A 57,671-nucleotide genomic window follows, 5' to 3' on the forward strand; every position below is an offset into this window, starting at 1 on the left:
GGCCCGGCGCCGGTCGACGACGTCGTGCTGCGCTACCTCGCCGCGTTCGGCCCGGCCACGGTGCGCGACGTCCAGGCGTGGTGCGGCCTGACCCGCCTGGGCGAGGTGGTGGACCGGCTCGGCCCGCGGCTGCGGCGGTTCCGCACCCCGGACGGTGCCGAGCTCGCCGACGTCCCCGGCGCCCCGCTGCCCGACCCGGACACCCCCGCGCCGGCCCGGTTCCTGGCCGAGTACGACAACGCGACCCTGGGCTACGCCGACCGGTCCCGGGTGGTGGCCGACGCCGACCACGTGCTCCTCGAGGGCGGCCCCGGGGGCTGGACCGGGACGGTCCTCGTCGACGGCCGGGTGTGCGCGACGTGGGCGGCGCGGCGGGACGGGGACGCGACGGTGCTGCACGTGCGCCCCTCGCTGCCGCTGACCGGGCCGCAGCGCGACGAGCTGGCCGTCGAGGGCGCCCGCCTGCTCGCCTTCCTCGCGCCGGACCGCCGCCACGACCTGCGGATCGGGTGACCGCACCCGCCCGTGCGGACGGATGCCCGGCCGGCCGCCGGGAGGCGATACGGTTCCGCCGTCCCACCTCCGACGACCGCAGGAGACCCCCGCTCGATGACCGAGGTGCTGCTCGTCGTCCTGGCGCTGGCCGTGGTGATCGGCGTGGTCGTGGTGGTCCTCCGGGCCCGCCGCGCCCGCTCCGCCCCGCCGCCGCGCCGGGTCGACCCGCTGGCCGACCAGCCCGAGCTCTACGACCCGCACAAGATCGGTCCGGGTGACGTGATCACCTACGCCGGGATCGACCACGTCGTGCGGGGGACGATCACCCTCGAGGAGGGCGGCGTCACCTGGCGCGAGCACCTCCTCGACGGCTCGACCGGTCGCCGCTGGCTCACCGTGGAGGACGACGAGGGCGACCTCGAGATGACCCTGTGGATGCGCCGCGAGGGCACGAACCTCACGCCGGACGGCGACGTCGTCCTCGACGACCGGGTGCACCGCCAGGTCGAGCGCGGCCGGGCGCGGTACACCGCGGAGGGCACCACCGGCACCGCGCCCAGCGGGGTCATGGACTACGCCGACTACAAGACCGTCGACGGCACCGGCCTGATCGCCTTCGAGCGCTGGGCGGAGACCCAGTCCTGGGAGGTCTCCACGGGGCGCGCGGTCTCCCTCGGCGAGCTGATCGTCTACCACCGGACGCCCGAGGCATGACCGTGCACGTCCTATGACCCTGCATCTCTTGAACATCGCGCCCCGCGACGTCCGCGCCGACGCGCTCGGCCTCGTCCTCGACGTCCCCGCCCCCGAGGCGCTGGCCGAGCTCACGCTGTCCGACGGCCGCGGCGGCTCGCTGACCCTCGGCGTGCTCGGCGCCTCGCACGTGGTGACGGCGGCGGTGCCGGGCGCCGTCCTGACCGAGCAGGTCTCCTGCGACGCGGTCGCCGCCGGCGGCACGCGGCTGCCCCGCTCGGCGCGCTCGGGCGCGCACCGGCTCTCCTCGGAGACCCGCGAGGTGCCGCGCGCCGAGCTCGAGGCGGAGGCCCGGCGGCTGCACCGGCTCGCCGAGACCGACCCGGCCTGGCTGTGCGGCGCCTTCCCGGGGGCGGACGCCGCGGTCACCGCGCTCACCGCCGCGGCCCTGCCCGAGGGCGGCTGGGAGTGGGAGAGCTGGCACCTGTACCCGGGGGAGGAGCACGGGGTGGTCGTGACGACGAGAAGCCGGTGGACGCCGTGAGGGCGCGCCGCTGGGCCGGGGCACTCCTGGTCGCCCTCGTGCTGCTGGCCGGCTGCGCCGGGAGCGACACCCAGGTGCGCGGCTACCTGGACGACACGTTCGGCAACGGCACCGGGTCGGGCGACACCCGCACGTACTCCTCGCCGGACCCGGTGGGCACCGTGACCGCCCGCATCGCCGACGCGGTCCGGCCGGCGGCCCGCGCGGCCGACGGCGGCAACGAGTACCTGCGATACGACGACGACATCGTGACCGTCAGCCCGGCGGCGAGCGGCAGCAGCATCCGCGTCGAGGACCTGGACCGCCGCTACCGCAGCGGCTTCTTCGCCTACCTGGGCCCGGGCTTCACCCCGGGATCGCCCGCCGGCGGCGCCTCCGACGGCGGCCCGGGGGACACCAAGTGACCAGCTCTCGTAGGAGGAATGCGTGACCGCGACCGTGCAGGCCCTCGACTTCGGGTCGGTCGACGTCGGGCTGCTGAGCGACGGCGTCGTGGCCACGTTGCTCTACTTCGTCGTCGGCTTCCTGATCCTGGCGCTCGGGTTCGCGGTCCTCGACCTGCTGACGCCGGGCAACCTGCGCGCGCAGGTCTACACCGACCGCAACCCCAACGCGGCGGTGCTGCTCGCCGGCAACCACCTCGCGCTGGCGCTGATCGTGGTGACGGCGATCATCACCAGCGACGAGGAGCTGGGATTGGCGACGGGCCTGGTCGACACCCTGGTCTACGGCCTGGTCGGGATCGCGCTGCAGGCGGTCGCGCTGCGGCTGCTCGACGCCTTCGTCCCCGGCCACCTGCGCAACCTCGTCAACGAGCCGCGGCTGTGCGGCGCGAGCTGGGCGGTCGCCGCGAGCCTGCTGGCCATCGGTGCGGTGAACGCCGCCTCGCTGTCCTGAGCCGGTGACCGCGACCGTCGCGCGGGCGCCGGCGCCGGCCCGCGTCCGGCTCCTCCGGCCGCTGCTGCTGGCCGCGGTGGCGGTCTGCGCGGCCTGCGGGCTGGTCTACGAGCTGGTCCTGCTCACCCTCTCGACCAGCCTGGCCGGCGGCGGGATCACCCAGACCTCGCTCATCGTGGCCGGCTACGTCGCGGCGCTGGGCGTCGGCGCGCTGCTGGTCAAGCCGTTCCTCGGGCGGGCGGCGGCGACCTTCGTCGCGGTGGAGATCCTGCTCGGCGTCCTGGGCGGGATCTCCGCGGTCACCCTCTACGTCTCGTTCTCGTTCTACGGGACCAGCGGCGGGGTGCTCGTCGCGGCGACCGCCGTCCTGGGCGTGCTGGTCGGGGCCGAGGTCCCGCTGCTGATGACGCTGCTGCAGTCGGGCCGCAGCGGCCTCGACGCGCGGACCTCCGGCTCGCTGCTGGCCGACCTCAACGCGGCCGACTACGCCGGCGCGCTGCTCGGCGGGCTGGCCTGGCCGTTCGTGCTCCTGCCCCTGACCGGGCAGGTGCGCGGGGCCGCGGTGACCGGCATGGTGAACCTGGCCGCGGCCGCGGTGGTCGCCGTCTTCCTGCTGCGCCCGCAGCTGGGCCGGTGGGCCCGCCGCGGGTCGGCGGCGGCGTTGCTGCTGGCCGCCGCGCTGCTGGGCGTGCTGCTCGTGCAGGCCGACGACATCGAGGTCACCGCGCGCCAGCGGCTGTACGCCGACCCGATCGTGGTCGCGGAGCACTCGGCGTACCAGGAGGTCGTGCTCACCGAGCGCGGCGACGACCTGCGCCTCTACCTGGACGGCGACCTGCAGTTCTCCAGCGTCGACGAGCACCGCTACACCGAGGCGCTGGTGCACCCGGTGCTGGCCGGCGACCCGCGGCGGGTGCTGGTGCTGGGGGGCGGCGACGGGCTGGCGGCCCGGGAGGTCCTGCGGCACCCCTCGGTCGAGGAGGTGGTGCAGGTCGAGCTCGACCCCGCGGTGCTGGACCTGGCGCGCACGCGGCTCGCGGAGCTCAACGCGCACGCCCTGGACGACCCGCGCGTGCAGGTGGTCGTGGAGGACGCCTTCCGCTGGCTGCGGGACGCGCCGGCCGAGCCGTTCGACGCCGTCGTCGTCGACATGCCCGACCCCGACACCCCGGCGCTCGGGCGGCTGTACTCGACGGAGTTCTACGGGCTGGTGTCGACCGTGCTGGCCCCCGGCGGGCTGGTCGTCGTGCAGTCCGGCAGCCCGTACTCCACGCCCACGGCCTACTGGCGGGCGGTCAGCACCGTCGAGTCGGCCGGGTTCGGCGTCACGCCGTACCACGTGCACGTGCCGAGCTTCGGCGACTGGGGCTTCGCGCTGGCCGCCGTGGGCAGCCCGCCGTCGCTCGCGCTGTCGCCGTCCGCCCCGGCGCTGCGCTCGCTGGACGACGCGACCCTGCAGGCCGCCGGGGTGTTCCCGCCCGACCGGCCGCGGCAGTCGCTGGCGCCGTCCACCCTGGACCGCCCGCGGATCGTCGACGACGTGCGGCAGGGCTACGTCGGCTGAGTAACGTGCGCCCGATGGCGCTCATCTACCCCGTCCCGGCCGACGCTCCCGATCCCGAGGACGGGACCGAGCCCGACTTCGCCGAGCTGGCCACCGACCTCTCGGACACGTGGCTGGTCGAGGTCGCGGTGGGGGAGGACGGCGACGACGCCTGCTTCGGCCCGCTCACCGCCCGCGCCGCCTGGGACCTCGCCGTCGAGCTCGACGGCCAGCGGCCGGCGTGGACCGTCTCGGTCGTGCCGCTGCACGTCGCCGGCACCGCCGACGAGCTGATCGCCCTCTTCGAGGACGAGTAGCCGCTCAGCGCGCGGACGCCTGCCCGCGCGCCCCGTTCTCGGCACCTCTGCCGTTGCGCGCCGTCGCGTCCGCCAGCGAGCCCCCCGCGGCGAGGCGGTAGGCCTCCGCCAGGTCGCGCAGCAGCTGGGCCTTCTCCGCCGGCCGCAGCGCCGCCTTCATGTTGTTCTCGGCCTGGTCCTGGATCGCCGCGAACAGCGCGTCCTGCGCTGCCCGCTTCGCCTCGCTCTGCACCGTGCGCCTCCCGGGTCGGGTCCCTCGACGTCCCCGTGGTCGCCGGTCCGTACCCACTGATCGGCCCGGCGATTCACGACCGGTCCCGGCTACCAGCCGCGCTCGCGCCACTCGCCGAGGTGCGGGCGCTCGGCGCCGAGCGTGGTGTCCTCGCCGAGGCCCGGACAGACCCACCCGCCGCCGAGCTCGGGAACCTCGCCGAGCTCGACGGCGTCGTCCACGTCGACGCCGGGGACGTCTACCGGCCGTAGCGGCGGAGACCGTGCGTCACCCGAGCAGCCGCGCGGCCTCCACTGCGTCGACGCGACCGCAGCCCCGCGCCACGTCGAAGGGCTGCACCCCGTTCGGCGGGTCCGCCGACGCCAGCAGGGCCTTGCGGAGCTGCGCAGACCCTCGCGCGCCGGCAGGACCCAGTCGTCGTACCACCCGGCAGGAGCTCTCCAGTCCGGCCGACGACGAGGGGGAGGACGTCGGCGACCTCCGTCCGCGGGTCGAGCAGGCTCCGCGCCCAGGCGGTCAGGTCACGGACATCCACCCTCCCTGGCGCGGCCTTCTGGAGCCGCCACAGCAAGGAGCGCAGGCTGTTGTGCGCGAGCGTCTCGTACGCACCGGGCCGCAGGGCACCGGCCACCGCGCTCCGTGCCGCCGACCCGGATCTCGCCCCCGAGTGACGTCGGCGTGACGCCGTCGTGACGGCGGCCGCAGAACCATCGATGACGGACTCGACCCGACAGCCGTCGAGTTCGATCCCCATCGATCAGACAGCGAGGTCGATCCATGACGACGACATCAGACGGCACCACGGTGGTCGGCGGCATCCCCGGTCCGCGCGCGGAGGTCTCCGAGGCCCCGGTGGCGGAGGCTCCTCGCGAGAACGTCCCCGGCCGGCGGGTCATCACGGGGATGCGGCACGGTGCGCACGCGATCGTCGATGCGGCGCCGGGCGCGGAGGAGGCGGTCGAGACCGGAGCGGTACGGCTCAGTGACGTCACGCAGGACGCCGAGGTCGCTGAGACCGGGAACGTGGCCGACGCGCTGGCGCTGGTCGGGGTGACCGACTTCGACTACCTGTTCCGCGAGCTCGTCGACGATCCGGCCAACCTGCTGCCGGCGGAGACCCCCGCCGTCGCGGCCACCACCGTCGAGGCGCTCAACGACCTGGGCAACGCCATGATCGAGCAGGTGCCGTCCCAGAAGAACGCGCCGATCCCGCCCATCCACACCTATTGGGGCCAGTTCGTCGACCACGACCTGACCGCGGCGACGGACAACGACCGGGTCATCGGGATCGACGTGACGCCGTTGCGTCCCATGCCGCCGGACGGCGTCGTCGCGCTGCTGGTGAACAAGCGCAACCCCGCGCTCAACCTCGACTCGGTGTATGGCGACGGCCCCTTCGCACCGCCGGGGCTCGGCGAGGTCGCGGTGCCGTACCGGGCGGACGACCGGGCCAAGCTGCAACTGGGCGAGCTGTCGGTGGCGGGCGCCGGGGTCGTCGTCCCCCCGGTGGGCGACCGCGAGCGGGACCTGCCACGGGTGGACGGTGTCGCCCAGATCGGCGACGGACGCAACGACGAGAACCTCGTCGTCGCCCAGCTCCACCTCGCGTTCCTGCGCTTCCACAACAACGCCGTCGACTGGGTGCGGAACAACGAACCCGAGCGCACCGGCGTCGGGGCCGTCTTCTCCCGCGCCCGCGACCTCACCCGCTGGACCTACCAGTGGTTGTGCGTGCACGACTACCTCGCCACCGTCCTGGCGGACGACGCGGTCGACCGGGTGCTCGCGAGCGAGGACGACCTGCTGGGCCTCGCCGGCCGGGCGCGGCCGTACATGCCGCTGGAGTTCGCGGTGGCCGCCTTCCGGTTCGGCCACAGCATGATCCGCGGGGCCTACGACTGGAACCGCAACTTCGGTGCTCCGGGGAACATCCTCCTGCAGCGGGCGACGCTGGATCAGCTGTTCCAGTTCACGGGCACCGGCGGCTTCATCGGCGGCGCGACCACCCTGCCCGACAACTGGCCCGCCGAGTGGGAGCGGTTCGTCGAGATCGACGACCTCTTCCCCATCCGCAGCGCGCGACCGATCGACACCTTCCTGGCCGGACCGTTGGCCGACATGGTCAACCAGGTGGCGAACACCCAGGTGGACCCGGACAGTGACCTCGGGCGGCTGCTCAAGCACCTGGCCCGGCGCAACCTGCTCCGTGGGTTCGTGCTCAGCCTGCCCACGGGGCAGGCGGTCGCCGGCGCCCTCGGCATCCCTCCGATGACGGCGCAGGAACTCACCGACGGCCTGGACCAGGGCGTCCGCGACGCGCTGGACAAGGGCGGGTTCGTCGACCGGACGCCGCTGTGGTTCTACGTGCTCCGCGAGTCCGAGGTCCGTACGGGCGGCGACGCCCTGGGACCGGTCGGCAGCCGGATCGTCGCCGAGACGATCATCGGCCAGCTCCGGCGCGACCCTCGGTCGTACCTGAACCAGACCGGATGGACGCCGGCGTCCGGGGTGCGGCTCCCGGACGGCGCCATGGTCACGTCGATCGCCGCGTTCCTGCGGTTCGCCGGCGTGATGTAGCGCGCAGGGCCGGCGCGCCGGCGTCGAGCACGACGGTGCGCCGGCCGCGCCCACCACTCGCTGCGGGGCCTGGACGTCGAACCGGGTGGATGCCCGTCAAGCCGAGGCCCGCGAGGACGGCAGCGTCGGCCTGCCGTGGTTTCCCACGTTCGCCGAACCCGGTGGTCCGGCCCCAGGCACGGTGCGCCCCCCCCGCACCGGTGGGCCGACACCCGCCTCGACGAGCGGCTGCCACCGACTTGCTCCGGATCACCCACCAGCGACGACCACGAGGCGGGTCGACATGGCGAACCTCGGCAACGCCTGGCACATCCCCGGTGCGGCGGAACCGCGCGGGTTCGCGGGGATGCGCGACCCGGTCGGGGCGATCGTCCCCGGAGCCGTGCTCACCATCGTCTCGGGCAACCAGTTCCAGGGCGGAGGCAACGCGGGCAACCAGCTGCAGACCGGCAGCGCCGTGTCGTTCCGGCGGGCCGACGATCCGTGGACCACCCTGCCCATGGCCTTCCTCCGAACCACCGGCAACAACAAGTACTACACCGCGACCGTGCCCTCGGACGCGTTCCGGCCCGGTGATCTCGTCCGGTACTACCTCCGCATCGCATACGACGACCACGACACGACCTTCGTGCACAGGCAGGGCAACGTCTCCGCGCGCACCGCCGACGAGACCGTCGCCCGAGATGCACCGTTCGCATTCACCGTCGCGGACCCGGCCGAGAAGGGACGGTGGGGGCCGGTCTTCGGCCTCCCGAACGTCGCCGTCCACGCGAACGTGCTCCCGGACGGACGCGTCCTCATGTGGGGCCGACGCGACAGTCCGGACGACGACCTGGATGTCCACGAGTGCACGCCCTTCACCTGGAATCCCGCGGACGGGACGGCCACCAGCACGCCGCAGCCGAGGACGGCGGACGGGACGAAGGTCAACCTGTTCTGCTCGGGCCACACGTTCCTGTCCGACGGTCGGCTCCTCGTGGTCGGTGGCCACCTCGCCGACGGCGACGGACTCAGCCAGGCGGCGCTCTTCGACTGGCGCACGGGATCGTGGACGCCGACAACTCCCATGACCACACCGTCAGGAGAGCGGGTACGGCGCTGGTACCCGACGGCCACCACGCTGCCGAGCGGCGCGGTGCTGGTCCTCTCCGGCAGCTACGTGGACCCCGCACGCCCACCGGGCAGGCAGGTCGTGGTGGTCGATCTCCTGCAGGTCTGGGAGAACGGGACCTGGCGGACCATCGACAAGGCAGACGGCACCCCACTCGACTTCATCGGGCTGCCGCTCTACCCCCGGATGCACGTCACCTCCGACGGCCGCGTCTTCATGTCGGGGACGAACGACCGCACCCTGCTCCTGACGACCACGCGGCCAGGCGCATGGACCGAGGTGGGGTTGCGGGCGGCGGGCAACCGCGACTACTGCCCCGCCGTCCTGTACGACGAGGACGCGGTCATGTACCTCGGCGGCGGCAACGACAGCGGCGATCACCGACCGACCGCCGAGGCAGAGGTCATCGATCTGGCCGCTGCTCCGGCGCAGTGGCGACGGACGGCACCGATGACCTCCCGGCGCCGTCAGCACAACGCCGTCGTCCTGCCCGACGGCACGGTCCTGGTCACCGGCGGGACCCGTGGTGGTGGCGGTCCCAACGACGGGTTCAACGACCTGCGCCCGGGCCGGCCCGTGCGCACCGCGGAGTTGTGGGACCCGGCGGCGGAGCGGTGGACGGAACTGACCGCCGAGTCCGTGGACCGCTGCTACCACGCCACGGCCGTGCTCCTTCCCGACGCCACGGTGCTCAGCGCCGGCGGGGGTGAGTACCGACCGAACAACGTGGACGCCAACGATCCGCAGGACAGCCACCTCGACGCCCAGATCTTCTCCCCGCCCTACCTGTTCACAGGTGGCCAGCGCCCGGTCATCACCTCGACGCCCGAGTCGGCGGACTACGGCGAGACGTTCGTCGTGGGCGCGACGACGTCCAACGGCATCTCGAGGGTGAGCCTGGTCCGCCTACCGTCCGTGACGCATTCGTTCGACCAGAACCAGCGCATCTGCTTCGTGGAGTTCCGAGAGGAGCCCGGAGGCGTGGCCGTCACCGCACCGGCCGCGCCGAGCGGGTGTCCTCCCGGCCACTACATGCTGTTCCTGCTCGACGGGGCCGGAGTGCCGTCCCGGGCCCGGACCGTGCGTATCGGCGGCCCGCTCGCTCCCGACGGCGACGCGGCCGCCGCCGGATCCGCCGAGGCGATCGGGGTGCGGCCGGTGACGACCGAGCCGGCAGCCCCACCCACCTACCTGCACATCTCCGCTCGTGAGGCCGAGGTGCGCGCATCCGCCCGGGGGACCCGGGTGGTGGTCGGCATCACGGGGACGTGCCCGTACGGGATCGGCGCGTGCTGGGGCGGCGCGCACGAGGCGCTCGGACGACTGGCGGGTGTGCAGTTCGTCGTCCCGGTCCCTGACGTGGACGACTCGACGGCAGAGGTCGTGCTCAGCGACGACGGGCTGCCCGACCTGGACACCTGGCACCGGCAGTTCGCGGGCATCGTCAACGGGACGTACGAGCTCCGCGGCATCGAGGTGGTCCTCCGCGGGGACCTCGTGCAGCGGGACGGCGAACTCCTGCTGGTGGAAGGGACGGCACGCCCAGCGGTCCGACTGGTACGGCTCACCCAGACCGAGAAGATCCAGTGGGACCACCTCAGCCGCTCCACCAAGCCGCTCGAGGAGGACGAGGAGTCGGCGTTCGAGCGACTGGTCACGGCCGCGCGTGGCCCGACCGGGATGCTCGACGTGACGGTGACCGGCCCGCTGAGGAAGACCGGAACCGGCCACGACGTGCACGTCCGGGTCTTCACCGCGAGTCATCAGTAGCGCGCCGGCGCCCCGTCCGGGACGGCCGGCAGCGGGCGTCCAGCCGACCGCGATCTGACGGAGCGCAGGCAGGGGCTGCCGCCGGGGCGGTGGCCCGCGGCCGAAGGGTGATGCCGCCGTGACGGGGGCGTGACGACCGCGGGCCTACCGTCCGCTGGCGGCGTGCGCTGCGCGGGCCGCCGCGTTCTTCCCGTCTCGTCACGGTGGGTGACGACATCCGGGGCATGCGACAGCGGGAGGGAACGATGGCGAAAGTGGACCCGGGCCTCAAGTTCCTCGCCCAGCGGGGAGAGGAACTCTCCCCGGACCTCGCTGACGAGGTCGCCTTCGCGGTCGAGGTGGACGCAGGCGGGGCCCCTGCGGTGTCCGTTCTGGTCCAGTTCGAGGACGACCTCTCGGCGCTGGAGGAGGCCGGCTTCAGAACTCGGAGCGTCGCCGGCGATGTCGCGACCGGAGAGGTGCAGCTGGGGCGGATCGACGAGCTCGCGCAGCATCCCTCGGTCACGCGCATGGAGGCCTCACGGGTCCTGGGGCGGGAACTGGATCTCGCTCTGCCCGAGAGCCGCGCCGACGCCGTCCACACGGGCCCGCCCGGCCATCGGGGCAGCGGCGTGCTCGTCGGGATCATCGACTCCGGTATCGACTACACCCACCAGGCGTTCCGCAGGACCGACGGGACGTCCCGGGTCCTCGCCATCTGGGACCAGGGCCTCGTCGCGCAAGGCGGCGAGGCAAGTCCCACCGGCTTCACCTATGGCGTCGAGTACCAGAAGGTCGCGATCGACAACGCTCTCGGGGCGGCCGATCCCTTCGCCGTCGTGCGCCATCGCGATCTGCAGATCCCGGGCGACGGCTTCCACGGCACGCACGTCGCGGGCATCGCCGCGGGTGACGGTTCCGTGGCCGGCCAGGGGCAGCCGGCCTTCACCTTCGTCGGCGTCGCGCCCGAGGCGGACATCGTGGTGGTGGCGAACACCCGTGGTCGAGCCGCGGGCGAGCGGGGGCTCGGCGACTCAGCCGACACGCTCGACGCCATCCGGTACATCTTCGACTTCGCCGCTTCGCTCGGTCGCCCCGTGGTGATCAACCAGAGCCAGGGGGACAACGTCGGACCGCACGACGGGACCAGTCTGCTGGAGCGCGGCATCGACAACCTGCTCGGCGGGCCCGGTCGCGCGATGGTCAAGTCCGCCGGCAATGAAGGCGCCACCGGCCGGCACGCCAGCGGAACCGTCACGGCGGGTGGACTGCAGAGCGTCGCCTTCACCGTGCCCGCCGGTCAGGGCGGTGCGGTCACGGTGGACATCTGGTACCGCGGCCCCGACAGGATCGAGTTCACGGTCACTCCACCGGGCGGCACGCCCAGCGGTGCCGTCGTCCCGGGCAGCACGACCACCCCGCCGATCGCCCTGCCCAACGGCAACGAGGTGTTCGTCGACTCCGACCTCAACGACCCGGGGAACGGAGACAACCGGATCTTCGCGGTGATCTCCCGGGGTGGTGTCGGGGCGGTCCAGGCCGGGACGTGGTCGTTCGGCCTGCGAGGAACGACGGTCAACCTGGGGCAGTGGGACGCCTGGATCCAGCGGAACGCGGCCGCGAGGTTCCTCCCCCCGCTCGTGAACCCGGCGAGGACGATCTCGGTGCCCGGGACGGGTGTGGAGATCATCACCGCCGCCTCGTACGTCACCCGGGGATCCGGGGTGGGCACGATCTCCAGCTTCTCCAGTCTCGGACCCACCCGGGACGGACGGCAGGCGCCGACGGTGGCCGCGCCCGGCCAGGTGCTCATGGCACCGCAGCCGAGCTCGACGGGGGACACCTACGGCCTCATGCAGGGCACCTCCATGGCAGCGCCGATGGTCACGGGAACCGTGGCCCTGCTGCTGCAGAAGAACGTCACCCTGACGCAGGCCCAGATCCGGGACTGCCTGATCCGGGGGGCACGCTCGGACGCATTCACGGGAGCGACACCGAACAACGCCTGGGGTGCCGGCAAGCTCGACGCGCAAGCGTCGTTCCAGTGCGTGCTGGGGCCGGTACGGACGTTGCGACCGCCGTGCCCTCCACCGCTGACCGTCCGGCCGCCGTGCATCCCGGCGACGATCCGGCCGCCGTGCATCCCGGTCACCCTCGGCCCGCCGTGCATCCCGGTGACGCTGGGCCCGCCGTGCATCCCGGTGACGCTGGGCCCGCCGTGCCCGCCCCGCACCCTGGGCCCGCCCTGCCCGCCCCGCACCGTGGGCCCGCCGTGCATCCCCGCGGCGCCCGGACCAGGCGTCGGCACGACGGCGCAACCGGGTCGACCCGGTGGTCCCGAGGCGTCGGGTGGCTGGCCACCGATCGAACCGGAACCGGCAGGTGACTGGTCCTCCTGGGCCGATCCCTACGGCCAGGGTGGGGGGTGGCCCTCCACCGAGTCGTGGACCGGTTCCCCTGCGGGATGGCACAGCGCTGGCCGGGCCTGGTCGACAGCGGGAACGGAGGACGCCGATGAGTCCTGGGCCATGGGGGCCGGCCTGTCGTTCGAGGCCGGAGCCGGCTCCGGCGCGCCGGAGGACGACGGTGTCACCTCCCACTGGTACGGGAACCCGGGGTACTGACCGGCGGACCTCCGGCTCCCGGGTCTCGGCGGAAGACGTGGACCCCGAGGCGGGGGCGTTCGCCGGCGGGCCCGTGGCGTATCTCCGGCTGGCCGGCCTGCTCGACGTCCACGGGGGTGCGGTGCGGGTCACCGCTCTGTCCCGTTCGCACCTGGTCGCCTCGGTTCGACTTCGGGACGGGCGGCATCTCGTCGTCAAGCGGGCCCGGCCCCGACCCGGTGAGCGCTGGGGCAGCCTCGGCCGGGAGTTGCTGATCTACCGACTGGCGAGGGAGCACGCCGCCCTCGCGGCGGCCGTGCCGAGGCCGGTCTGGTCCGATCCGGCTCTCCAGGTGCTCGTCATGGAGGCGGTGGAACCGGGCACCCCGGTGCACGCCCGGGCCGTGGAGCGCGGCGGGCCGCCGCCCGTCCTGGCGCGGCGGCTGGGGGAGGTGGTGGCGGGCTGGCACCGGGCCACGCGAGTGCGCGCCGGGAGCCAGCCGGACGGCCTCGCCGCTGATGGCACGGGGGCGTTCCGCGTCCCGGAGGGAGTGCCCACAGAGGTGCCCTGGATCCTCGGCATCCTGACTCCCGGGGGCTGGCGGCCACCCGTGACGGGGCAGTTGCTGGACCTGGGTGCGGTCCGCCGAGAACTGCGGGCCCACTTCGCGGAGCTGGCGCGGCAGCTCGTGCCGTCCCGCCTGGTGCACGGCGACGTGAAGTGGGACAACTGCGTGCAGGACGGGGAGTCCGGCGTGCGCGTCATCGACTGGGAACAGGCGGCCGTAGGGGATCCGGCCTGGGACGTGGCCGGGATCCTCCAGGAGTACGTCGTCGTCCGTCGGGTGCGGCGGGACCGGGGCCCGGACCTCGGATGGGCCGGTACCGGGGACTCGACCGCGGACTTCCTCGAGGCCTATCTCCACACCGCCCGCGACCGGGATCCGCGCTGTGCCGACCCGGTCACGGCAGGAGCGTTCGTCGAGCGGGCGGCGAGGCTGGCCGGGGCGAGGCTGGTGCAGACGGCGCTGGAACATGCGTGTGTCAGCGCCGACCAACGCCTCGCCCGTGTTCTCCTCGACGACGCGCTGCGGGTGCTCCGTGATCCCCGCCTGCTCCTGCCCACCGGGATCACGTAGGTGTCCGGCCGCGTGCCGCCGTACGACGCCCAGCTCAGCGCCGCGGCCCGGGTCGCCCTGGACGCGCCGACCACCGCGGACCTCGCGGAACGGCTCTACGACCGTTGGTACGCACCCGCCGCTGGTGAAGGCCACGGTCTCGGCCCGGAGGAAGGGGCTGCTCACCTGCGTGCGGCCGACGCGGCCAGTGGCCGATTCGAACCGGGATGGCGGGTTCTGGACGCCACCGAGGCACCCGGGCGCATGGGCGGCGCACCTTCGCCCTGGCATGTTCCCGTGGCCTGCGAGGAGGAGGTTCGCTGGGTCGCCCCGGCGGATCTGGTCTTCCCCGGCCGGGTGGGGTTGCGTCCGACGCCGGGGGCGCTGGTCCGGGTGTGTGCCCGGCGTGATTCGGTCGACGTCCTCCCAGGCTGGTGGACCAGCATGAGTCGGGGCTGGACCCTGGCACCCGTCGCAGAGCCGCTGGTCCGGCTGTACTGGTCGGTCGACCCCCCGCAGCTCTGCCGGGTCGTCGCGGGCGTGACCGCATGTCTCGACCCGGCCGGCCGCTACGTGCTCAAGTGTCCGCTCGATGCCGATCGGTGCCGGCGGCCGGACGCCGTGGTGCTGTTCCTGCCCTCGGCCCAGTGGCCTGCGGCGAGGGCGGGTGTCGTCGCCGCCCACCGACGCGTCAGGCCGTGGCTCAGGGCGCGGATCCCGGCCCTCACGCTCGACCTCGCCCCCGGACTCGCCCTGGCGGAGGACCCCGGCGACCAGAGCTTCGGCACCCACCGCTGCCGCGCCGTCGCAGGCGCGCTCGCGGAGAGCCGGCGGGCAGGGGTGACCGATGTGGAGGTGCTCTCCACCGCTGCCCGGGCGGCCTTGGGTGCCGTCGGCGTCGACGCGGACGCGCCGTGGCGCAACCCGGGTTCGAGCCGCGAGTATCCATGGCCCGTCGAGGAGCCGAGGTGAACGCGCTCGAGGCCGCTCGGCGGCTCGCCCGGCGCATCTGCGACGATGCCGAGTGGCGGGACGGACTCTGCACGTGGACGGGGCCGGGCGGTGTCCCGATGGACGCGGATCTGTACGAGGGGACGGCGGGGGTGGCCTGGTTCCTCGGGCACGTCGGCGCCGTCACGGGGGACGCTCGTCCTGCCCGAACAGCCACGGGGGCGGCCCGCCACGCCGTGGACCGGGTCGCGCACCGGCGCCTTCCCCGCAGCGGGCTGTACGCCGGGGATCTGGGCGCTCTCTGGGGGGTGGCCACCGTGGGCACGCTCCTGGACGAGCCCGAGTTGGTCGAGCGAGCCCTCGGCCTGGTCCCCGCCGTGCAGTCCCGCCTGCCGGCCACCGGCCACGCCGGTCACGACCTGCTCGGCGGTACCGCGGGAAACCTGCTCGCGCTCGTCGCGCTGGCCGCTCTCCGCGGCGAACCGGTCGGGGAGCGGTCTCGAATCATCGCGGCAGGGTTGGCCACGGCAGCCGATCCCATGCCCCATGGCGTGGCGTGGCCGCAGCCGGACCCGACCGGCCCCGGGAGTGCGAACCGGCCAGCAGCCACGCGATTCGGCAGGGAGCCCGTGCATCCGGTCGGGATGGCCCACGGCGCTTCGGGTGTCGCCCGCGCGATGCTGGAGTTCGCCTCGACCGGCGCGACCGAGCGCTTCGGGGACGTCGTCAGGGACGCCCTGGCGTTCGAGCACGCATGGTTCGACCGCGATTCGTGTGGCTGGCGAGATCCGCAGACCCGTCAGCTCACCGGCCTTTCCTGGTGCCGGGGGAGCGTCGGCATCGGGCTGACCCGGCTGCGCGGCATCCAACTCGCCCCCGGACCGCGCCTCGAGGCCGAGGCCGGGGCTGCGCTGGCCTCCGTCCACACCGCGTTGGCCGGGCTCCTGTCGGCTGGCGTGCGCACCCCGAGACCCCGCCGGGTGGACTTCTCGGTCTGTCATGGCGTCATGGGGGCGGTCGATCTGCTCGTCCACGCCGCGGAGGTCCTCGGCGTCGACGAACACCGCGAGGCCGCCGTGCGCGTCGTCGATCTGGCACTGGCCACCGTGGCGACCGACGGGAGCTGGACGTGCGGCACCGTGGACGGCTCCGAGTCCAGCGGACTCCTCCTCGGGCTCGCCGGCATCGGTGCCGCCTGTCTGCGGGTGGCGTGTCCGGGCTCGGTACCCCCGGTGGGACTTCTGGCCGGCGTCCCCGCGATGCCCTACTCGGTGTCGTAGAAGGACGCCGCTCCCAGATGGCCGTCCTCGGGGCGCAGCGGCTGGGAGAGCTGGACCTGCGTGACGAAGTCGTGCCTCGCCAGGGCGGGTAGCGACGTCGGTGCGACGCTCGCGCTGAGCACGTCGCCGGCCACGGTGCGGACCTCGGCCCCGTCGGCACGGAGCGCATCGAGCTGACTCTCGGTGAAAGCGCCGCGTCCCCGGAGGAGGATGCCCACCTCCGCCTCGGAGCCCGCATCCGCGTCCTGCGCGAGCAGGTGCCGGCTCGGCGCGTCGAGCTTGTCCATGTCAGCCATCACAGTCCTCCTGGGGTGACGCCGCGGTGCGGGTCTCATCATCACCCTCGGCGCTTCGAGGTCGGCGGCCGAGCCGGGACGTGCCACCGTCGACGCTGCACCGGCGTCTCCGGGCAGTACATCCAGACCTTCCACGACAACGCGCGGCTGACCCAGTGCAGGTTCTCGTCCGCCCATCCCAGGATGTCCAGCGCGGAGTCGAGCAGTGGGCGGGCGCCGCATCAGAGCGTCTCGCCGCCGCAGCCGATCGAAGGCCACCACGATCGGGCCGACCCGGGGTCGGCCGCCCCGCTCGTGGAAGGTCACGCCGGCCGGCGACATGATGGTGACGAACCACCCAGCCGATCCCCCGGGTGGTCATCAGTAGCGGCACGTAGGCGTGCTCGCGCTCCCGCTCTGCCCGCACCGCCGGATCGGGCAGCCAGATCGCCGGCACCAGATCCCGCCGGGACAGCTCGGCCAGCACCCAGGTGCCGGTCATCCGGACCGGGCCTCCATCCGTCACGCTCGCCGGCTCTCTCCCGCAAGCGTGCTCCGGGGAGGCCCCCGCCTTCATGGCATTCCGTCGAAGGCCCTGAGCGCCATCCGGTTGCACACGTGGACCTGACGTCGATGGTCAGGGGCTCGAAACCCGTCCTGACGCCGCCAACTGGGCGCGCGTCGGTGTCCCGAGCGGCCGGCTGAGGGGCAGCGACTACCAGCCGCGCGCCCGCCATTCGGCGATCTGTGGCCGCTCCGCGCCGAGGGTGCTGTCCTTGCCGTGCCCGGGGTAGAACCACGTGTCGTCGTCCAGGCGACCGAAGATCCGCTCCTCGAGGTCGTCCATCAGTGACGTGAAGTCGGCCGGATTCGTCGTCCTCCCAGGACCGCCCGGGAACAGGCTGTCGCCGGTGAAGACGTGCGTGCCCGCGCCCTCCGGCCCGCGCCAGACCAGCGCGATGCTGCCCGGGGTGTGCCCGCGCAGGTGCACCACCTCGAGGGTCTGCCCGCCCACGGTCACCGTGTCGCCGTGCTCGACCGGCCGCTGCACCGGGACGGGCAGGTCGCCGGCGTCGGCGGGGTGGGCCACCGTGACGGCGCCGGTCGCCTCGACCACTTCGGGCAGGGCGCGGTGGTGGTCCCAGTGCCCGTGCGTGGTGACGACGGTCCGGACGTCGACGCCCTCGACCAGCTGCAGCAGCTTCCCGGGCTCGGCCGCGGCGTCGACCAGCAGCGCCTCGCCGGTCTGCGCGTCGCGCAGCAGGTAGACGTTGTTGGCCATCTCGGAGACGGCGAGCTTGGTGATGGTCAGCCCGGGCAGCTCCCGGACGTCGGCCGGTCCGCCCACCTCGACGTCGCCGGTGTAGGTCATCTGGACTCCGATCGGAAAGTGTCAGCGGCCGCGGTTAGGTTCCTCTGTCATGGACGCTAGCGGGTCTCCGGGCGCTGCTCAGGTCGTCGGTCTGCCGGCCACCGAGATCGCCGCACGGGTGCGTTCCGGCGACCTGACGGCGGTCGACGTGGTCCGCGCGCACCTCGACCACATCGCCGCGGTCGACGCCCGCATCGGGGCCTTCCGGGTGGTGCGCGCCGAGGCCGCGCTCGCCGAGGCCGCCGCCGTCGACGCCGATCCCCGTCGCGCCTCGCTGGCCCTGGCAGGGGTCCCGATCGGGGTCAAGGACAACATCCCCGTCGCCGGGGAGACCTGCACCGTCGGCACAGCGGCCTGCGCCCACGAGCCCGCCGCCGCGGACCACGCCGTCGTCGCGAGGGTGCGGGCCGCGGGAGGGGTCGTCGTGGGCATCACCCGCATGCCTGAGCTCGGTCTCTACGCCGCGACCGACGCACCCGGCGCGGTCAGCCGCAACCCCTGGGACACCGCGCGGTCGCCGGCCGGCAGCTCCGGCGGCAGCGCGGCCGCGGTCGCCTCGGGCAGCGTGCCCGTCGCGCTCGGCAACGACGGCATGGGTTCCCTGCGCCTGCCGGCGGCCGCTTGCGGGTTGGTGACGCTCAAGCCCGGGCGCGGCGTCGTCCCGACGCTGGCCAACGACTGGTTCGGCATGGTCGAGAACGGCGTCCTGGCGACGACGGTCGGCGACCTCGTCCTGGGCACGGCGGTCCTGGCCGGGGAGGAGCCGACGTCTCCGGCCGCTCCCGGTCGCCCGCTGCGCATCGCCGTCTCCACCCGCTCGCCCCTGCCCGGGCTCCGGGCCGACGCGGCGACGTCGGCCGCCGTCGATGCCACCGTGACGGCGCTCCGGGACGCCGGCCACGTGGTCGTCCGGCGCAACCCCGTTGTTCCTCCTGCCGTGGCGCTCGGGACCGTGGCGCGCTGGATGGCGGGTGCCGACGTGGACGCGGCGGCCCTCGAGGTCGACCGGACGCTGCTGCAGCCGCGCAGTCGCGCGCACGCCCGGGTCGGCCGGCTCGTGCGCCGGGCGGGCCTGGTGCGCCCGTCGACCGCCGAGCGGTTCCGGGAGCGGACGATCGCCTTCTTCGAGGACGTCGACCTGCTCCTCAGCCCCGTGACGACCGGTCCGCCGCTGCCCGCACGGCCGTGGCACGAGCGAGGCTTCGTGGCCAACGTCACCGCCAACGCCCGGTGGGCCCCGTGGACGGCAGCGTGGAACGTCACGGGCCTGCCCGCCCTCGCCCTCCCTGCCGGCGTGGGGCCGGAGGGACACCCGTTGTCGGTCCAGCTCGTCGGCCCCCCGGGCGCCGAAGGACGACTACTCTGGCTGGCCGGAGAGCTGGAACGCCGGCGGCCGTGGCGCCGTCACGCGCCGGTCTTCGACCCCGCCGCGTCACCGGCCGCGGCACCCGTCTGAGCAGCACCCGCGTGCGCGGCCCGGCCGCCGTCCGTCCGGGTGCGCCTGCCTGCACCGCCACAGCTCCACACCGACTCACCCGCCCAGCGACCGACAGGGAACACATGGACCGCCTCGTCGTCCGCGGCGCCCGCGAGCACAACCTCAAGGACGTCCACCTCGACCTGCCCCGCGACGCCCTGATCGTGTTCACGGGCCTCTCCGGCTCCGGCAAGTCCAGCCTCGCCTTCGACACGATCTTCGCCGAGGGCCAGCGCCGCTACGTCGAGTCGCTGTCGGCCTACGCCCGCCAGTTCCTCGGCCAGATGGACAAGCCCGACGTCGACTTCATCGAGGGCCTGTCCCCGGCGGTGTCGATCGACCAGAAGTCGACCAACCGCAACCCGCGGTCGACCGTCGGCACGATCACCGAGGTCTACGACTACCTGCGGCTGCTCTACGCCCGCGCCGGCCAGCCGCACTGCCCCAACTGCGGCAAGCCGATCTCGCGGCAGACCCCGCAGCAGATCGTCGACCAGGTGCTGGCCATGGAGGAGGGCACCCGGTTCCAGGTGCTCGCCCCGGTCGTCCGGGCGCGCAAGGGCGAGTACGTCGACCTGTTCAGCTCGCTGCAGACGCAGGGCTTCTCCCGCGTGCGCGTCGACGGTGTGGTGCACCCGCTCACCGAGCCGCCGAAGCTCAAGAAGCAGGAGAAGCACTCGATCGAGGTCATCATCGACCGCCTCACCGTCAAGGAGAGCGCGAAGCGGCGGCTGACCGACTCGGTCGAGACGGCGCTGGGCCTGGCCGGCGGCCTCGTCGTCCTCGACTTCGTCGACCTCCCGGACGACGACCCGTACCGCGAGCGGACCTTCTCCGAGCACCTGGCCTGCGTCGACGACGGCCTGTCGTTCGAGGCGCTCGAGCCGCGATCGTTCTCGTTCAACTCGCCGTTCGGCGCCTGCCCCGAGTGCACCGGCATCGGCACCCGCAAGGAGGTCGACCCCGACCTCGTCATCCCCGACCCCGAGAAGAGCCTCGGCGCGGGCGCGGTGGCGCCGTGGGCCGGCTCGATGAGCAACGAGTACTTCCAGCGGCTGCTCACCGGCCTGGCCGACCAGCTGGGCTTCTCGATGGACACCCCGTGGGAGCAGCTGCCGGCCAAGGTGCAGAAGGCGGTCCTGCACGGCTCGCCCGACCAGGTGCACGTCCGCTACAAGAACCGCTACGGCCGCCAGCGCAGCTACTACGCCGCGTTCGAGGGCGTGCTGCCGTTCCTCGAGCGGCGGCACGAGGACACCGACAGCGACTACATGCGGGACAAGTACGAGGGCTACATGCGCGACGTGCCCTGTCCCGTGTGCCACGGCACCCGGCTCAAGCCGGAGATCCTCGCCGTCAAGCTCAGCGGGCGCTCGATCGCCGAGGTCACCAACCTCTCGATCGGCGAGGCCTCGCAGTGGCTCGGCGCGCTGGAGCTCGGCGACCGCGAGCGGGCGATCGCCGACCGCGTGCTCAAGGAGATCCAGGCGCGGCTGTCCTTCCTCGTCGACGTCGGCCTCGACTACCTGTCGCTCGACCGGCCGGCGGCCACCCTGGCCGGTGGCGAGGCGCAGCGCATCCGGCTGGCCACGCAGATCGGGTCGGGGCTGGTCGGCGTCCTCTACGTGCTCGACGAGCCGTCGATCGGCCTGCACCAGCGCGACAACACGCGGCTGATCGAGACGCTCGTCCGGCTGCGCGACATGGGCAACACGCTCATCGTCGTCGAGCACGACGAGGACACGATCAAGACCGCCGACTGGGTGGTCGACATCGGTCCCGGCGCCGGCGAGCACGGCGGCGAGGTCGTCGTCAGCGGCACCGTCGAGGACCTGCTGGCCAGCGAGCGGTCGCTGACCGGCGCGTACCTGGCCGGCCGCAGGGAGATCGCCGTCCCGGAGAAGCGGCGTCAGCCGGAACCGGGGCGCGAGCTGGTGGTGAAGGGCGCGCGCGAGCACAACCTCAAGGGCGTCGACGTGACGTTCCCGCTGGGCGTCTTCTGCGCCGTCACCGGGGTCTCCGGATCGGGCAAGTCGTCGCTGGTCAACGACATCCTCTACACCACGCTGGCCAACGAGCTGAACCGCGCGCGCATGGTGCCCGGCCGGCACCGGACGATCACCGGCCTCGAGCACCTCGACAAGGTGGTCCACGTCGACCAGTCGCCGATCGGCCGCACCCCGCGGTCGAACCCGGCCACCTACACCGGCGTGTGGGACCACGTCCGCAAGCTGTTCGCCCAGACGTCCGAGGCCAAGATCCGCGGCTACCAGCCGGGGCGGTTCTCGTTCAACGTCAAGGGCGGCCGCTGCGAGGCGTGCTCCGGCGACGGCACGCTGAAGATCGAGATGAACTTCCTGCCGGACGTCTACGTGCCGTGCGAGGTCTGCAAGGGCGCCCGGTTCAACCGCGAGACCCTCGAGGTGCACTACAAGGGCAAGACGGTCGCCGAGGTCCTCGACATGCCGATCGAGGAGGCGGCCGACTTCTTCGCGGCCATCCCGGCGATCGCCCGCTACCTGCGGACCCTCACCGACGTCGGCCTGGGGTACGTGCGGCTCGGCCAGCCCGCGACGACGCTGTCCGGCGGCGAGGCGCAGCGGGTCAAGCTGGCCAGCGAGCTGCAGAAGCGCTCCAACGGCCGGTCGATCTACGTCCTCGACGAGCCGACCACCGGCCTGCACTTCGAGGACATCCGCAAGCTGCTGCTCGTGCTGCAGGGCCTGGTCGACAAGGGCAACTCGGTCGTGGTGATCGAGCACAACCTCGACGTCATCAAGAGCGCCGACTGGCTCATCGACATGGGCCCGGAGGGGGGCTTCCGCGGCGGCACGGTCGTCGCCGAGGGCCCGCCGGAGTTCGTCGCCACCGTGCCGGAGAGCCACACCGGCCGGTACCTCGCCCGGATCCTCGACCCGGAGGCGGTCAACGCCGCCGCCGCGCCGAAGCGCCGGGCGCGCAAGAAGGCCAGCTGACCGGCGGCCCCGGCTCCTCCGTGAGGGAGCCGGGGCCGTACCCGGACCTCGTCCGGCGTTGCTGGGCGTCCCGGCCGTGGCGCGCCGAGCGCACGAGCACACCAGTCGGCGGCCGGGCGTGCCGTGTCCTGCTCCATGGGCGACCAGCGGCACGTGAGCCGGCTCGGGCGTCGCGGTTGTCCACAGGCCGCTGACCTGAGCGGACGTTGTCCACAGCCGCTTGCCGGGCGATGTTGTCGAATGTATGTTCGAACACGTGAGCGGTGCGGCGACCCTGGCGGACGGACAGGCCGTGGCCGCGCGCCGGGCGCGGGCCCGCAACCGCCGGATCGAGGCCGAGCGGGCGTCCACGGCGTGGCCGGCGTTCACCCCGCAGGTCGGCCTCGGTGAGGGCGCCCTGGGTGAGGCGCAGGCGGCGGACCGCGAGATCGCCCGGATGTACGCGCTGCGGGCCCGCAAGCTGGCGGAGTTCGCCGCGTCGCGACCGGCGGCGGCCGACCGGGCGCAGGCAGAGCCGGGTGCGATGAGCCCCGAGCGGTGGGCGGCCCGGCCGGACCTCCTGCGCGACGTGTCCGAGTGGGCGACGCCGGAGGCCTCGATCGGCCTGACCCGCACCCAGGTCCGCGCGGAAGGGCTGCTCGAGGAGTCGCTGACGCTGGTGCACAGGCTGCCCGGCGCCCTGGCGGCGCTCGAGGGCGGCCTGCTGACCCCCGAGCACCTCCGGCCGCTGCTGGAGCACGTGGCGGTGGTCGCCGACCCCAAGCTGCGCGCGGAGATCGAGGCCGAGGTGCTGCGCTGGGTGGCCGACCGCGCGGCGGACCGGACGATCACGACGCCGCCCCAGCTCGGCGACAGGGTGCTGCGCGTGGTCGAGCGCCGCAACGCCCGCGACGCAGCGCAGCGCGCGCTGACGGCCCTCCGGGTCCGGGGCGTGCACCGGCAGAGCGAGCGTGGGGAGGGCCTGGCCGGGCTGCGCGTGGTCGGCACGGTGCCGGAGATCGAGGCGCTGCTCACCGCCCTGGCCGCCTGCGTCGACGCGCTGCCGGCCGACCCGGCGGACACCCGCACGCGGGACCAGAAGATGCTCGACGTGCTGCTGGACCTGGTGCTGCGGCCCGGGCAGAACCACGTGCCGCCGGTGCAGGTGGTGCTCACGCTCGTCATGGCCGTGCAGACGGCGCTGGGCGGGGACACCCCGGCCGAGCTGAACGGCCGCGTCGTGTCGGCCGAGACCGCGCGGCAGCTGCTCGACGCGCTCGCCGGCGCCGGTCCGGGGGCGGGTGCGCTTGCCGATCTCCAGCGCCTCGCCGATGCCGATGCCGCCGACGCCGACGGTCCGGCCGCCGACGACGCCGGCACACCTGATCCCGAGCCCTCTGCGGAGGACCGGTTCATCGACGACCCGGGCTGGGACCCGTGGGAGCCGGAGATGCAGGCGCCCCTGGCGGAGTGGGAGGCCGACTGGCAGCGCCGGGTCGACGCCGGGCTGGTCGACGACCCCGATCCGATGCCCGACGACGTCGCGGTCGCCCTGGCCGAGAGGCGGGCCGCGAGCGGTGAGATCGACCTGGAGCTGGACCGGCTGCTGGCCGAGGCCCAGGACCGGTGGTGGGCCGAGTTCGAAGCCGGGCGGATCCGCGACCCCGATCCGCCGGACGCAGATGCCGACCGGCCGCCGGAAGATCCGCTTCCCGCCTCCCGGTGGTGGGCGACGGCCGACCGGGCGGTGCACGATGCCTCGGCTGCGCAGCTCGCCGCCGCGCAGGCGCTGGCGCGTGCCGGCCGGTTGGTACGCACGGCCGCCAGAGCCGACGCGGCGGACGTGGCCGCGTGGCGGGGGAGCGCGGCGGGCCGGGTGGATGCCTCCACCGCAGCACTGGCCGCGCTGCGGGCGGCGGCCGATGCCGACCGGGCGGCGCTCGCCGATCTCCTCCGGCGCTCGTCGGGGGGTGGGCTGGCCGACCGGCCGCGGATCGCGCTGGTCGACGCCCTCTCCGGCGTGCTCGTGTCGCTCACGGATCTCCCGGGGCTGCGCCGCGCCGCGGCCACCGGAACCGGCCTCGGCCGTCCCGACCCGACCGACGGCTACCGGCCCGGCGCCGCCCTCGACCGGTTCGTGCGGCACCGCGACCGCCGCTGCCGCTTCCCCGGGTGCCGTCGGCGGGTTCGCACCGGCGAGCTGGACCACCACGTGCCGTACCCGCTCGGGGCCACGTCGGCCGCCAACCTGACCGGCTACTGCACGAGCGACCACCGCGGGAAGCACCAGGCGCCCGGCTGGACCCGCGAGCTCGCCCACGACGGCCGGCTGACCGTCACCACGCCGTCCGGCCTGGTCGCCACCACCGAGCCCCCGCCCTTCTGAGCCGGGCCCTTCTGAGCCCGGGCGCACCCGTCTCGCGGAACGGATCCGTCGGTTCGCGCCATGCGGCGCGCTGTGGTGCGGTGGGGTGTCCGATGCGGAGGTGCCGAACTGTGCACGTGTCCCGCCGATCGTTCCTCGCCGGGGTCGTCGCGGCCCCGGCACTGGGGGCGCTCCCCGCCTGCGCCGGCACGGTCGTGCAGCCCGGCGACCTCTCCCGGCTGCGGATCATGGCGCCGGCCAGCCCGGGCGGCGGCTGGGACACCACCGCGCGCGTGATGCAGCGCGTCATCCAGACCAGCGGCCTGGCGCGCAACGTCCAGGTCTTCAACGTCGAGGGCGCCGGCGGCGTCATCGGCCTCGGCCAGCTCGGCCGCGAGGACGACGACGCGCTGCTCATGATGATGGGCCTGGTCATGGTCGGCGCCGTCGAGACCAACGACGCCGAGACCCGGCTCGAGGACGTCACCCCCATCGCCCGGCTGATCGGCGAGACCGAGCTGATCGTCGCGCCCGCCGACGCCCCGTACGACGACATCGAAGGCTTCGTCGAGGTCTGGGCCGCCGATCCGGAGAACACCCCGATCGCGGGCGGCTCCGCCGGCGGCACCGACCAGATCCTCGCCGGCCTGCTCGCCCAGGCCGCCGGCATCGACCCCGCGCAGATCAACTACGTCGCCTACTCCGGCGGCGGCGAGTCCCTCGCGGCCCTGCTCGGCAACCAGGTCGCCGCCGGCATCTCGGGCACCGCCGACTACGGCCCCCAGGTCCAGAGCGGCGATCTCAAGGGCCTCGCCGTCTCCACCCCGGAGCGCAGCGGTCAGGTGCCCGACGTGCCCACCCTCGTCGAGTCCGGCTTCGACGTCGAGGTCTCCAACTGGCGCGGGGTCATGGCCCGGCCCGGGATGTCCGCCGCGGCGCGCGACGACCTCACCCAGCTCGTCGTCGACGCCCACGACAGCGACGAGTGGCAGGAGGCCCTGGAGAACAACGGCTGGGACGACCTGCTGCTGACCGGCGACGACTACGGCGAGTTCATCGCCGAGGAGGTGCAGCGCGTGCGTCCCATCCTCGAGCAGATCGGCCTGGTCGAGTGACCGCGCCGACGACGGGCCGCGACAACGGCGAGCTCGCCATGACGGTCCTGCTCGGGGCGCTCGGGGTCTACCTGCTCCTCGACGCGTCGAACATCGCCGTCCCGGGATCGGCCAACACCGTCGGCCCGCGCTTCTTCCCCTACCTCGTCGGCGGCCTCGTCGTCGCCACCGCCCTCGGCCTGGGCTACCGCATCTGGCGCGGCGACCGCGGCCCCGCCGACGAGAGCGAGGACGTCGACCCCACCGCCGGCACGTCCTGGACGTCGGTCGGCATCATCGCCCTCGCCTTCCTGGCGCACGCCCTCCTGATCAACGTCATCGGCTGGCCGCTCGCCGTCACCCTCATGTTCGCCACCGTCGCCTGGGCGCTCGGCGCCCGCGGCATCGTCCGCCCGCTGCTCGTCGGCGGCATCACGTCGGTGGTGGTCTGGCTCGTCTTCGTCAAGGCGCTCGGCGTCGCACTGCCCGGCGGCGTCCTGCTCGAGCTCGCCACGGAGTGGCTGTGATGGGCGGGCTCACCGACCTGCTCAGCGGGTTCGCCGACGCCCTCACCCCGGTCAACCTGCTGTTCGCGTTCATCGGCGTGGTCCTGGGGACGGCGGTCGGCGTCCTCCCCGGCATCGGCCCGGCCATGACCGTCGCCCTGCTGCTGCCGATCACCTACGTCCTCGAGCCAACCAGCGCGTTCATCATGTTCGCCGGCATCTACTACGGCGGCATGTACGGCGGCTCCACCACGTCGATCCTGCTCAACACCCCCGGTGAGTCGAGCTCGATCATGACCGCGCTGGAGGGCAACCGGATGGCCAAGGCCGGCCGGGGCGCGGCCGCGCTCGCGACCGCCGCCATCGGCTCCTTCGTCGCCGGCACCATCGCCACCCTGCTGCTCGCGCTGGTCGCCCCGACCGTCGTCGACCTCGCCATCGGCATCACCGCCGCCGATTACTTCGCCCTCAGCGTGCTGGCCTTCGTCGCCGTCGCCACCGTCCTCGGCTCCTCCCCGCTGCGCGGCCTGGCCTCCCTCGGTGTGGGCCTCTACCTCGGCCTCGTCGGCACCGACGTCCTCACCGGCCAGGAGCGGTTCACCCTCAGCATCCCGCAGCTCTCCGACGGGATCGACGTCGTCGTCGTGGCGGTGGCGCTCTTCGCCGTCGGCGAGGCCCTCTACGTCGCCTCCCGGCTCCGCCGCGGGCCCGTGCAGGTGCTCAGCGCCTCCGGCCCGTGGTTCACCCGGCGGGACCTGCGCCGCTCCTGGGCGCCGTGGCTGCGCGGCACGGCGTACGGCTTCCCGCTGGGCGCCCTCCCCGCCGGTGGTGCCGAGATCCCGACCTTCCTCTCCTACGCCACCGAGCGCCGGCTGTCGAAGCACAAGGACGAGTTCGGCAAGGGCGCGATCGAGGGCGTGGCCGGCCCCGAGGCGGCCAACAACGCCGCCGCGGCCGGCGTGCTCGTCCCGCTGCTCACCCTCGGCCTGCCCACGTCGGCGACCGCGGCCATCCTGCTCGCCGCCTTCCAGAGCTACGGCATCCAGCCCGGCCCCACCCTGCTCAGCACCGAGTCGTCGCTGGTCTGGACGCTGATCGCCGCCCTGCTCATCGGCAACCTGATGCTGCTCGTGCTCAACCTGCCGCTCGCCCCGCTGTGGGTGAAGGTGCTGCGCATCCCGCGGCCGTACCTCTACGCGGGCATCCTGCTGTTCGCCTCCCTCGGCTGCTACGCCGTCAACGCCGACCCCCTCGACCTCGTCCTGCTGCTCGTCCTCGGCGTCCTGGGCTTCTTCATGCGCCGCTACGGCTGGCCGGTCGCGCCGGCGATCATCGGGCTCATCCTCGGCCCGATCGCCGAGACCAACCTGCGCCGGGCCCTGGCCATCAGCAGCGGCGACCTCGGCGTCCTCGTCGACACCTGGTTCAGCCGGATCGTGCTCGCGCTCGCCGTCCTCGCGCTGGTCGCCCCGATCGTGCTGCGCGCCGTCCGCGGACCCCGGGCCACGCCCGAGGAGGTCCAGCAGGAGGGCGTCCTCCGGCACCGGGAGCCGCGGGTGCGCACGGGCGCGGACGAGGACGAGCGGTGAGCGGCACCGTCGTCGTCGGATACGTCCCCAACCCGCGCGGGCGGGCGGCGCTGGCCCACGCGCTGGCGGAGTGCCGACGGCGCGCGGCGCGGCTCGTCGTCGTCAACACCTCGCGCGGCGACGCCCTGGTCGACGAGGACTACGTCCAGGGCGACGCCGTCCGCGCCCTGGAGGACGAGCTGGCCGCCTCCGGTGTCGCGGCGGAGCTCCGCCGCCCGGTGCGCGGCAGGGACGTCGCCGAGGAGCTGTCCGAGGTCGTCGCCGAGACCGGCGCCGAGCTCCTGGTCATCGGCGTGCGCCGGCGCACGCCGGTCGGCAAGTTGCTCATGGGCAGCGCGGCCCAGCGCATCCTCCTGGAGGTCGACTGCCCGATCCTGGCGGTGAAGAGCCCGCCGGAGGGATGACGAGGGAGGAGTGGATGGGGACGTCCGCGGAGGTGCAGCTGCTGCAGGCCGACGACGACGTGCCGATCCGCTACCGCCGCTGGCAGCCGGACGGCGTGCCCCAGATCCTCCTCGGGCACTCGATGGGTTCGATCATCGCGCTCGCCGCCGCCGAGCGGGACGGCTACGACCTCGCCGGGCTGGTGCTGTCCGACCCGGTCGGCGTCGGCCCGCACCTCGCCGGGACCGTCGCCGCTTCGGACGCCGTCGCCGGCCTCCCCGACGGGCTGCCCGTCCTGCTCCTGTCGGGCCGGCGCGACCCGGTCGGCAGGGCCGACGGCAGCCAGGTCACCGCCAGGGCCGACATGTTCCGCACCCGCGGCCTCCCGGTGGAGCAGCGCCTCTACCCGGACGCCCGGCACGAGGTCTTCAACGAGACCAACCGCGACGAGGTGACCGCCGACCTGCTCACCTGGCTCGACCACCGGCTGGGGTGAGCGCGGGAGCTGGACGTTCCCCCGCGGGAACGTCCTAGCGTCCGCCGTGTGGAGACGACCAGGCTCACCGTCGGGCAGCTCGCCGCGGCGGCCGGCACCACCGCCAAGGCGCTGCGGCACTACGACCGCACCGGCCTCTTCCCGCCCGACGGCGTGGACGACGGCACCGGTTACCGCTGGTACGCCCCCGACCGGCTGCCCCTCGCCCGGTTGATCGCCCGGCTCCGGTCGGTCGACGTCCCGCTCGACGCCGTGGCCGAGTGCCTCGCCGCCGGCGGCGACCCGGACATCGTCGCCCGGGTCCTCGCCGGGCACCGGCGCCGGCTGGAGAGCCGGCTCGCCCGCGTCCAGGGCGACCTGCACCGCCTCGCCCACCTGGAGCAGGACGACGACCCGTCGCCGCCGGACCCGGCGCTCCCGGCCCCGCCGCCGGACGACCGGCCCCCGGCGGCGCCCGACGAGCGGCGGCTCGCCGCCGACCTGTTCAACGCCGTCTGGCGGCTCCTGGAGACCGAGGACCGCACCCCGGACCAGGACGACCGCATGCTGCACATGGCGCACGCCTCCCGCCACCACTGGGAGCAGGCCGGCACGGCGGTCCACCGGGCCCGCGGCGAGTGGCAGTGCTCCCGCGTCTACGCCGTCCTCGGCCGCGCGGAGCCGGCCGCGCACCACGCCCGCCGCTGCCTGGAGCTCTGCTCCGAGCACGGCCTCGGCGACTTCGACCTCGCGTTCGCCCACGAGGCGCTCGCCCGCGCCGCCGCCGTCGCCGGCGATGCCGAGGCGCGCGACCGTGCCCTCGCCGACGCCCGCGCGGCCGCGGAGGCGATCACCGACCCGGAGGACCGAGCGCTGCTGGAGGGCGATCTCGCGTCGATCCGGTGAGCCGGCCCTCGACCTCCTGCCAGAACGCGTCCACCCGGGCGTTCCACCGCTCGGGGACCTCCTGGAACGGCTGGTGCGCCTCGCCCTCCTGCACCTCGAGCACGGCGCCCGGGATGAGCTCGGCCACGACCCGGCCGAGCTCCGGACGGCCCACCAGGTCGACGCTGCCGGCCAGCACGAGGGTCGGTGCGCCGAGGTGGGGCAACCGGTCGGTGGTGTCGTGGTCGACCAACGCCTCGAGGTAGCGCCGCAGGTCCTCCGCCGACTGCTTGTGCGGAAAGGCGATCGCCGCGTCGACGAACCTCGCCACCGTGCCGTCGCCGTGGGCGCGGGGGGTGTAGACGTCGAGGAAGAAGCTCTCGAGGAACTCCCGCTCGCCGGGCGCCGTGGCCGCGAGCCGGCCGACGGAGAGCAGCCAGGTGCGCAGGTAGGCGTCCGGCCGGGCCCAGGTGCCCTGCAGCACCAGGCTGCGCACCAGGTCCGGCCGCCGCAGCGCCAGCTCCTGCGCGGCGATGCTGCCGCCGGAGAAGCCGGCTACGTGCGCCGACCGGATCCCCAGACCGTCCAGCACGGCCGCCGCGTCGTCGGCCATCGCCGCCACCGTCGGTCGACCCGGCGGCATGGCGGTCCGCCCAGCTCCCCGGTTGTCGAACGCGGTCAGGCGGTAGCGGTCGGCCAGCCCGTCGAGCTGGAGCTGCCACGACTCCACCGTGTCTCCGGCGCCGCCGATGAGCAGCACGTCGGGTCCACGCCCGACCTGCTCGGTCCAGATGTCGAGATCGCCGGCCCGCACGTGTGCGCCCATCGCCGCTCCCGAGGCGTCCCGCTCCGCGCGGCCAGGCTGGCCCCGGGGTCGCGCCGGTGTCAACGGCGGCGTCCGTCCCGCGGCCGGGTGGCGGCCCACTCGACGGTCAGGCGCTCGCCGGGCGCCCGCGCCGACCACTCGGCCTCCGCGGCCCGCAGCGCCGCCGCGGCCCGGTCCAGCGCCGCCCGGTCGTGCCCGGTCTGCGCCAGCTGCGCGGGCAGCAGCCCGTGGCCCCGCGCCAGCCTCGCCACGACGTCGGCCAGGCCCTCGGCGGCCGTGATCCGTGCCTCGCGCTCCTTCTTCAGCCGGGCCGACCGCTCCGCGGCGTGCGGGGGCTGCCGCCCCGACACGTGCCGCATGCTGCCCCAGACGACGCCGTCGGCGACGCAGCCCCATATCCCGTCGGGCACGCCCAGCTCCCGCTCGACCAGGGCGTGCACCAGGTCGTGCGGCAGCGCGGCACCGCCGCCGGCGCCGCGCATCAGGAAGGTCACGCCGTCGTCCCGCTCGACGAGCGTCTCGACCGGGCGCCGGTCGGCCATCCGCTCGAACGTGATCCGCACCCCGCCAGGATCGCGGCGGCGTCCACCGAATTACCGGCGTGTCACCCGACCGACCTAATGTGGACGCGTGCCCGACCCGTCCACGTACCGACCGGCGGTCGGCTCCATCCCCGAGTCGCCCGGGGTCTACAAGTTCCGCGACCCCAGCGGCCGGGTCATCTACGTCGGCAAGGCCAAGAGCCTGCGCCAGCGGCTGAACAGCTACTTCGCCGACGTCGCGGGGCTGCACCCGCGCACCCGGCAGATGGTGACGACGGCGGCGAGCGTCGAGTGGACCGTCGTCGGCACCGAGGTCGAGGCCCTCCAGCTCGAGTACAACTGGATCAAGGAGTTCGACCCGCGCTTCAACGTCCGCTACCGCGACGACAAGAGCTACCCGTCGCTGGCCGTGACGCTGAACGAGGAGTACCCGCGGCTGCAGGTCATGCGCGGGCCCAGGCGCAAGGGCGTCCGCTACTTCGGCCCGTACGCCCACGCCTGGGCCATCCGCGAGACCCTCGACACCCTCACCCGCGTCTTCCCGGCGCGCACCTGCTCCAACGGCGTCTTCAAGCGGGCCGGCCAGATCGGCCGCCCCTGCCTGCTGGGCTACATCGGCAAGTGCGCCGCGCCCTGCGTCGGCCGGGTCAGCGCCGACGAGCACCGGCAGATCGTCGACGACTTCGTCGACTTCATGGCCGGCCGCACCGACCTCATGGTCAAGCGCCTCGAGCGCGAGATGGCCGAGGCCGCCGAGGCGATGGAGTACGAGAAGGCGGCGCGGCTGCGTGACGACCTCGGCGCCCTGAAGCGGGCCATGGAGAAGCAGGCCGTCGTCCTCGGCGACGGCACCGACGCCGACGTCGTCGCCTTCGCCCAGGACGAGCTCGAGGCCGCCGTGCAGGTCTTCCACGTCCGCGGCGGCCGGGTCCGCGGCCAGCGCGGCTGGATCATCGACAAGGTCGAGGACGTCACCACCGGCCAGCTGGTCGAGCAGTTCCTGCTGCAGGTCTACGGCGGCGTCGACGAGGAGACCGGCGAGTCGGGGACGGCGGGGGAGTCGGTGCCGCGCGAGGTCCTCGTCCCCGAGCTGCCCGACGACGCCGACGTCTACGAGGACCTGCTCGGCGAGCTGCGCGGCAGCCGGGTGAGCCTGCGCGTACCCCAAAGGGGGGACAAACGGGCGCTGCTCGAGACCGTCGAGCGCAACGCCAAGGAGGCCTTCGCCCGGCACCGCGTCAAGCGGGCCAGCGACCTCACCGCCCGCAGCCTCGCCCTGTCCGAGCTGCAGGAGGCCCTCGACCTGCCCGACGCCCCGCTGCGCATCGAGTGCATCGACATCTCGCACGTGCAGCAGACCGACGTCGTCGCGAGCATGGTCGTCTTCGAGGACGGCCTGCCCAAGAAGTCCGACTACCGCCGGTTCTCCGTGCGGCAGGGCACCGACGACACCGCGGCCATGGCCGAGGTGGTCCGCCGCCGGTTCGCCCGCCACCTCAAGGAGGAGGAGGACCGCCGGGACGAGCAGGGCGTCGCCGCGGAGGAGGGCCGGCCGCGCCGGTTCGCCTACCCGCCGAACCTGCTCGTCGTCGACGGCGGCGCGCCCCAGGTGGCCGCGGCCAGCCGCTCCCTCGACGAGCTCGGGATCGTCGACATCGCCGTCTGCGGGCTGGCCAAGCGCATGGAGGAGGTCTGGCTGCCCGGTGAGCCCGACCCGGTGATCCTGCCACGCACCTCCGAGGGCCTCTACCTGCTGCAGCGCGTCCGCGACGAGGCCCACCGCTTCGCGATCACCTACCACCGGCAGAAGCGCTCGACCTCGATGCTGGTCTCGCTGTTGGATGACGTGCCGGGACTCGGCGACACCCGGCGGAAGGCGCTGATGAAGAAGTTCGGGTCGCTCAAGAGGTTGCGGGCGGCGAGCCTCGAGGAGCTCATGACCGTCCCCGGCATCGGACGGCGGACGGCGGAGGCGGTGCAGGCCGCCATCGCCGAGCCGTCCGCCGAGCCGTCCGATCCCCAGGAGTCCACGCTCGCCCCCGAGGGGCCGGCCGAGCGCGGGGAACCGACGGCCGGCGCCGGCGACACCGCCGAGGTCGGCCGCGTGGGGGCCGCCCGGTGACGCTGGGAGAGGTGCCCCAGGACGAGGTGCGGCCGCCGCTGGACCCCGCGTCCACCGAGACCCCGCCGCTCGAGGTCGTCGTCGTCACCGGGCTCTCCGGCGCCGGCAAGAACACCGCCGGCCGGGTGCTCGAGGACCTCGGCTGGTACGTCGTCGACAACCTGCCGCCCGCGCTGCTGATGCCGATGGTCGAGCTCGGGGCGCGCGGCGACCTCCGCCGGTTCGCCGCCGTCGTCGACGTGCGCAGCCGCGCCTTCTCCAGCGACCTGCAGGAGGCCATCCGGGTGCTCGCCGAGGCCGGCCACCGGCCGCGGGTGCTGTACGTCCACGCCCGCGACGAGGTGCTGGTGCGCCGCTACGAGTCCAACCGCCGCGAGCACCCGCTGCAGGGCAACGGCCGGCTCAGCGACGGCATCGCGGCGGAGCGGGCGCTGCTCACCGGCATCGCCGGCGACGCCGACCTGTGGGTCGACACCAGCGACCTCAACGTGCACCAGCTGCGGGCCAACCTGGAGAACGCCTTCGCGCGCGACGGCCAGACCCCGCCGCTGACCGCGACCGTGCTCAGCTTCGGCTTCAAGTACGGCCTGCCGCTCGACGCCGACCTCGTCGTCGACGCCCGCTTCCTGCCCAACCCGCACTGGATCCCGGAGCTGCGGCCCAAGACGGGCCGGGACCCCGACGTCCGCGACTACGTGCTCGGCCAGGACGACGCCGGCGAGTTCCTCGACCGCTACACCGACGTGCTGCGCGTGCTCGTCCCCGGCTACCGCCGCGAGGGCAAGCGCTACCTGACGCTGGCCGTGGGCTGCACCGGGGGCAAGCACCGCAGCGTGGCGATCGCCGAGGAGTTCGCCCGCCGGCTCACCGCCGAGGGCGTGGCGGCGGTGGCCCGCCACCGCGACCTCGGGCGCGAGTGATGACGGGCGGAGCGGGGGAGGTCCGCCGGTACCCGGGGCCGCTGCCACCGGTGCCGACGACGCCGCCCCCACCGCGGGTGGTGGCCTTCGGCGGCGGCCACGGGCTGGCCGCCGCCCTGGCCGCGTGGCGGCGGCTCACCCGGCACCTGACCGCCGTGGTGACCGTCGCCGACGACGGCGGCTCCTCCGGCCGGATCCGCCGGGAGATGCCCTACCTGCCCCCGGGCGACCTCCGCATGGCGCTGGCGGCCCTCGCCGGGCAGGACGACCGCACGCAGTCGATGACCGCGCTGCTGCAGCACCGCTTCGGCGGCAGCGGCGTGCTGGCCGGGCACTCGGTCGGCAACCTGGTGCTCACCGGCCTCACCGAGCTCTACGGCGGCGACGCCGTGCGCGCGCTCGACGAGCTCGGTCAGCTGCTCGGCGCCCGCGGGCGGGTGCTGCCCATGGCGTCGGTCCCGCTCGACCTCGTCGCCCGCGTCGAGAGCGTCGACCCCGACGACCCCGCCCGGCACCGCACCATCCGCGGCCAGGTCGCCATCGCGGCCACCCCGGGCCGGGTGCGCGACATCCGCGTGATGCCGCCCGACCCGCCGGTGCCCGACGCCGTCCTCGACGCCATCGCCGCCGCCGACGTCATCTCGCTCGGGCCCGGCTCCTGGTACACCTCGGTGCTGCCGCACCTGCTCGTGCCGCGGCTGCGCAAGGCGCTGGCGGTCTGCCACGCCCACGTCGTCGTCGTGCTCAACCTCGAGCCGCAGCCAGGGGAGACCGACGGCTTCAGCCCGGAGGAGCACCTCCGCGTGCTGCAGGCGCACCTCGGCGGAGTGGCGTTGCACACGGTGATCGCCGATGAGGAATCGGTTGTTGACCGGCATGGTCTGCTAACGGCGGTGCGCGCGTGCGGCGCCGAGCTCGTGCTGGCCCCGGTGGCCGAGCCCGACGGTGCACCACGGCACGATCCGGAGCGGCTGTCCGAAGCACTGGCCTCGGTGGTCGATGCGCGCTAGGAGTAAGGCTGCCCGATCGGGTATCGGAACCTCGGTTCCCGACGGCGGTACGAGGGGGAAGGAACTCCGCAGATGGCGATGACCGCGATGGTCAAGGACGAGCTCTCGCGGGTGGAGTGCAGCAAGACCTCCGAGCGCAAGGCGGAGGTGACCGCGCTCCTGCGCTTCTCGGGCGGGTTGCACATCGTCGGCGGTCGGGTGGTCATCGAGGCCGAGCTGGACACCGGCTCGGTCGCCCGACGGCTGCGCCGCGACATCAGCGAGGTGTACGGGTACACCAGCGGCGTCAGCGTGCTGGCCGGCGGCAACATCCGCCGCGGGGTGCGCTACCTGGTGCGCATCGCCAAGCACGGCGAGGGCCTGGCCCGGCAGACCGGCCTGGTCGACCAGCGCGGCCGCCCCGTCCGGGGCCTGCCGCCGGCCGTCGTCTCGGGCAGCATCGGCGACGCCGAGGCGGCCTGGCGCGGAGCCTTCCTCGCCCACGGCTCGCTGACCGAGCCCGGCCGGTCGTCCTCGCTCGAGGTCACCTGCCCCGGCCCGGAGGCCGCCATGGCGCTCGTCGGCGCCGCCCGCCGGCTGGGCATCGCCGCCAAGGCCCGCGAGGTCCGCGGCGCCGACCGGGTCGTCGTCCGCGACGGCGACGCGATCAGCGCGCTGCTCACCCGCATGGGCGCCCACGACGCCGTCCTGGCCTGGGAGGAGCGGCGGATGCGCCGCGAGGTCCGGGCCACGGCCAACCGGCTGGCCAACTTCGACGACGCCAACCTGCGCCGGTCGGCCCGCGCCGCGGTCGCCGCCAGCGCCCGGGTCGAGCGCGCGCTGGAGATCCTCAACGGCGACGCGCCCGAGCACCTGCTCATGGCCGGCCGGCTGCGCCTCGAGCACGGCCAGGCCTCGCTGGAGGAGCTCGGCCAGCGCGCCGACCCGCCGATGACCAAGGACGCCGTCGCGGGCCGGATCCGCCGGCTGCTGGCGATGGCCGACAAGCGCGCCAAGGACCTCGGCATCCCCGACACGGAGTCCGCCGTGACCGAGGACATGCTCACCACATGACCACCCGGGCCGCCTCCGGACGCGCCCGATAGGGTTTCCGCGGAGCGGGGCCGTGCGCTGCGCGCGGCCCGCTGACGCGACCGCTTCCTACAGAGGCATGGAGGTCCCCTCGTGACGGTCCGGGTAGGCATCAACGGTTTCGGCCGCATCGGCCGCAACTTCTGGCGCGCCGCCGCCGCCAGCGGCAAGGACATCGAGATCGTGGCGGTGAACGACCTCACCAGCCCCGAGACCCTGGCCCACCTGCTCAAGTACGACAGCATCCTCGGCGTCCTGCCCGAGGACGTCGGCGCCGACGGCGAGGGCATCAAGGTCGGCGGGAGCACCATCAAGGTGCTCTCCGAGCGCGACCCGGCCGCCCTGCCGTGGGGCGACCTGGGCGTCGACGTCGTCGTCGAGTCCACCGGCTTCTTCACCAAGGCCGCCGACGCGCGCAAGCACGTCGACGCCGGCGGGGCCAAGAAGGTGATCATCTCGGCGCCGGCCACCGGCGACGACCTGACCATCGTCATGGGCGTCAACCACGACAAGTACGACGGCTCGCAGACGATCATCAGCAACGCGTCCTGCACCACGAACTGCCTGGCCCCGCTGGCCAAGGTGCTGCAGGACGCCTTCGGCATCGAGCGCGGCCTGATGACGACGATCCACGCCTACACCGCCGACCAGAACCTGCAGGACGGCCCGCACAAGGACCTCCGCCGGGCCCGCGCGGCCGCGCTCAACATGGTCCCGACCTCCACCGGCGCCGCCAAGGCGATCGGCCTGGTCCTGCCCGAGCTCAACGGCAAGCTCGACGGCTACGCGGTCCGCGTCCCGGTGCCCACCGGCTCGGCCACCGACCTCACCGTCCAGCTGTCCCGCGAGGCCTCGGCCGACGAGATCGACGCCGCCTACCGCGAGGCCGCGGCCGGCCCGCTCGCCGGGTACCTCAAGTACACCGACGCGCCGATCGTGTCCTCGGACATCGTCACCGACCCGTCGTCGTGCATCTACGACGCCAAGCTGACCAAGGTCTTCGGCCCGATGGCCAAGGTGCTCGGCTGGTACGACAACGAGTGGGGCTACTCCAACCGCCTCGTCGACTCCGTCGAGCTGGTGGGCAACTCGCTCTGATGCGTTCCCTCGACGACCTCCTCGCCGAGGGCGTCTCGGGTCGGCGCGTGTTCCTGCGCGCCGACCTGAACGTCCCGCTGGACAAGAGCACCCGGGCGATCACCGACGACGGCCGGATCCGCGCCAGCCTGCCCACCCTGCAGGCGCTGCGCGACGCCGGCGCCCGGGTGGTCGTGGCCGCCCACCTCGGCCGGCCCAAGGGCGCGCCGGACCCGCAGTTCTCCCTGGCCCCGGTCGCGGCCCGGCTCGGCGAGCTCCTCGGGGCCGACGTGCCGCTGGCCGACGACGTCGCCGGCGAGGACGCGCAGCAGAAGGCCGCCGCCCTCGGCGACGGCGACGTCCTCCTGCTGGAGAACGTCCGGTTCGAGGCGGCCGAGACGTCGAAGGACGACGCCGAGCGCGGCGCGCTGGCCGACCGGCTGGCCGCGCTGGCCGACGTCTACGTCGACGACGCCTTCGGTGCCGTGCACCGCAAGCACGCCAGCGTCTACGACGTCGCCGAGCGGCTGCCCCGCTTCGCCGGCCGGCTGGTCGCCCGCGAGCTCGAGGTGCTGCAGAAGCTCACCACCGAGCCCGACCGGCCGTACGTGGTCGTGCTCGGCGGCTCCAAGGTCAGCGACAAGCTGGCGGTCATCGAGGCGCTGCTGCCCAAGGTCGACCGGCTGCTCGTCGGCGGCGGCATGTGCTTCACGTTCCTCGAGGCGCAGGGCCACGAGGTCGGGAAGTCGCTGCTCGAGGAGGACCAGGTCGAGACCTGCCGCAAGCTCCTCTCCGACGCCGGCGACCGGATCGTGCTGCCGGTCGACGTCGTCTGCGCCCCGGAGTTCAGCGCCGACGCCTCGACCACCACCGTGCCGGTGGAGGGCATCCCCGCCGACCAGCTCGGCCTGGACGTCGGCCCGCGGACGGTGGAGCTGTTCGCCGGCGAGCTGGCCGGCGCCCGGACCGTCTTCTGGAACGGCCCGATGGGCGTCTTCGAGCTGGCCCCGTTCGCGGCCGGCACCGAGGGCGTGGCCCGCGCGGTCGCCGCCGTCGACGGCCTCTCCGTGGTCGGCGGGGGCGACTCCGCCGCCGCGGTGCGCCAGCTCGGCCTCGACGAGTCCACGTTCGGGCACATCAGCACCGGCGGGGGGGCCTCGCTGGAGTTCCTCGAGGGCCGGCAGCTGCCCGGCCTGACCGTGCTGGAGGACTGATGGCGCGCCGCCCGCTCATCGCCGGCAACTGGAAGATGCACCTGAGCCACCTCGAGGCGATCGGGCTGGTGCAGAAGATCGTCTTCACGGTGCCCGAGAAGGTCCTGGACCGGACCGAGGCGGTCGTGCTCCCCCCGTTCACCGCGCTGCGCAGCGTGCAGACGCTCGTGGCCGGCGACAAGCTGCCGGTCGGGTACGGCGCGCAGGACCTCTCGGTGCACGACTCCGGCGCCTACACCGGCGAGGTCAGCGGCGCGATGCTCGCGGCGCTGGCCTGCCGGTACGTCGTCGTCGGGCACTCCGAGCGGCGCGCGCTGCACGGGGAGGACGACGCCCTCGTCGGGCGGAAGGTGCAGGCGGCGCTGAAGCACGGCCTGACGCCGATCCTGTGCGTGGGGGAGGGCCTGGAGGTCCGCCGGGAGGGCGGCCACGTCGTCCACTGCACCGGCCAGCTCGACGCCGCCCTGGCGGGGCTGTCGGTCGAGCAGGTGCGCGAGGTCGTGATCGCCTACGAGCCGGTGTGGGCGATCGGCACCGGTGAGGTGGCCACGCCGGAGGATGCGCAGGAGGTCTGCGGGGCGTTGCGGGCGCGGCTCGCCGAGCGGTTCGGCCCGGAGACGGCCGAGGTCGTCCGTATCCTCTACGGGGGGTCGGTCAAGGCCGGGAACACGGCCGGGATCCTGGCCGGACCGGACGTCGACGGAGCCCTCGTCGGCGGCGCCAGCCTGGACGCCGACGAGTTCGCATCGATCTGCCGGATCGCGGCCGACGGCAGCTGACCGCCGCCGGTTGCCCCGGCGCAGGGGGAGTGGCAGCAGGTCGTGAGGGGCATCCTCGGTCGCGCGCTCGGCGGCCTGGTGGCGCTGGCGCTGGCGGCCGGCTGCAGCGCCGGGGCGGGGACGGTCGACGTCCCGGTGCAGGGCGGCGGCCCCGACGCCGGCGTCGAGGGCGTCCGCGCCCCGTCCGACGAGACCGGCGGCACGCTGCGGGTCGTCGCGGCGCAGATCGACAGCCTCGACCCGCAGCGCAGCTACCTGCCGGGCGTGTGGAACCTGATGCGGCTCTACGTCCGCACGCTGGTCACCTACTCGCCCGAGCCCGGCGCCACCGGCCGGCTCGTGCCCGACCTGGCCACCGACACCGGCCAGAGCCCCGACGGCGGCTCCACCTGGATCTTCACCCTCAAGGAGGGCGTGGCGTTCGAGGGGGCCCGGCCGATCACCTCGAAGGACGTCAAGTACGGCATCGAGCGGTCGTTCGCCTCCGAGGTCGTCGTCGGCGGGCCGACCTACGTCGTCGACCTGCTCGACGACCCGGCCAACCCCTATGCCGGGCCGTACCAGGACGAGACGCCGGACAAGCTCGGCCTGGCTGCGATCGAGACCCCCGACGACAGGACGGTGGTCTTCCGCCTGCGCACGCCGATGCCGGACTTCCCGTACGTCCTGGCGCTGCCGTCGAGCAGCCCCGTGCCGATCGAGCGGGACACCGGCGGCGGCTACGGCGCCGACCCCGTGTCGTCCGGCCCCTACGCGATCGAGACGGTCGACGAGCAGACCGGCATCCGGCTGGTCCGCAACCCCGACTGGGACCCGGCCACCGACGAGGTCCGCACGGCGCTGCCCGACGAGGTCGTCGTCCGCACGAACCTGACCGGCCTGGAGCGCGACCAGGCGATCCTGGCCGGCTCGGCCGACGTGGACATCGCCGGCGCCGGCGTGCAGCGGGCCACCACGGCCCGGGTGGCGGAGGAGTCCGAGGCCGAGCCGCCGCTGTCCGACCGGGTGGACGACGTCACCACCGGCGCCACGCGGCTGCTCGCCCTGCCCACCGACGTGGCGCCGTTCGACAACCCCGAGTGCCGCCGCGCGGTGGCGAGCGCGGTCGACCGGCACGACCTGCAGGAGGTGCTCGGCGGCGCGGGCAGCGCGGTCCGCAGCTCGGTGCTGTGGCCGCGCGGGCTGCCCGGCGGACCCGAGGACGCGGACCCGGGGGCCGACCCGGACGCGGCCCGCGCGGCGCTCGAGGCGTGCGGGCGGCCCGACGGGTTCGCCACCGTCCTCGCCGTCGCGAACGCGCCGAGCAGCGTGGACCTGGCCAACGCGATCGCCGGCCAGCTGGGTGAGGTCGGCATCGAGGTCGAGGTCCGGCCGCTGGACCCGACGACGTTCTACGCCACCGACGTCGGCAAGCCGGACAACGTCGCCGCCAACGGCTACGGCATCGTCCTCGCCACCTGGACCGCCGACTTCCCCACGCCGGGGTCGTTCCTGGTGCCGCTGGTCGACGGGCGCAGCGTGCGCAGCGTCGGCAACACGAACTACGCCCGGCTGAACGACCCGGCCGTCAACGGGCTGGTCGACACGGCCCGGGCGCCGGCGGCCGACGCCGCCGCGGCGAGCGCCGCGTGGGCGGAGGTGGCCACCGCGGCCGCGGGGACGGCGGCCTACGTGCCGCTGGCCGAGACGCGGATCCAGCTCATCGCCGGGCAGCGGTTGCGCAACGGGCTGGTGATGCAGGCGTACAGCGGCTACGACCTCGCCACCGCCGGCGTGCGCTGAGCGTCCGTTACCCTCGGTGCCATGGTCGAGCTGATCCTCAACGTGCTGCTGGTGCTCACCAGCATCCTGCTCGTGGTGCTGATCCTCCTGCACCGCGGCCGGGGCGGGGGTCTGTCCTCGATGTTCGGTGGCGCGGTGTCCTCGTCGCTGGCCGGTTCCTCGGTGGTGGAGAAGAACCTCAACCGGCTCACCGTGTTCACCGGGCTGGTCTGGGCGGTGTGCATCGTCGCGCTGGGGATCCTGGTCAAGGTCTGAGTTCGCGGGTTCGTCCGCGAAATGTGACCTGGGATTCGCCCTCTGCTGTCCTAGACTGCGCCAGCGGCCCTCGTCGGTCGCGCCGATCGCAGATCAGGGGAGCGCGCTCGTGGCTGGTGGCAACGCGATCCGGGGCACCCGGGTCGGAGCAGGTCCGATGGGTGAGGCCGAGCGCGGGGAGGCCGCTCCGCGGCGCCGCATCGCGTTCTGGTGCGCCAAGGGTCACGAGACCCGGGTCGCGTTCGCGAGCGAGGCCGAGGTCCCCGAGCACTGGGACTGCCCCCGCTGCGGCCTCCCGGCCGGTCAGGACCGCGAGGACCCGCCGCCCGCGCCGCGCACCGAGCCCTACAAGACCCACCTCGCCTACGTGCGCGAGCGGCGCAGCGACGCCGACGGCAACGCCCTGCTCGAGGAGGCGCTCAGCCGCCTGCAGGCCCGCCGCGGCGGCTGAGCCGCCCGGCCCGCCTCCCCGGCCGCTCAGCGGCCGGGACGCACCCAGCGGGCCTCGAACACGTCCCAGTACTCGTCCCGCGGCCGCTGCCGGCGCGGGCGGGGCAGCGTCTCGGTGCTGCTGCGCGGTGCCGGGACGACGGCGGTCCCGAGGACGGCGGGTGCGGACATGGCGGCATCTCCTTCGACGGTCGGCCAGTGTGGCCTGAAGCCAGGGTCCGGTCGACCCCTTTCACCGCACTTGCAAGGCCCTTGAACCGCGTGCGCTCACCCCGCGTCAGCGCACGCGCACGAGGTGGTCCCGCGTCAGGAACGCCCGCCGCAGCTCGTCGCCCAGCCCCTCGAACGGCGACGTCTGCGACCGGTGCTCGGCGATCGCCGCCTCCCGCAGGCCGAGCAGCTCGCCGACGTCGACGACGTCGGTGAGCTCCTCGTCCGGGCGGCCGAGCCCCTCGGCGTCGGCCGCGTGGTAGGCGTCGTCGCCGCGCGCGACCGCCGTCTCGACCAGCCACCGGCGCAGCAGCGAGCTCGGCAGCGCGTACTCGTAGAGCGCCGGCCCCGGCACGCCGGCCAGCGCCTGCGCCGCCGCCGCCCGCACGTGCAGGTGGTCGCGGTGGCCGTCGCTGCCGTCGAGGACGACGACCACGGTGGGGCGCAGGTCGGCGACCAGCCGGCCGAGCACGCGCGCCACCTCCTCGACCGGCGCCGCGCACAGCGACCCGGCGGGCGTCTCGCCGTCGAAGCCGGAGTCGCGGTAGCCGAGCAGCTCGACCCGGGCGACGCCGAGCAGGGCGGCGGCCCGGTGCAGCTCCGCCTCGCGCACGGCGCCGAGGTCCTCGCACGGCGGCGCCCCGACCGGCAGCTCGCCGGCCTCGCCGCGGGTGGCGCAGGCGACGGTCACCTCGGCGCCGAGCCGGGCGGCGCGGGCGATCAGCGAACCGCAGCCGAACGTCTCGTCGTCGGGGTGGGCGACGGCGACCAGCCAGCGGTCGCCGGGGTGCACGTCGGACAGGGGGTCGGGGCGCGGCTCGCTCATGGGGACACCGTCGCCGTCGCCGCTGACGCCGCGCTTGCGGTCGCCTGACGTGCGGCGTCGCCGATCCGTTGCAGTGACGGCACCCAGTAGCGCTCGGCCAGCGAGGCGACCGCCAGGCCGGCCTCGCAGAACGACCCGGCGGCCGCCGGGTCGCCGGCGCGCAGCGCCACCTCGGCCAGCAGGCCGAGCAGCACCGACCGCCCGCCGGCGAGCCCGTGGCGGACCAGCGCGGCGTGCGCCTCGCGCATCCCGGGCAGCCCGGCGGGCGGGTCGTCCACCGCCCGCAGCCACGCCTGGGCGAACCCGACGACGGCGGCCGGGTAGGGCAGCCGTTCCCACGACGGCGCGCCGGGCCGCAGCCCGACCAGCCGCCGCACGCGGTCGGGGTCGCCGTCCATCAGCGCCAGCAGCAGCGACCAGCGGCGGGCGAAGCCGGCCGCGCCGAGCTCGGTCCCCTCGGCCGTCGCGACCGCCGCCTCCGCCTGCGCGAACGCCTCGGCCCGCCGGCCCTGGTGCCAGAAGCAGTGCGCCCGCACGACCGCGATCCGGGTGCGCGGGGAGAACGCCAGCGAGCGGCCGAGGTCCACCCCGCCGGCGTCCACCAGCTGCTCGGCCCGGTCGAGGTGCGCCAGCGCTTCGGCGAAGCGGGCCTCGCGCCAGCGGATCACCGCCGCCATGTCCTCGTGCAGGTAGCGGGCGGTGGCGTCGTCCACCTCCGCGGCGGCCTCGGCCATGCGGGCGACCGTGCCGGCCGCGTCGTCGAGGCGGCCGACCTGCCCCTCCAGCATCGCCGCGACCCACAGCAGCTCGAGGTCGTCGGGGCGGACCGGTCGCGGCGCCGACCAGCCGCGCACCATCCGCAGGAACTCGCGGATGGCCGGGGTGTCGTAGCCGCTGGACCACACGTCGGCGTAGGCGATGCGGCTGCGGGCGCGCAGCTCGCGCCGCCGGTCGGCCGGGCCGAGGAGGGCGACCAGCTGCTCGTTGAGCTCGCGCAGGGCGTCCAGCGCGGCGATGCCCACCGCGGTGTCCGACGCCCGCTCCAGCCAGGGCAGCGCCGCCGCCCCGCCGTCCAGCGCGCGGGCCGCGAGGTGGTGGGCCGCGATCCGCGCGGCCGCCTGCGGGTCGTCCCCGGCCCGTGCCTCGAGCCGCAGGGCGACCGCCCGGTGCAACCGGGCGAGGCGCGCGCTGGACAGCGACGCGCGCAGCGCCTCGCCGACGAGCGCGTGGGCGACGGCGAACCCGCCGTCGCCGGTATCGGCGAGCAGCCGGGCGGCGAGCGCGGCCTCCAGCAGGTCGAGGGCCTCGTCGACCGGGACGCCGCGGATCGCGGCCAGGTCGTCGGCGGGGAGGGGTTCCCCGGCGACCGCAGCGGCGGTGAGCAGCTCCAGGCCCTCCGGCGGCAGGCGCAGGAACCGCTGCCGGAGCACGTCGTACACCGGCGCGGGCACGCCGCCCACCGGCCGGCCGCCGACCGCGCCGGGCGACCCGGCGCCGGCGGCGACCGCCCGGGCCAGCTCGAGGGCGAAGAACGGGTTGCCCTCGGCGCGGGCGACCAGCCCGTCGACGTCGGCGTCCGCGCCGTCCAGCGAGCCGGCGATGAGCGTCGTGACGGCGTCCGGCGGCAGCGGCGCGAGGTCGAGGCGGACCACCCGGGGCAGCCGGCCGAGCGCGGCCAGCGCATCGGCCAGCGGGCGGGAGTCGGCCGCCTCGCCGCTGCGCAGCGCGAGGGCCAGCACGGTCGGCGCGGTCGCCACCTCCGCGGCCAGCGCGGCGACCAGCCGCAGCGTCGCGGGATCGGCCGCGTGCAGGTCGTCGAGCGCGACCAGGGCGGGGACGCCGGGCGGCCGGGCCAGCGCCGCGGCGAGGGCGTCGGCGAGGTGCACCAGGACCATGGCCGGGTCGGCGCCGCCGGTCGCGGGCGCGGCCGGGCGCCCGGGATCGGGCAGCGTCCCGGCCAGCGGGCCGAGCGCAGCGGCCAGCCGCGCGCGGCCGGCCTCGTCCGCCGCGGCGGCGGCCTCGCGGACGATCTGCAGCACCGGCCAGAACGGCGGGGCGGCCACGCCGTCGCGGCAGGTGGCGGAGCGGACCGGTCCGCCGGCGGTGGCCACCTCGGCGGCGAGCGAGGCCAGCAGCGCCGACTTGCCCATGCCGGCGTCCCCGGTGACCAGGACGACGCAGCCGCTCCCGGCGGCCGCCTCCGCGACCACCGTGTCGAGCAGCGCGCACTCGGCGTCGCGGCCGACCAGCTCGGGCCGCCGCACGGACCGGACCGGTGGCGGTGCGGGCACCGGTGCGGCCGGGAGGTCCGGGGCGAGCGCCGGGTCGTGGTCGAGGATCTGCTGCTCCAGCCGCTGCAGCTCCGGTCCGGGGTCGAGCCCGAGCTCCTCGCGCAGCAGCGCCCGCCCCTCGGCCAGGACGGCGAGCGCGTCGGCCTGCCGCCCGGCCAGGTAGAGCGCCCGGGCGAGCTGGGCCCGCGCCTGCTCGCGCAGCGGGTGGGCGGCCACGTGCGGCTGCAGCTCGTCGACGGCGCGGTCGGTGTCGCCGGCCCCCAGCCGGGCGGCCGCCCGCAGCTCCACCGCGGTCAGCCGCAGGCTCTCCAGCCGCTGCACGAACGCCTCGGCGAAGGGCTCGTCGGCGAACTCGGCCAGCGCCGGTCCCCGCCACAGGCCCAGGGCGTCGTCGAGCAGGCCGAGGGCCCGCCGCGGGGCGGGGGCGACCAGCCCGCGCGCCTCGCCGACGAGCCGCTCGAAGCGGTCGGCGTCGAGGTCGACGTCCTCCCGGGCGATCCGGTACCCGGCCGGCGAGGTGCGGATCAGCGAGTCCTCGCTGCGCGGCGCGCGGTCGGGCTGCAGCGCGCGCCGCAGGTGCGCGACCTTGGTGTGCAGCGCGGCGGTGGCCTTGGGCGGCGGCGTGCCGTCCCACAGCAGGTCGACCAGCCGGTCGGCGGCAACCACGCCGCCGCGCTCGAGGACGAGGATCGCCAGCAGGGCGCGGTTCATCCGGGCATTGAGGTGCACCGGCACGCCGTCCCTCCGGGCCTCGACCGGCCCCAGGACCCGGACCTCCATCACCCTCCCCGTCGGTCTCCCCGCCGGGCGGGATCAGGCGGGCGCGCCCAGCTTGCTGGCCGCGGCGGCGTCGAGCAACCACCTCGTCGCCCGCCGGCCGCGCACCGCCCCGGCGGGCAGCTCGGTCGGCTCGGCGCCGCCCACCCCGCGGGCGACGGCGTCGGCCTTGCCCTCGCCGGAGACCAGCAGCCAGACCTCCTCGGCCGCGTTGATCGCGGCGAGCCCGAGGCTCACCCGGGTGGGCGGCGGCTTGGGGCAGTCGCGGACGGCGACGACCGGCCGCTCGTCGGTGGCCGCGGGGGAGTCGGGGAAGATCGACGCGACGTGGCCCTCCGGGCCCACGCCGAGCAGCAGGACGTCGAACCGGGGGAGCGGGCCGTCCCCGGCGGCGGCCGCCAGCTCACCGGCGTACCAGTCCGCGGCGGCCTCCGGGGTGTCGAAGCCGGCGTCGGCGGCCGGCATGGCGTGCACCCGCTCCGACGGGACGCCGACCCGGTCGAGCAGCGCCCGCCGCGCGCCGAGCTCGTTGCGGTCCTCGCTGCCGGCGGGCACGAAGCGTTCGTCGCCCCACCAGACGTCGACCGCGGTCCAGTCGACGACCTCCCGCTCGGGCTCCTCGGCCAGCGCCGCCACCCGCTCGAGCACGGCGGTGCCGATGCCGCCGCCGGTGAGCACCACCGACGCCGTCCCGTGCACCGCCTGCGCCGCGGCCAGCCGGGCGACCAGCGCCGAGGCCACGGCGCGGGCCAGCCGGTCGGCGTCGGGCTCGATGACGACGTCGGGCGCGGGCCGGCCGCCGGCGGCCAGCCGGGCGGAGACGCGCTCGCCGGGGGGCAGCGACATCAGCGGACCGCCTCCTCGGCGTTCTCGGAGTCCGCCGGCACGTCCGCGGCCTGCTTCGCCGCGCCCTTCCGGCGGGAGGGGGACGGTGTGGTGGCCGGGCGGGCGGTGCCGGGGCGCGCCTTGCCGTCGGGGTCGGCCGGGTCGAACCAGATGTGCTCGCGCACCGGCGAGCGCTCGGCGAGGCCGGTGACGCCGGTCGCGGCCTCGAGGGCCTCCTGGTACGGCTCGTCGGGGTCGAGCCGGCGCAGTTCCTCGCCGAGCAGGTCGCCCAGCGGGCGGTCGGGCAGGGCGACGTTGGTGTCCGGGCGGAAGGGCTGGGTGATCGTCGCGCCGCCGCGGCGGTCGGCCTGGACGCGGATCTCCTCGTCCTCGTCGAGCTCGAGGACGACGGCGTCCACCCCGCTCGGGCCCGGCGTCCGCTCGCTCGTGGTGACGTCGATGCGGCTGCCGCAGCGGGAGGTCAGCCAGCCGGCGAGCAGCTCGGCGCTGGCGTTGCCCGGCCGGCCCTCGATCCGGCCGCCGCGGATGCGCACCGGCTCGCCCCGGCGGCCGGCCACCGAGTCGACGGTGGAGGTGAGCGTCGCCCGCCACGGCGTGCTGCGGGTCCAGGCCAGGTCGGTGTCACCGGGGGCGTAGTCGCCGGCCCGGAGGCGCAGTGCGGCCACCGGGTCGTCGGCCAGCGAGCTGTCGGTGATCCTGCGGTCGGCGATGACGGCGAGCGGGTCGGTGGCCATCCGCTCGGGTGCGGCGGCGTGCCACCAGCTCACGACCGGGGCGTCGGCGGCCAGCAGCGGCAGCACCACCGACTCGGCGTGCAGCGCCAGCCGGCCGTACATGCGCATGACGACGGCCTCGCCGGGGCCGAGCCGGCCGCCGATGAGCACCTCGGCGTCCAGCCGGGGCTGCGGCGCGTCGATCTGCCGGCGCACGACCACCAGCAGCCGGCAGGGGTGCTGCTCGGCGGCGAGGGTCGCGGCCTCCTCGGCCTCGGCCACCCGGCCCTCGTCGGCGACGACGACCAGGGTGAGCGCCACCCCGGAGAGCACCGCCCCGCCGGTGCGCCGCTGCGCGGCCAGCTCCTTGACCACGGCGGAACCGGTGGTGTCCCAGAGGGTCGTCATGGCCGGCGCCACCTCCTTCCCTCGGCGGCGAGCATCTCGTCGGCGGCGCGCGGACCCCACTCACCGGCCCGGTAGGTGTACGGGGTGCTGCCCGCCCAGAAGTCCTCCAGCGGGTCGATCACCCGCCAGGACGCCTCGACCTCCGCGTTGCGGGGGAACAGCGTGGCGTCGCCCAGCAGCACGTCGAGCAGCAGCCGCTCGTAGGCCTCGGGGCTGGCCTCGGTGAACTGCTCGCCGTAGAGGAAGTCCATCGCGACGTCGCGGACCTCCATGACGCTGCCCGGCACCTTCGACCCGAACTTGAGGGTGACCCCCTCGTCCGGCTGCACGCGGACGACGAGCTGGTTGTTGCCCAGCTCCTCGGTGTCGGTGGGCGCGAACGGCAGGTGCGGGGCTCGCTTGAACATCAGCGCGATCTCGGTGACCCGGCGGGGGAGCCGCTTTCCGGTGCGCAGGTAGAACGGCACGCCGGCCCAGCGGCGCGTCTCCACCCCGAGCCGGACCGCGGCGTAGGTCTCGGTCGTCGACTTCTCGTCGACGCCGTCCTCCTGGCGGTAGCCCTTGGCCCGCTGGCCGGCCAGCCAGCCCTGCTGGTACTGCCCGCGGATGGCGAAGGTGGCCAGGTCCTCGGGCAGCGAGATCGCGCGCAGCGCCTTGAGCTTCTCGGTGCGGATCTCCTCGGCCGAGAACTCGACCGGTTCCTCCATCGCGGTCAGCGCCAGCAGCTGCAGCAGGTGGTTCTGCAGCACGTCCCGGGCGGCGCCGGTCTTCTCGTAGAAGCCGGCGCGGCCGCCGATGCCGACGTCCTCGGCCATGGTGATCTGCACCGAGTCGACGTGGTTGCCGTTCCAGATGGGCTCGAACAGCTCGTTGGCGAACCGCAGCGCCAGCAGGTTCTGGACGGTCTCCTTGCCGAGGTAGTGGTCGATGCGGTAGACGTCCTCGGCGCTGAACACGGAGTCGACCAGCTCGTTGAGCTCGCGGCTGGACTCCAGGTCGGTGCCGAACGGCTTCTCGACGACCACCCGCCGCCACCGGTCGGGCGTGCTCTCGGCCATCCCGGTGCGCTGCATCTGCTTGAGGACGACGGGGAACATCGCCGGCGGGATCGACAGGTAGAACGCGGCGTTGCCGCCGATGCCGTGGCTGCCCTCGAGGTCGTTGAGCGTGTCGGCGAGCTGGTCGAACGCGTTGTCGTCGTCGAACGAGCCCTGGACGAAGTGCACGCTGCTGGCGAGCTGGTCCCAGACCTCCTCGCGCCACGGGGTGCGCGCGGCGTTGCGGGCGGCGTCGCGGGCCAGCTCGGCGAAGTCGGTGTCGCCCCAGTCGCGGCGGGCGAAGCCGAGGAGGGCGAAGTTGGTGGGCAGCAGACCGCGGTTGGCCAGGTCGTACACGGCCGGCAGGAGCTTCTTGCGGGCCAGGTCGCCGGTGATGCCGAAGACGACGAGGGCGCAGGGTTCGGGCACACGGGGCAGCCGCCGGTCCCGCGGATCGCGCAGCGGGTTGGTGATCATCTTCTGTCCTCGGCTCGGCAGGCGGGTCCGCCGCCCGGCCCGACGGCGGACCGGACGGCGGAGGAGGGACCTTCTGTTACCTGAGCTTCTCGAGCTCGCTCTTCACCGACTCGGTGAGCTCGTCCCAGGAGTCGACGAACTTCTGCACGCCCTCGTCCTCGAGGACCTTGAAGACGTCGTCGAGGTCGACGCCGGCGTCGGCGATCGACTTCATCACCGCGGCGGCGTCCTCGTAGGACTTCTGCACCGGCGTGCCGGGCTCGCCGTGGTCGGCGTAGGCCTTCATCGTCTTCTCCGGCATCGTGTTGACCGTGCCGGGGGCGATGAGCTCGGAGATGTAGAGCGTGTCGGAGTACTCCGGGTTCTTCACGCCGGTGGAGGCCCACAGCGGCCGCTGCGGCGCGGCGCCCTTCGCCTCGAGCGCCCGCCAGCGGTCGGAGGAGAACACCTCCTCGTAGGCCTGGTAGGCCAGCTGGGCGTTGGCGACGCCCGCCCGGCCCTTGAGCGACGGGTCGGCGCCGGCCTTGTCGAGCCGCTTGTCGATCTCGGTGTCCACGCGGGAGACGAAGAACGACGCCACCGAGGCGATGCCCTCCAGCGAGCCGCCGTTCTCGACCCGCTTCTCCAGCCCGGACAGGTAGGCGTCCATGACCGCCCGGTAGCGCTCGAGGCTGAAGATGAGGGTGACGTTGACGCTGATGCCGTTCGCGATCGTCTCGGTGATCGCCGGCAGGCCCGCCTCGGTCGCCGGGATCTTGATGTACAGGTTCGGCCGGTCGACCAGCCACCACAGGTGCGCCGCCTCGGCGGCGGTGGCGTCGGTGTCGTGCGCCAGGCCGGGGGCGACCTCCAGCGACACCCGCCCGTCGCCGGGCTGCCGCTCGGCGACCGGGGCGAGCAGGTCGCAGGCGTCGCGGACGTCGGCGGCGGTGATCGTGCGCAGCGCCTCCTCGACGCTCACCCCCCGGACGGCCAGCGCGTGCACCTGGTCGTCGTAGGAGTCCGACCCGCTGATCGCCGCGGCGAAGATGGTCGGGTTGGTGGTGACGCCGACGACGGAGTACTCGTCGACCAGCGACTGCAGGTTCCCGCTGCGGATGCGGTCGCGGGACAGGTCGTCGAGCCAGACGGCGACCCCGGCCGAGGAGAGCTCGGCCAGCCTCTCGTTCTGAGCCATGTGCTCGTGCCCTTTCTGGGTGGGGGTTCTCTCAGCGGTCGCCGGTGGGGTGGGGGAGTCCACCGGTCGCCGGCACCGGGCCGGCCGGGACGGCGGCACCGGAGCGCGCCGCCTCCATGCTCTCGCGGGCGGCCGCCACGACGGCCTCGTCGGTGAGCCCGAACTCCTCGTAGAGCACGGAGTAGGCGGCGCTGGCGCCGTAGTGGTTCAGCCCGACGATGCGGCCGGCGTCGCCGACGAACTCGCGCCAGCCCATCGGCACGCCCGCCTCGACGCTGACCCGGGCCCGGACCGACGGGGGCAGCACCTCGTCCTTGTAGGCCTGGTCCTGGTCGGCGAACCACTCCACGCACGGGACGGAGACGACGCGGGTCGGCACCCCGTCGGCCTCCAGCCGCTCGCGGGCGGCCACCGCGATCTGCACCTCCGAGCCGGTGCCCAGCAGGATCACCTCGGGCTCGCCGTTCGACGCGTCGGCCAGCACGTATGCGCCGCGGGCCACGCCCTCGGCCGAGCCGAACTCGCCGCGGTCGAACACCGGCAGGTTCTGCCGGGAGAGCAGCAGACCGGCCGGGCGGTCGTTGTGCTCGAGGATCGTCCGCCACGCGACGGCCACCTCGTTGGCGTCGGCCGGGCGGACGACGTCGAGGCCCGGGATGGCGCGCAGCGCGGCGAAGTGCTCGATCGGCTGGTGGGTCGGGCCGTCCTCGCCGAGGCCGATCGAGTCGTGGGTCCAGACGTAGATCACCGGGAGCTGCATGAGCGCGGCCAGCCGGACCGCCCCGCGCATGTAGTCGGAGAAGGTGAGGAACGTGCCGCCGTACACGCGGGTGCCGCCGTGCAGGGCGATGCCGTTCATGATCGCGCCCATCGCGTGCTCGCGGACGCCGAAGTGCAGCGTGCGGCCGTAGGGGCCGCCCGACCACATCTTGGTCTGCCGGTCGGCCGGCAGGAACGACGGTTCGCCCTTGACGGCGGTGTTGTTGCTCTCCGCCAGGTCGGCCGAGCCGCCCCACAGCTCGGGCAGCACCGGGTACAGCGCGCCGAGGACCTCGCCGGAGGCCTTGCGGGTCGCGACGCCCTTCGGGTCGGCGTCCCAGCTCGGCAGCTTCTCGGCGAAGCCCTCGGGCAGGCTGCGGGTGGTCATCCGCTCGAGCAGCGCGGCGCCCTCGGGGTTGGCCGACGTCCAGGCGTCGAAGCGCTGCTGCCACTCGGCGTGCTGCTCCCGGCCGCGGTCGACCACCCTGCGGGCGTGCTCCAGGACCTCGGACGCGACCTCGAAGGTCTGCTCGGGGTCGAAGCCGAGGAGCTCCTTGGTGGCCTTGACCTCGGCGTCGCCGAGCGCCGAGCCGTGCGCGGCGCCGGTGTTCTGCTTGTTCGGCGCGGGCCAGGCGATGATCGTCCGCAGCACGATGATCGACGGCCGGCCGGTCTCGGCCTTGGCGGCGGCGAACGCGGCGTCGACGGCGGCGAGGTCCTCGCCGTCGTCCACGTGCTGCACGTGCCAGCCGTAGGCCTCGTAGCGCTTGCCGACGTCCTCGGTGAAGGCGACGTTGGTGTCGTCCTCGATCGAGATCCGGTTGTCGTCGTAGACCAGGACGAGGTTGCCCAGCCGCTGGGTGCCGGCCAGGGACGACGCCTCGCCGCTGACGCCTTCCTCGAGGTCGCCGTCGGAGGCGAAGACCCAGATGGTGTGGTCGAACAGGCTCTCGCCCTCGGGGGTGTCGGGGTCGAACAGCCCGCGCTCGCGGCGGGCGGCCATCGCCATGCCGACGGCGTTGCCCACGCCCTGGCCGAGCGGGCCGGTCGTCGTCTCGACGCCGGGGGTGTGGTTGACCTCGGGGTGGCCGGGGGTCTTCGAGCCCCACGTGCGCAACGCCTGCAGGTCCGCCACCTCCAGGCCGTAGCCGGACAGGAAGAGCTGGATGTAGAGGGTCAGGCTGGAGTGGCCCATCGACAGGACGAACCGGTCGCGGCCGACCCAGTTCGGATCGGTCGGGTCGTGCCGGAGCCACTTCTGGAAGAGCAGGTAGGCGGTGGGCGCCATGCTCATCGCCGTGCCGGGGTGGCCGTTGCCGACCTTCTGGACGGCGTCCATGGCCAGGACGCGCACCAGGTCGATGGCGCGGCGGTCGAGCTCGCCGAACCCCTCGGGAAGGGTGGGGTCCGGCTGGCGGGGGGCGCCGGTGGGGGCGTCGGTCGCGGCTTCGGCCGGGGCCTCGGACTCGGTGCTCTGCGTTCCCATGTCGGTTCGGTGCTCCCTCGGAGTCGGGGCCTCTCGGATGGTGCGGTGGACGCCCGGGAGCCGGGTGGGCCGGGACCCCGGGCGGATGACGGTGCACGCAGCAGCGTCGGTTCGGGGCACCGTCGTCGTCGACGTAGGCCCTACCCGCTGCACGTGCAGCGTCAACGTGAGGAAACCCTAGTCATCCCGGCCCGTTCCCCGGTGGGCCGCGGGCTACAGTGGCCTCGTTCCATTCCCCGGTTCGAAGGGACCCCCGTGCTGTCTCCCCGCCCGGTGGGGCCCTGCGACCCCGCGGGCCAGGCCTCCCGGTGACGGCGGTCTCCGAGCGACCCGTGGTCGTCACGACCCGGCGTCTGTCCGCGGTGGTGCGCGCCTACGTCGCGCTGACCAAGCCGCGGATCATCGAGCTGCTGCTGGTCACGACCGTCCCGGCCATGATGATCGCCGCCCGCGGCTGGCCCTCGTGGGGCCTGCTGGCGGCCACCCTGGTCGGCGGCACGCTCGCCGCCGGCGCGGCCAACGTCTTCAACTGCTGGTACGACCGGGACATCGACCGGCTGATGCACCGCACCGAGCGGCGGCCGCTGCCCATGGGCGAGGTCAGCCCGCGCGGCGCCCTGGTGTTCGGCCTGGTGCTCACCGTCGTCTCCACGGTGCTGCTCGCCGTGACGACGACGCTGCTCGCCGCGGCGCTCGCCCTGGCCGCGATCGTCTACTACGCCGTCCTCTACACGATGGTGTTCAAGCGGCACACCCGCCGCAGCACCGAGCTGGGCGGCGTGCCCGGCGCGGCGCCGGTGCTCATCGGCTGGGCCGCGGTGACCGGCTCGCTGGACTGGCCGGCCGTGGTGTTCTTCGCCGTCGTCTTCTGCTGGCAGATGCCGCACTTCTGGGCGCTGGCCATGCGGTTCCGGGCCGACTACGCGCGCGCCGACGTCCCGATGCTGCCGGTCGTGGCCACGCCCCTGTCGGTGGGCCGGCAGACCGTCGCCTGGACCTGGCTCACCGTCGCCGTCTCGCTGCTGCTGTGGCCGGTGGCCGCCGGCTACGGGATCGGCTGGGTCTACACCGCCGCCGCGGCGGCGCTGGGCCTGTGGTTCGCCGTCGAGGCGCACCGGCTGCTCTCGCGCATCCGCCGGGGCGCCGAGCCCAGGCCGATGGCGCTGTTCCACATCTCGATCTCGTACATGGCGCTGCTGTCCGCGGCGATCATCATCGACACGCTCGTCTGAGCGGTCGTCGACCGGCGGGGCCCGGCCGTCATCCGGCCGAGACGATGCGCGCCGCGCCCGGCGGCGGTGATGCTGCGGCGGTGAGCGCCGGAGCCCTCGGCCGCGTCACCGGACGCCTGGAGCGCACCTTCCCGGGGCGCTGCCTCCGCGCGGTCGTCGACGTGCAGGGGCTCGACCGGGCGATGGCGCTGGCGGCCCAGGCGTTCACGGCGCTGATCCCGCTGCTGCTCCTGCTCTCCGCCGCGCTCCCGCTCGGCAGCCGCAACGTGGTCGCGGACGCGATCGTCGCCAAGTTCCGGCTCACCGGGGACGCGGCCGACGACGTGCAGTCGCTGTTCGCCCGCTCCGGCGAGGCCGGCGTCGGGATCCTCAGCGTCGTCCTCCTGGTGTTCTCGGGGATCTCGCTGACCCGCCGCCTGCAGAACATGTACCTGCAGGCGTGGCGGCTGGAGCCGCCGCGTGGGGTCCGGCGGGCGCTGAACGCGGCGTTCGGGCTGGGCGCCCTGCTCGTCGAGCTGTCGCTGCTCTACGCCGCCCGCCAGCTGGTCGGGGCGCTGCCGGTCCCCGGGGTGCTGAGCTGGTCGGTGGCGGCCGCGGCCAACCTCGTGCTGTGGACCTCGGTGCCCTGGCTGCTGCTCGACCGGCGCGTCCGCTGGCGCAGGCTGCTGCCGACCGGGGCGCTCGCGGGGATCGCGGTCGCCCTCTACGGCGTCGTCACGACGCTGTACATGCCCGCCCTGATGGAGCGCTACAGCCAGCGGTACGGGATCTTCGGCGTCACGCTGTCGCTCGTCGGGTGGTTCGTCGTCGTCTCCGTCATCCTCGTCGCCACCACGGCGGTCGGTGCCGAGCTGGACCGGGCGCCGGAGCCGTGGGCGCGGCGCCTCGTGGCGCGGTTCCGGGGTGAGGTCCCGACCGCTCAGCCGGAGACGGCGACCCGGGCGGGGGCGTCGAGCGGCACCTCGGACACCGGGCCGCGGATGGACCAGACCAGACGGGCGGTGTAGGCGGTGATCAGCGCGGCGCCGAGCATGTGCAGCAGCACCAGCACGATCGGCAGGTCGGTGAAGTACTGCACGTAACCGACGACGCCCTGCGCCAGCTGCACGACCAGCAGGTCACGGGCGGCGCGGCGGACCCGGCCGGGGGAGTCGGTGGCGTGCAGCGCCACGAGCAGCGCGACGGTCAGCCCGATCAGCAGGAAGACGACGTCGGCGTGCAGCTGGCTCATCAGCTCGGGGTCGAGGCCGATCCGGTCGCCGGTGGGGACGCCGTCGTCGTCGACGTCGCCGCTGTGCGGCCCGCTGCCGGTGACGAGGGTGCCGACCACCAGCACCGCGGCCGTGACGACGGCGATCCCGGCGACCAGCAGCGGCAGCGGACGGCGGACGACCAGCTGGCCGACGCCGGGCTCGCGGGAGCGCAGCCACAGCACCGTGGTGACCGCGACCAGCGCCATCGACAGCAGGAAGTGGGCGGCGACGGTCCACGGGTTGAGGCCGGTGAGCACGGTGACGCCGCCCAGCGCGGCCTGCACCGGGATGCCCAGGAAGCTCAGCACCGCCAGCCGGCGCAGGTCGGTGCGCGCCGAGCGCCAGACGACGACCAGCGTCGCGATCGCGGTGATCGTGAGGAGGCCGGTCAGGGTGCGGTTGCCGAACTCGATGACGCCGTGCCCGGCCAGCTCCTCGGTGGGCACGAAGCTCTCGCTGGTGCAGCGGGGCCAGGTGGGGCAGCCCAGGCCCGAGCCGGTGAGCCGCACGGCACCACCGGTGACCACGATCAGCACGTTGGCGACGACGTTGGCGAGGGCCACCAGCGAGATCACGGTGGGGGAGAAGGCCCGAGGGAGAACCGGCACGGATCGATGCTAGGCGGTGCCCGGGCGCCGGCCTGGTCGGCGAGGGCGTTCGTGCCCGCGCAGGAGTCTCGGTCCGAGGAGCGCCGGACGGCGGGTGCCCCGCGAGAGGTCGTCCTCACGACCGCACGGGCGGTCCGGCGCCGGGGAGGCCCGCTCCGCGCCGCCGGTGGTCCGGCTCAGGTACCGGGGCGTCATCTCGCGCCACGCCCAGGACACGCCGGCGACCCAGCCGACCGCCCAAGCCGCCGCAGCGGCGCCGACGGCCACCAGGACCCCAGCCGGCGCGGGAGCCGTGCTCGGGCCGTGGGGTGTCGCGCGCCGCGCCGCCTCACCGCACGGTCGCTCTCCGACGCCGGCGCAACCAAGCCTGCGCACGGGGCCGCAGAGGGGTTTCCCACTTCGCCGCACCGAGCAGCTCGTCGACGCCGCCGCCGACGCCGCCCTTCACGGAGCCAAGAAGGCAGGCCGCGACCGGGCCGCGGTCGGCGCCTGACCGATCCGCACTGCCGGTCGCGCCCCACGACGCCGGCCACCGGCGCAGCCGGGCATCTTCGCCGGCGGCGCGGTCCCCGTCACGTTGCCGCTGCCGCCAGGCCGGCCGGTTCCGCGGCGTCCGGTCGCCGGACGGCGACGATCGCGATGTCGTCGACGGCGCCGCCGACGTCAACCAGGTCGGCGAGCAGCCCGTCGACGAGCGCGTCCAGCGGCGCGGCGCGGCGGGCGGTGGCGGCGGTGGCGAGCCGGGCCAGGCCCGCGTCGAGGTCTTCGTCGTGGCGCTCGACGAGCCCGTCGGTGAACAGCAGCACCGTGCCGGACAGGGTGGTGGCGGCCTCACCTCGGGTCCGGCGGTCGGGCAGTCCGAGCGCGCGGCCGGCTGCCCCGTCCAGCCAGGTGGCGCCGTGGTCGTCGATGATCAGCGGCGGCGGGTGGCCGGCGCTGCTGTAGGTCAGGTGGCCGGTGGCCGGGTCGAGCAGCAGGCAGAAGACCGTCGCCAGCACGGCACCGTCGACCTCCCCGGCGAGGCCGTCGAGCAGCTCCAGCGCCCGGGCCGGACTGCGCCCGGCCAGCAGGATGCCGTGCAGCGCGCTGGACAGCCGGCCCATCGCTGCCGCGGCGGCCGCGCCGTGGTCCACCACATCGCCGACCACGACGGCGACGCGGCCCTCGTCGAGGGTCACCACGTCGTGCCAGTCCCCGCCGGCGGCCGTGCCGCGCACGGCGGGCAGGTAGCGGGTGACCACCTGCAGGCCGTCGAGCTCGGGCACCCGGGCGGGCAGCAGGCTGCGCTGCAGGGTCTCGGCCATCTCCCGGCGGACATCGGCCAGCGTGGCTCGCTCGAGGACGACGGCGAGCTGGTCGGCGATCGTCTGCAGGAAGGCCCGCTCGCCGGTGTCGAAGCGCCGCGGGCTGGTGAACGCCAGACCGAGCGCGCCGATCACCCGGTCACCGACGGTCAGCGGCAGTGCCGCCGACGCCTGGGTGTCCGCCCGCAGGTGCCGCTCGATGCCCGGATACCGCTCCACCAGCGCCGCCCGGTGGCGCAGCCACACCGGCCGGTGGGTGCGCGCGGCCTCGGGGATGGGGAACGGCGCGGTCAGCCGCATGGCGGCGTACCGCTGCAGCTGCTCGGGCGGGTAGCCGCGGGCCTCGATGGTGTGCAGCAGCCCGTCGGCACCCAGCGTGCACACCGCGGCCACCGAGGCACCCAGCGCGGCTCGTAGCCCGTCGGCGAGCGCGGCGGCGGCCTCGGCAACGGTGCCGGCCGCCGAGAGCCCGGCGGTGAGCTGGTGCAGCTGCCGTTGCCGGGCGCCGAGCTGCTCGGCGGCGACCATGCCGGCGATCCGCTGGCCGAGGTCCTCGGCGAGGGCCACGTCGTCGTCGTCGTACCGGCGGGACAGGTCGGTGGTGTAGAAGGTCACCAGCCCGACCCGCTCACCGGCGCTGTGCAGCGGGACGACCAGCTGACGGCGTGGGGTCGGGTCGGCGGCGGCCAGCCGCTCCAGCGCCGGGTCGCCGGCCAGCGCCTCCCGGAGCATCG

At 74.6% G+C, this 57,671-nt stretch carries 50 protein-coding genes (2 of these 50 only partly in view); 34 read left to right on the forward strand and 16 right to left on the reverse strand.

Annotation, left to right across the window (positions count from 1 at the left end; translation table 11 throughout):
- From ACI797_RS08845 to ACI797_RS08875, 7 genes are all read left to right on the forward strand, one after another.
- Positions 1-513: the 3' portion of a winged helix DNA-binding domain-containing protein gene (locus ACI797_RS08845; RefSeq protein WP_456858251.1), read on the forward strand. It extends 498 nt beyond the left edge of the window; only the last 513 of its 1,011 coding nucleotides appear in the window; its start codon lies beyond the left edge, outside the window; the stop codon is at positions 511-513.
- A 96-nt stretch (positions 514-609) separates the two neighbouring features.
- A complete protein-coding gene (locus ACI797_RS08850) occupies positions 610-1,209 on the forward strand; it encodes a DUF4178 domain-containing protein (protein ID WP_456858252.1) in 600 nt (199 codons plus the stop codon).
- Between the two features lie 28 nt (positions 1,210-1,237).
- Positions 1,238-1,732, forward strand: a complete 495-nt coding sequence (locus ACI797_RS08855) for a DUF2617 family protein (protein ID WP_456858253.1) — start codon at positions 1,238-1,240, stop codon at positions 1,730-1,732.
- Positions 1,720-2,136, forward strand: coding sequence for a DUF4247 domain-containing protein (locus tag ACI797_RS08860; protein WP_456858254.1), 417 nt, complete (start codon positions 1,720-1,722; stop codon positions 2,134-2,136). Before ACI797_RS08855 ends, ACI797_RS08860 begins: the two co-directional genes overlap by 13 nt.
- Before the next feature lie 22 nt (positions 2,137-2,158).
- Positions 2,159-2,629, forward strand: coding sequence for a DUF350 domain-containing protein (locus tag ACI797_RS08865; RefSeq protein WP_456858255.1), 471 nt, complete (start codon positions 2,159-2,161; stop codon positions 2,627-2,629).
- A 4-nt stretch (positions 2,630-2,633) separates the two neighbouring features.
- Positions 2,634-4,193, forward strand: a complete 1,560-nt coding sequence (locus ACI797_RS08870; protein ID WP_456858256.1) for a polyamine aminopropyltransferase — start codon at positions 2,634-2,636, stop codon at positions 4,191-4,193.
- Between the two features lie 14 nt (positions 4,194-4,207).
- Entirely contained in the window at positions 4,208-4,489 is a 282-nt protein-coding gene (locus ACI797_RS08875; RefSeq protein WP_456541575.1) for a hypothetical protein, read from the forward strand.
- A gap of 4 nt (positions 4,490-4,493) precedes the next feature.
- Here ACI797_RS08875 and ACI797_RS08880 read toward each other — a convergent pair whose 3' ends face one another.
- Both ACI797_RS08880 and ACI797_RS08885 read right to left on the reverse strand, forming a co-directional pair.
- Entirely contained in the window at positions 4,494-4,721 is a 228-nt protein-coding gene (locus ACI797_RS08880) for a hypothetical protein (RefSeq protein WP_456858257.1), read from the reverse strand.
- An 89-nt stretch (positions 4,722-4,810) separates the two neighbouring features.
- The gene (locus ACI797_RS08885; RefSeq protein WP_456858258.1) at positions 4,811-4,942 is read right to left on the reverse strand and encodes a hypothetical protein; all 132 of its coding nucleotides are present in this window, start codon (positions 4,940-4,942) and stop codon (positions 4,811-4,813) included.
- 556 nt (positions 4,943-5,498) lie between these two features.
- Here ACI797_RS08885 and ACI797_RS08890 point away from each other — a divergent pair.
- The 6 genes from ACI797_RS08890 to ACI797_RS08915 all read left to right on the forward strand — a co-directional run bounded on the left by ACI797_RS08890 (position 5,499) and on the right by ACI797_RS08915 (position 16,109).
- Entirely contained in the window at positions 5,499-7,298 is a 1,800-nt protein-coding gene (locus ACI797_RS08890; RefSeq protein ID WP_456858259.1) for a peroxidase family protein, read from the forward strand.
- 283 nt (positions 7,299-7,581) lie between these two features.
- Complete coding sequence (locus ACI797_RS08895; protein WP_456858260.1) at positions 7,582-10,179, forward strand: galactose oxidase-like domain-containing protein; 2,598 nt, start codon at positions 7,582-7,584, stop codon at positions 10,177-10,179.
- Between the two features lie 245 nt (positions 10,180-10,424).
- A complete protein-coding gene (locus tag ACI797_RS08900; protein WP_456858261.1) occupies positions 10,425-12,782 on the forward strand; it encodes a S8 family serine peptidase in 2,358 nt (785 codons plus the stop codon).
- A 37-nt stretch (positions 12,783-12,819) separates the two neighbouring features.
- Positions 12,820-13,899, forward strand: coding sequence for a phosphotransferase family protein (locus ACI797_RS08905; protein WP_456858262.1), 1,080 nt, complete (start codon positions 12,820-12,822; stop codon positions 13,897-13,899).
- Between the two features lie 12 nt (positions 13,900-13,911).
- On the forward strand, positions 13,912-14,850 hold the full coding sequence (locus ACI797_RS08910) for a T3SS effector HopA1 family protein (RefSeq protein WP_456858263.1): 939 nt from the start codon (positions 13,912-13,914) through the stop codon (positions 14,848-14,850).
- On the forward strand, positions 14,847-16,109 hold the full coding sequence (locus ACI797_RS08915; protein WP_456858264.1) for a lanthionine synthetase LanC family protein: 1,263 nt from the start codon (positions 14,847-14,849) through the stop codon (positions 16,107-16,109). The genes ACI797_RS08910 and ACI797_RS08915 overlap by 4 nt, the downstream gene beginning before the upstream one ends.
- Here ACI797_RS08915 and ACI797_RS08920 read toward each other — a convergent pair.
- Together ACI797_RS08920 and ACI797_RS08925 are read right to left on the reverse strand one after the other, a co-directional pair.
- The gene (locus tag ACI797_RS08920; RefSeq protein ID WP_456858265.1) at positions 16,094-16,396 is read right to left on the reverse strand and encodes a hypothetical protein; all 303 of its coding nucleotides are present in this window, start codon (positions 16,394-16,396) and stop codon (positions 16,094-16,096) included. The two genes, ACI797_RS08915 and ACI797_RS08920, sit on opposite strands and share 16 nt — an antisense overlap.
- A 703-nt stretch (positions 16,397-17,099) precedes the next feature.
- Complete coding sequence (locus ACI797_RS08925) at positions 17,100-17,756, reverse strand: MBL fold metallo-hydrolase (RefSeq protein WP_456858266.1); 657 nt, start codon at positions 17,754-17,756, stop codon at positions 17,100-17,102.
- A 49-nt stretch (positions 17,757-17,805) separates the two neighbouring features.
- Between ACI797_RS08925 and ACI797_RS08930 the strand changes: the two genes are divergently transcribed.
- From ACI797_RS08930 to ACI797_RS08970, 9 genes are all read left to right on the forward strand, one after another.
- Positions 17,806-19,212, forward strand: a complete 1,407-nt coding sequence (locus ACI797_RS08930; RefSeq protein ID WP_456858267.1) for an amidase — start codon at positions 17,806-17,808, stop codon at positions 19,210-19,212.
- Between the two features lie 104 nt (positions 19,213-19,316).
- The gene (uvrA, locus tag ACI797_RS08935; RefSeq protein ID WP_456858268.1) at positions 19,317-22,208 is read left to right on the forward strand and encodes an excinuclease ABC subunit UvrA; all 2,892 of its coding nucleotides are present in this window, start codon (positions 19,317-19,319) and stop codon (positions 22,206-22,208) included.
- Between the two features lie 256 nt (positions 22,209-22,464).
- On the forward strand, positions 22,465-24,573 hold the full coding sequence (locus tag ACI797_RS08940; RefSeq protein ID WP_456858269.1) for an HNH endonuclease: 2,109 nt from the start codon (positions 22,465-22,467) through the stop codon (positions 24,571-24,573).
- Between the two features lie 116 nt (positions 24,574-24,689).
- The gene (locus ACI797_RS08945; protein WP_456858270.1) at positions 24,690-25,667 is read left to right on the forward strand and encodes a Bug family tripartite tricarboxylate transporter substrate binding protein; all 978 of its coding nucleotides are present in this window, start codon (positions 24,690-24,692) and stop codon (positions 25,665-25,667) included.
- Positions 25,664-26,173, forward strand: coding sequence for a tripartite tricarboxylate transporter TctB family protein (locus ACI797_RS08950; RefSeq protein ID WP_456858271.1), 510 nt, complete (start codon positions 25,664-25,666; stop codon positions 26,171-26,173). Before ACI797_RS08945 ends, ACI797_RS08950 begins: the two co-directional genes overlap by 4 nt.
- Positions 26,173-27,741: a tripartite tricarboxylate transporter permease gene (locus ACI797_RS08955; RefSeq protein ID WP_456858272.1), complete on the forward strand. Its 1,569-nt coding sequence runs from the start codon at positions 26,173-26,175 to the stop codon at positions 27,739-27,741. Before ACI797_RS08950 ends, ACI797_RS08955 begins: the two co-directional genes overlap by 1 nt.
- Positions 27,738-28,145, forward strand: a complete 408-nt coding sequence (locus ACI797_RS08960; RefSeq protein ID WP_456858273.1) for a universal stress protein — start codon at positions 27,738-27,740, stop codon at positions 28,143-28,145. Before ACI797_RS08955 ends, ACI797_RS08960 begins: the two co-directional genes overlap by 4 nt.
- Before the next feature lie 14 nt (positions 28,146-28,159).
- A complete protein-coding gene (locus ACI797_RS08965) occupies positions 28,160-28,621 on the forward strand; it encodes an alpha/beta hydrolase (protein WP_456858274.1) in 462 nt (153 codons plus the stop codon).
- Between the two features lie 48 nt (positions 28,622-28,669).
- Positions 28,670-29,506 carry a MerR family transcriptional regulator gene (locus ACI797_RS08970; RefSeq protein ID WP_456858275.1) on the forward strand — a complete coding sequence of 279 codons (837 nt, stop codon included), beginning with the start codon at positions 28,670-28,672 and terminating at the stop codon, positions 29,504-29,506.
- Here ACI797_RS08970 and ACI797_RS08975 read toward each other — a convergent pair.
- Both ACI797_RS08975 and ACI797_RS08980 read right to left on the reverse strand, forming a co-directional pair.
- Positions 29,451-30,311, reverse strand: a complete 861-nt coding sequence (locus tag ACI797_RS08975; RefSeq protein ID WP_456858276.1) for an alpha/beta fold hydrolase — start codon at positions 30,309-30,311, stop codon at positions 29,451-29,453. The two genes, ACI797_RS08970 and ACI797_RS08975, sit on opposite strands and share 56 nt — an antisense overlap.
- Positions 30,312-30,370: 59 nt before the next feature.
- Positions 30,371-30,874 carry a hypothetical protein gene (locus tag ACI797_RS08980; protein ID WP_456858277.1) on the reverse strand — a complete coding sequence of 168 codons (504 nt, stop codon included), beginning with the start codon at positions 30,872-30,874 and terminating at the stop codon, positions 30,371-30,373.
- A gap of 67 nt (positions 30,875-30,941) precedes the next feature.
- On the opposite strand from ACI797_RS08980, the gene uvrC reads away from it, so the two are divergent.
- The 10 genes from uvrC to ACI797_RS09030 all read left to right on the forward strand — a co-directional run bounded on the left by uvrC (position 30,942) and on the right by ACI797_RS09030 (position 41,534).
- The gene (gene uvrC / locus ACI797_RS08985) at positions 30,942-32,975 is read left to right on the forward strand and encodes an excinuclease ABC subunit UvrC (RefSeq protein WP_456858278.1); all 2,034 of its coding nucleotides are present in this window, start codon (positions 30,942-30,944) and stop codon (positions 32,973-32,975) included.
- 11 nt (positions 32,976-32,986) lie between these two features.
- Positions 32,987-33,895 (forward strand): RNase adapter RapZ, encoded by a 909-nt coding sequence (gene rapZ / locus ACI797_RS08990; protein WP_456858279.1) that lies wholly within the window; start codon positions 32,987-32,989, stop codon positions 33,893-33,895.
- On the forward strand, positions 33,895-34,905 hold the full coding sequence (locus tag ACI797_RS08995) for a gluconeogenesis factor YvcK family protein (protein ID WP_456858280.1): 1,011 nt from the start codon (positions 33,895-33,897) through the stop codon (positions 34,903-34,905). The genes rapZ and ACI797_RS08995 overlap by 1 nt, the downstream gene beginning before the upstream one ends.
- 72 nt (positions 34,906-34,977) lie before the next feature.
- The gene (gene whiA / locus ACI797_RS09000; protein ID WP_456541557.1) at positions 34,978-35,958 is read left to right on the forward strand and encodes a DNA-binding protein WhiA; all 981 of its coding nucleotides are present in this window, start codon (positions 34,978-34,980) and stop codon (positions 35,956-35,958) included.
- Between the two features lie 111 nt (positions 35,959-36,069).
- Positions 36,070-37,074: a type I glyceraldehyde-3-phosphate dehydrogenase gene (gene gap / locus ACI797_RS09005; protein WP_456541556.1), complete on the forward strand. Its 1,005-nt coding sequence runs from the start codon at positions 36,070-36,072 to the stop codon at positions 37,072-37,074.
- Positions 37,074-38,267, forward strand: coding sequence for a phosphoglycerate kinase (locus ACI797_RS09010; protein ID WP_456858281.1), 1,194 nt, complete (start codon positions 37,074-37,076; stop codon positions 38,265-38,267). Before gap ends, ACI797_RS09010 begins: the two co-directional genes overlap by 1 nt.
- Positions 38,267-39,046 carry a triose-phosphate isomerase gene (tpiA, locus tag ACI797_RS09015; protein ID WP_456858282.1) on the forward strand — a complete coding sequence of 260 codons (780 nt, stop codon included), beginning with the start codon at positions 38,267-38,269 and terminating at the stop codon, positions 39,044-39,046. The genes ACI797_RS09010 and tpiA overlap by 1 nt, the downstream gene beginning before the upstream one ends.
- 42 nt (positions 39,047-39,088) lie before the next feature.
- Complete coding sequence (locus tag ACI797_RS09020; protein WP_456858283.1) at positions 39,089-40,828, forward strand: ABC transporter substrate-binding protein; 1,740 nt, start codon at positions 39,089-39,091, stop codon at positions 40,826-40,828.
- A gap of 21 nt (positions 40,829-40,849) precedes the next feature.
- Entirely contained in the window at positions 40,850-41,083 is a 234-nt protein-coding gene (gene secG / locus ACI797_RS09025; protein ID WP_456541552.1) for a preprotein translocase subunit SecG, read from the forward strand.
- A gap of 109 nt (positions 41,084-41,192) precedes the next feature.
- Positions 41,193-41,534: an RNA polymerase-binding protein RbpA gene (locus tag ACI797_RS09030; RefSeq protein ID WP_456541551.1), complete on the forward strand. Its 342-nt coding sequence runs from the start codon at positions 41,193-41,195 to the stop codon at positions 41,532-41,534.
- A gap of 26 nt (positions 41,535-41,560) precedes the next feature.
- On the opposite strand, the gene ACI797_RS09035 is transcribed toward ACI797_RS09030, so the two are convergent.
- The 8 genes from ACI797_RS09035 to tkt all read right to left on the reverse strand — a co-directional run bounded on the left by ACI797_RS09035 (position 41,561) and on the right by tkt (position 52,540).
- Complete coding sequence (locus ACI797_RS09035) at positions 41,561-41,704, reverse strand: hypothetical protein (protein WP_456858284.1); 144 nt, start codon at positions 41,702-41,704, stop codon at positions 41,561-41,563.
- Between the two features lie 106 nt (positions 41,705-41,810).
- Complete coding sequence (locus ACI797_RS09040; protein ID WP_456858285.1) at positions 41,811-42,569, reverse strand: PIG-L deacetylase family protein; 759 nt, start codon at positions 42,567-42,569, stop codon at positions 41,811-41,813.
- The gene (locus ACI797_RS09045) at positions 42,566-45,640 is read right to left on the reverse strand and encodes a BTAD domain-containing putative transcriptional regulator (RefSeq protein ID WP_456858286.1); all 3,075 of its coding nucleotides are present in this window, start codon (positions 45,638-45,640) and stop codon (positions 42,566-42,568) included. The genes ACI797_RS09040 and ACI797_RS09045 overlap by 4 nt, the downstream gene beginning before the upstream one ends.
- Positions 45,641-45,673: 33 nt before the next feature.
- The gene (gene pgl, locus ACI797_RS09050) at positions 45,674-46,483 is read right to left on the reverse strand and encodes a 6-phosphogluconolactonase (protein ID WP_456858287.1); all 810 of its coding nucleotides are present in this window, start codon (positions 46,481-46,483) and stop codon (positions 45,674-45,676) included.
- Positions 46,483-47,604: a glucose-6-phosphate dehydrogenase assembly protein OpcA gene (locus ACI797_RS09055; RefSeq protein WP_456858288.1), complete on the reverse strand. Its 1,122-nt coding sequence runs from the start codon at positions 47,602-47,604 to the stop codon at positions 46,483-46,485. Before ACI797_RS09055 ends, pgl begins: the two co-directional genes overlap by 1 nt.
- Positions 47,601-49,118, reverse strand: a complete 1,518-nt coding sequence (gene zwf, locus ACI797_RS09060; protein WP_456858289.1) for a glucose-6-phosphate dehydrogenase — start codon at positions 49,116-49,118, stop codon at positions 47,601-47,603. Before zwf ends, ACI797_RS09055 begins: the two co-directional genes overlap by 4 nt.
- Positions 49,119-49,194: 76 nt before the next feature.
- Positions 49,195-50,295 (reverse strand): transaldolase, encoded by a 1,101-nt coding sequence (gene tal, locus ACI797_RS09065; RefSeq protein ID WP_456858290.1) that lies wholly within the window; start codon positions 50,293-50,295, stop codon positions 49,195-49,197.
- 31 nt (positions 50,296-50,326) lie between these two features.
- Complete coding sequence (gene tkt, locus ACI797_RS09070; RefSeq protein WP_456858291.1) at positions 50,327-52,540, reverse strand: transketolase; 2,214 nt, start codon at positions 52,538-52,540, stop codon at positions 50,327-50,329.
- Positions 52,541-52,872: 332 nt separating this feature from the next.
- Between tkt and ACI797_RS09075 the strand changes: the two genes are divergently transcribed.
- Complete coding sequence (locus ACI797_RS09075; RefSeq protein ID WP_456858292.1) at positions 52,873-53,772, forward strand: heme o synthase; 900 nt, start codon at positions 52,873-52,875, stop codon at positions 53,770-53,772.
- A gap of 80 nt (positions 53,773-53,852) precedes the next feature.
- On the forward strand, positions 53,853-54,779 hold the full coding sequence (locus ACI797_RS09080) for a YhjD/YihY/BrkB family envelope integrity protein (RefSeq protein WP_456858293.1): 927 nt from the start codon (positions 53,853-53,855) through the stop codon (positions 54,777-54,779).
- Here ACI797_RS09080 and ACI797_RS09085 read toward each other — a convergent pair.
- The gene (locus tag ACI797_RS09085; protein WP_456858294.1) at positions 54,692-55,633 is read right to left on the reverse strand and encodes a COX15/CtaA family protein; all 942 of its coding nucleotides are present in this window, start codon (positions 55,631-55,633) and stop codon (positions 54,692-54,694) included. The two genes, ACI797_RS09080 and ACI797_RS09085, sit on opposite strands and share 88 nt — an antisense overlap.
- 572 nt (positions 55,634-56,205) lie before the next feature.
- Positions 56,206-57,671: the 3' portion of a SpoIIE family protein phosphatase gene (locus ACI797_RS09090; protein ID WP_456858295.1), read on the reverse strand. 1,153 nt of this gene lie beyond the right edge of the window; 1,466 of the gene's 2,619 nt are visible here — the last part of the coding sequence; the start codon falls outside the window, past its right edge — the gene reads right to left on this strand; it ends in the stop codon at positions 56,206-56,208.

Source organism: Geodermatophilus sp. SYSU D00691 (assembly GCF_054050275.1).

Excerpts from the sequence above, each read along its gene's own strand:
- ACI797_RS08920 (WP_456858265.1), bottom strand. The coding sequence starts at position 16,396 with ATGGACAAGCTCGACGCGCCGAGCCGGCACCTGCTCGCGCAGGACGCG.
- ACI797_RS08925 (WP_456858266.1), bottom strand. The coding sequence starts at position 17,756 with ATGACCTACACCGGCGACGTCGAGGTGGGCGGACCGGCCGACGTCCGG.
- ACI797_RS08975 (WP_456858276.1), bottom strand. The coding sequence starts at position 30,311 with ATGGGCGCACACGTGCGGGCCGGCGATCTCGACATCTGGACCGAGCAG.
- ACI797_RS09045 (WP_456858286.1), bottom strand. The coding sequence starts at position 45,640 with ATGGAGGTCCGGGTCCTGGGGCCGGTCGAGGCCCGGAGGGACGGCGTG.
- ACI797_RS08875 (WP_456541575.1), top strand. The coding sequence starts at position 4,208 with ATGGCGCTCATCTACCCCGTCCCGGCCGACGCTCCCGATCCCGAGGAC.
- tal (WP_456858290.1), bottom strand. The coding sequence starts at position 50,295 with ATGGCTCAGAACGAGAGGCTGGCCGAGCTCTCCTCGGCCGGGGTCGCC.
- ACI797_RS09040 (WP_456858285.1), bottom strand. The coding sequence starts at position 42,569 with ATGAGCGAGCCGCGCCCCGACCCCCTGTCCGACGTGCACCCCGGCGAC.
- ACI797_RS08890 (WP_456858259.1), top strand. The coding sequence starts at position 5,499 with ATGACGACGACATCAGACGGCACCACGGTGGTCGGCGGCATCCCCGGT.
- ACI797_RS08995 (WP_456858280.1), top strand. The coding sequence starts at position 33,895 with ATGACGGGCGGAGCGGGGGAGGTCCGCCGGTACCCGGGGCCGCTGCCA.
- ACI797_RS09010 (WP_456858281.1), top strand. The coding sequence starts at position 37,074 with ATGCGTTCCCTCGACGACCTCCTCGCCGAGGGCGTCTCGGGTCGGCGC.
- ACI797_RS08955 (WP_456858272.1), top strand. The coding sequence starts at position 26,173 with ATGGGCGGGCTCACCGACCTGCTCAGCGGGTTCGCCGACGCCCTCACC.
- ACI797_RS08895 (WP_456858260.1), top strand. The coding sequence starts at position 7,582 with ATGGCGAACCTCGGCAACGCCTGGCACATCCCCGGTGCGGCGGAACCG.
- tpiA (WP_456858282.1), top strand. The coding sequence starts at position 38,267 with ATGGCGCGCCGCCCGCTCATCGCCGGCAACTGGAAGATGCACCTGAGC.
- ACI797_RS09035 (WP_456858284.1), bottom strand. The coding sequence starts at position 41,704 with ATGTCCGCACCCGCCGTCCTCGGGACCGCCGTCGTCCCGGCACCGCGC.
- tkt (WP_456858291.1), bottom strand. The coding sequence starts at position 52,540 with ATGGGAACGCAGAGCACCGAGTCCGAGGCCCCGGCCGAAGCCGCGACC.
- ACI797_RS09055 (WP_456858288.1), bottom strand. The coding sequence starts at position 47,604 with ATGACGACCCTCTGGGACACCACCGGTTCCGCCGTGGTCAAGGAGCTG.
- ACI797_RS08900 (WP_456858261.1), top strand. The coding sequence starts at position 10,425 with ATGGCGAAAGTGGACCCGGGCCTCAAGTTCCTCGCCCAGCGGGGAGAG.
- pgl (WP_456858287.1), bottom strand. The coding sequence starts at position 46,483 with ATGTCGCTGCCCCCCGGCGAGCGCGTCTCCGCCCGGCTGGCCGCCGGC.
- uvrA (WP_456858268.1), top strand. The coding sequence starts at position 19,317 with ATGGACCGCCTCGTCGTCCGCGGCGCCCGCGAGCACAACCTCAAGGAC.
- whiA (WP_456541557.1), top strand. The coding sequence starts at position 34,978 with ATGGCGATGACCGCGATGGTCAAGGACGAGCTCTCGCGGGTGGAGTGC.
- ACI797_RS08965 (WP_456858274.1), top strand. The coding sequence starts at position 28,160 with ATGGGGACGTCCGCGGAGGTGCAGCTGCTGCAGGCCGACGACGACGTG.
- ACI797_RS08850 (WP_456858252.1), top strand. The coding sequence starts at position 610 with ATGACCGAGGTGCTGCTCGTCGTCCTGGCGCTGGCCGTGGTGATCGGC.
- ACI797_RS08930 (WP_456858267.1), top strand. The coding sequence starts at position 17,806 with ATGGACGCTAGCGGGTCTCCGGGCGCTGCTCAGGTCGTCGGTCTGCCG.
- zwf (WP_456858289.1), bottom strand. The coding sequence starts at position 49,118 with ATGATCACCAACCCGCTGCGCGATCCGCGGGACCGGCGGCTGCCCCGT.
- secG (WP_456541552.1), top strand. The coding sequence starts at position 40,850 with ATGGTCGAGCTGATCCTCAACGTGCTGCTGGTGCTCACCAGCATCCTG.